The sequence below is a fragment of the Gordonia sp. 852002-50816_SCH5313054-c genome, assembly GCF_001665925.1.
Taxonomy (GTDB): Bacteria; Actinomycetota; Actinomycetes; order Mycobacteriales; family Mycobacteriaceae; genus Gordonia; species Gordonia jacobaea.
The window spans coordinates 1-57,671 of the sequence record NZ_LZTE01000051.1 but is presented as its reverse complement, the minus strand read 5'-3'; the positions used below and the strand labels follow the sequence as shown (position 1 = coordinate 57,671).

Here is a 57,671-nt window from a genome sequence, read left to right as displayed (position 1 = left end):
TCGACCTGGGCCAGCACCTGCGCGGTGATCTCGACCAGGTAGCTCTCGAGTTCACCCTTGTTCCACTCGGCGAAGACGTCGGCGATCTCGGCAGGTTCCATGCCGAGGCCTCGACGCATCAGGTCGTACGCCTCGCCGATGAGCTGCATGTCGGCGTACTCGATGCCGTTGTGGACCATCTTGACGAAGTGGCCGCTGCCGTCGGGACCGATGTGGGTGCAACAGGGTTCGCCGTCGACGTGCGCGGAGATCTTCTCGAGCATCGGCCCGACCGATTCGTACGACACCGCGGGGCCGCCGGGCATGATCGACGGACCGTTGAGTGCGCCTTCCTCGCCGCCGGAGATGCCCGCGCCGATGAAGTTCAGGCCGCGTTCGGCCATCGCAGCCTCGCGACGGATCGTGTCGGTGTAGAGGGAGTTGCCGCCATCAATGATGATGTCGCCCTTCTCCATCACGTCGGCCAGCTCAGAGATGACCGCGTCGGTGGGGTCGCCCGCCTTGACCATGATCAACACGCGACGTGGCTTCTCCAACGCGTCGACGAACTCCTGCATCGTCTCGGTGCGGATGAAGTTGCCCTCGCTGCCATGCTCATCAAGGAGAGCATCGGTCTTGGCGATGGAGCGATTGTGGAGTGCAACGGTGTAGCCGTGGTGAGCGAAATTGCGGGCGATGTTGGAGCCCATGACTGCCAGGCCGGTGACTCCGATCTGGGCCTTCGACGACGCGGACGATGTGGCGGAGTTGGTCATGCCACCAGCCTATTGCCTCGGAGGCATCCTGTGTTCTGTGGTGTCCGAAGTGTCGCAACCGCACCGGTCGACGGTGTCGCAGGCCGATCCGGCCCACGAGAGCATCAGTGAGCCGCGACGAGCCTGCTCAGTTCGGTCAGCCAGGGGATTGCGACGGCCAGCGTCGGCACCACCAGGATCGCGGTCGCGCCCGAATACGCCACTGTGACCAGCCAGATCGGCGCGCGGTCGTGCCGGAGGCGATGGACGCGGGTCAGCGTTGTCGGCCCGCCGACGGCCATCGCGCCGCGTGGTGCGACGGCGTCCGCGCACGCAACAAGCGCGCGCCCGAGTGTTGTCGGTGCGGTTGCTCGAACCGCCTGGTCGTCGGCGAGGGCCTCGACGAGAAGCTCGACCGAACCGAGCGCGGAGGAACTACGTACGAAGCGGGGGAACGCTTCATGGAGCGCGATGAACGCTTCGAGGACGAGGTCGTGGCGTGCGCGAAGGTGTGCACGTTCGTGTGCGATGACGGCGATGAGTTCGTCCCGGGAGAGTCGGGCCACGACGCCCTCACTCAGCACGACGCGCTGCCGAATGCCGGGCAGGCAGTAGGCGAGTGGCTGCTCGACGTCGATCATGCGGATATCGCGACCGAACAGCGGATGCGACTGATCGGAGCGGTCGCATCGGTCGAGGATGTCGATGAGTTGGCGATGCGTCGCCCGTCGAGCACGGGTGCGTACACCGACGCGAACGACCGTGAAGATCAGGCGGGCGCCGATGAGCAGCGTGAGCGCGAAGACGCCCACATAGGCAATCCACAGCGGAAGCCCGACCCGTTCGATCTCCCGGAGCGGGTGGGTCGTCGGCGCGCCGTCGGGGCCGGGGGAGAGCAGATTCGCCGCGATTGCCAGACCGCAACTGAACGCAGACAGCACGGCCGCGAGTGCGATGGCCTGCCACAGCGTCATTGCTGCTCGGGGTGCACGAATCGGCCACTGGGCTCGCGACAACGCCTCAGGGGCAGGGCCGACGAAAACCAGCGTCATGATGCCGAAGAGCAGTGCGGTCATCGAGTGCTGTCCTAGCGGTGGGCTGTATAGCAGGGTGAATCAGTCGTGCAAGTAAATACATAGAACGAAAGCGAGTGAATCAACGGTACTAAAGCGAATCTAGCTGGTCTCTTGAGTACCGCGGGCTGCTTCGAGCTCATCGAGCGCACGACGCAGCGCGGCGGCTTCGTCGGCGCCTACTCGACCGACAAAGCTGACGAGGGCCGCGTGCCGAGAGCCGGGGGCATGCGCTTCGCTGAGCGCATCGACCATCAATGACGCCACGAGGTCTTCGCGTGGATGGGTGGGGACGTACTTGTGGGCTCGGTCCTCGCGGATCTGCGTGACCAGGTTCTTCTTCGCCAGACGCTGCAGCACGGTCATCACCGTGGTGTAGGCCAGGGAGCGGTCGCGGGATAGATCCGCGTGGACCTGGCGAACCGTCTGAGGTGTGGGACTCTCCCAAAGGGAGTCCATCACCGCACGCTCCAGATCGCCCAATCCGTTCATCTTTCGCATTTTACTGCCGTTTCCTCTACTTGCTCGACGCCGGGGCCAACTTGCCTCGCGGGGTGCCTTGACAATGTTGGTAAGGCTAGCCTACGTTAATCACAACGTCGGACCGCGCGAGAGTCCTGAGGGCTGCAGAGACCCCCGGTCCACGTCGCGGTAAGCCCCACATCCCCAACGGGATGTGGGGCTTACTGGTTCCCGGGGAAGGGCCACAGGGCCAGCGATGCCCGGTCACGTGAGTCGTGACACTCTTGTTCGCATGACTGTTGACGACACGGACGATTTCTCGAAGTTCGCGGGTAAGGGTCTCGACGCCCTGCTCGGCCTGCAGATCACCGACATCGACGACGACGGCGCGGTCACCGCGACCTTGGAGATCGATTCGCGACATCATCAGCCGTTCGGCATCGTGCACGGCGGCATCTACTGCGCAATCGCCGAGAGCGTTGCCAGCACCAGTGGCTTCGTGTGGCTGTCCAAGCAGGGGCCGGGTCAGACCGCGGTCGGCGTGAACAACAACACCGACTTCCTCCGTTCGGTCAGCAGTGGCGTCGTCACCGCCACGTCGTCCCCGATCCACCGCGGACGCCGGCAGCAGCTCTGGCGTGTCGAGATGTCCGACGACGCCGGTCGCCTGCTGGCCACGTCGCAGGTGCGTCTCCAGAACATCGACATGCCTGCGGGCGCGTGACCTCGCGGCACACGTTGGGCGCCGACGTCCGGCGCTCGGTAGAAGAGCTCCTTGCGCCGGTCGACGACGATCTCGCGGCGCACTACCCCGGCGATCGTGCTGATCCGCAGCCGGTGCACACCGTCTACGTGAGCGCGGCAGACGTCGACGAACAGACGCCGCGATCGTGGGGTGACGAGGCGCTCCGGATCGCCGACGCCGCGTCGGCTGTCCTCGGCGAACTCGCGGACGACGACGTGGTCGGAATCGTGCTCGAGCGGTTACGAACCAACCCGATCGAGGATCTGCGGATCGATCTCGAAGACGGTTACGGATGGCGTCCGGACGCCACCGAGGATGCCGACGCCCGTCGGGCAGGCGAGACCCTCGCCGCCTGGACTCGCCAACGACCCCACGCACCTCGATCCGCGGGTTTGCGGGCCAAGGGACTCGGAGTCGTCGAGCGCAGCCGCGGTCTGCGCACGCTTGAACTGGTCCTCGACGCCGCGGGTGGGATCCCCGACGGTTTCGTGTTCACCGTGCCGAAGCTGCGCGACGTGCGGCAGGTCGACGCCGTGAATCTGCTGTGTGCCGAGTTCGAGCGCGTCCACGGCGTGCCTCCCGGCTCGTTGCGATACGAACTGCAAATCGAGATCCCGCAGGCGATCCTCGGCCAAGACGGTCGCGCAACGGTTGCCGAAGCGGTGCATCGGGGCGCCCCGCGGCTGAGCGGTCTGCACTACGGCACCTACGACTACAGCGCAGCATGCGGAATCGTCTCGGCGCAGCAGTCTCTCGCGCATCCGGTCGCCGATCACGCCAAGAACGTCATGCAGGCCGCGGCCGCGCAGACCGGCGTCTGGCTCAGTGACGGCTCGACTCAGGTCATGCCGACCGGCGACGACGCCCAGGTCGCGGCGGCGTTGCGGCGTCACCACTCGCTGGTGCTGCGGTCACTCGAGCGCGGCTACTACCAGGGATGGGATATGCATCCGGGGCATCTGATCACCCGATGGGCCGCGGTCACCGGGTTCTACCGGTCGGCGATGCCGACCGCGGTGACTCGACTGCAGAGCTATTTCGAGCGACGCGGCGGCGACGTCGTCGACGAGCCGGCCACCGCGATGTCGTTGGCGCTGGTCGTCGGCCGGGGGTTGGCGGCAGGCGCGTTTACCGAGGACGAGGTCACCGCGATCGCGCCGCAGTGCACCTCGACCCGCCTCGCGCAGTTGCGCGCCACCGGCGGTGCACTCGTCGACGAGTGATGGCGCTTCGACGCGCCGCGGCGCAGCGCGCGTGGCAGGATGACCACACCAGCAGTGGGGTGTGTCGACCCCGGATCGTCGTGAAGAGGGGTTCAGGTGCGGCTGTCGCCACATGAACAAGAACGGTTGCTCATCTCCTACGCCGCGGAACTGGCGCGGCGCAGGCAGGGGAGGGGTCTGAAGTTGAACCACCCCGAGGCCGTCGCGCTGATCACCGATCACGTACTCGAGGGTGCGCGGGACGGACGCAGTGTCGCCGAACTCATGGCATCCGGTCGTGAGGTCCTTGCTCGCGACGACGTGATGGACGGTGTGCCCGAGATGCTGCACGACGTCCAGGTGGAGGCAACGTTCCCGGACGGAACGAAACTCGTCACCGTGCATCATCCGATCGGGTGATGCTGATGAGCCACCGGGACCTTGTAGCGCAAAAGCCAACGGCGACAACGTATTCCATGTTCGTCATCCCGCGTACCGGCGTGTCGGCGACACCGCGCGGCTGCCAGAACGAGAGGTGTCATGTCTGACGACAGTCCCGCGGTGATCCCCGGCGAGGTGATCGCCGCACCGGGAACCATCGAACTCAACGCAGGAGCCGACCCCGTGACGTTGACCGTCGTGAACTCGGGTGATCGGCCCGTCCAGGTCGGTAGCCATGTGCACTTCCCCCAAGCCAATTCGGCGCTCGATTTCGACAGGGCCGCCGCGCGGGGCCGTCGACTCGACATCGCCGCAGGTACCGCGGTTCGCTTCGAACCCGGCATCGAGATGACCGTGACGCTCGTACCCCTCGGCGGAACCCGTGAGGTATACGGGATTTCGCTGGACGCGCCGGGAAAGGTCGACTGACATGGCAATTCTGGGACGCGACCGCTACGCACAACTCTTCGGTCCGACGACCGGTGACCGAATTCGCCTCGCCGACACCGACTTGCTCATCGAGGTGACCGAAGATCGTTCCGGCGGACCGGGTCTCGCCGGCGACGAAGCGGTATTCGGTGGCGGCAAGGTGATCCGCGAGTCGATGGGACAGAGTCGCGCCACCCGCGCCGACGGTGCTCCCGACACCGTCATCACCGGTGTGGTCATCCTCGATCACTGGGGAATCATCAAGGCAGACGTCGGTATTCGCGACGGACGGATCATCGCGCTGGGCAAGGCGGGCAACCCGGACACCATGGACGGCGTTCATCCCGAGCTGGTGATCGGCGCCTCCACCGAGATCATCGCGGGAAACGGCAAAATCCTCACCGCGGGCGCCATCGACTGCCACGTCCACTTCATCTGCCCACAGATCATGGACGAGGCGCTCGGCAACGGCATCACCACGCTGATCGGCGGCGGCACGGGTCCGGCCGAGGGGAGTAAGGCGACCACGGTGTCGCCCGGCTCGTGGCACCTCGCGTCGATGCTCGCCGCGACCGACGGCTGGCCGATGAACATCGCGCTGCTCGGCAAGGGCAACACGGTGAGCGCCGAGGCGATGCACGAACAGATCCGCGCAGGTGCGTCGGGCTTCAAACTGCACGAGGACTGGGGGAGTACGCCCGCCGCGATCGACGCGTGCCTGCGCGTCGCCGACGAGACCGGTGTGCAGGTCGCCCTGCACTCGGACACGCTCAACGAGGCAGGCTTCGTCGAGTCGACGCTCGGTGCGATCGCCGGACGCAGCATTCACGCGTATCACACCGAAGGTGCCGGAGGTGGGCACGCGCCCGACATCATCACGGTCGCCTCGGTTCCCAATGTGCTTCCGAGTTCGACGAATCCGACGCGTCCGCACACCGTCAACACGCTCGACGAGCATCTCGACATGCTGATGGTCTGCCACCACCTCAATCCGACGGTGCCCGAAGACCTCGCGTTCGCCGAGAGCCGTATCCGACCGTCGACGATCGCCGCGGAGGATCTGCTCCATGATCTGGGTGCGATCTCGATGATCGGTTCGGATTCGCAGGCGATGGGTCGCATCGGTGAGGTGGTGTTGCGTACCTGGCAGACCGCGCATGTGATGAAGCGCAAACGCGGATCACTGCCGGGCGACGGCGCCGCCGACAACAATCGCGCGCAGCGCTACATCGCCAAGTACACGATCTGCCCGGCCGTCGCGCATGGGTTCGACTCCGAGATCGGGTCGGTGGAAACGGGCAAGCTCGCCGACCTCGTGCTCTGGGATCCCGCATTCTTCGGCGTCCGACCAGATCTCGTCATCAAGGGTGGCGCGATCGCGTGGGCACAGATGGGCGACGCGAACGCGTCCATCCCCACACCGCAGCCGGTGTTGCCGCGTCCGATGTTCGGGGCGAGCGCACCGTTGGCTGCCGCGACGTCGATTAGTTTCGTCGCACCGGGCTGCGATCCCGACCTCGCCGAGCGCATCGGTGTGCGACGCACACTCGTGCCGGTCACCGACACTCGCGGAATCGGAAAAGCCGACATGACCAACAACGACGCCCGGCCGGAGATCACTGTCGACCCGGACACGTTCACCGTCACCGTCGACGGCGAGGTGTGGGATGCGCCGCCGGTCACCGAACTGCCCATGGCGCAACGCTATTTCCTGTTCTGAGTTGCCCATGCTCCCGCCCCGATCTCGAGAACCGCACCATGACCCCACCTGAGAAACCATCGCGCTACGCGGGCGCGCCGCTGGCAATGATGTTGTCGCTGGCCGATTCCCGGCTGCCTGTCGGCGGGCACGTGCACTCGGGCGGCGTCGAACAGGCCATCGCCGACGGCTTTATCCGTGGGGTCAGTGATCTCGCGTCTTTCCTGCATCGACGTGTCACCACGAGCGGTTTGGTTGCCGCGTCCATCGCGGCGGCCGTCGCCGACGGCAGCATCGACGTTGCGCGTGCGCTGCAGGAAACCGACGCACGCACGCCGTCGGCGGCCGCACGCAAAGCGTCGATCGCTCAGGGCCGTGGCATGCTCCGATTGGCCAAACGTATGTGGCCGGAACGTGATTGGTCGTCGCACATGCCGACGACGCATCTGCCGGTCATCAGTGGAGCGGTGGGGGCGGCAAGCGCACTGTCGGGATTCCACACCGCCCTGGTACTCGTCTACACGACGATGAGCGGCTCGGCGACGGCCGGCCAGCGACTCCTCGCGCTCGACCCCGCCGACGTCGCGCTCATGATCGCCGACCTCGGTCCCGAGTGCGAACGTGTCGCGGCGTCGGCGGCGGTGGGTCTCGCTGATCTCTCCGATCCGGTTCTCGACGTCTTCGGCGAACGCCATGAGCGACAACCCATGCCCCTGTTCATGTCCTGACGTTGTCGTTCACCTCGCGACGTAGCGTTAAGTCACGTAGACCACCCCGCACTGTCCACAATCCCGAAAGGATCACCATGCCACCGCATCTCATCGACGGAGAGCCGCACAGCCACGATCATGACCGTCCGCGACGTCACCGCGAGCCGGGCGAGGCATTGCGGATCGGTGTCGGCGGACCTGTCGGATCGGGTAAGACGGCTTTGGTCGCAGCGCTGTGCCGCCAGCTTCGCGAGGAACTCTCCGTCGCGGTTCTGACCAACGACATCTACACCACCGAGGATGCAGACTTCTTGCGGCGCAACGCTGTTCTGCCCGACGAGCGCATCACGGCTGTGCAGACGGGTGGTTGTCCGCACACCGCGATCCGCGATGACATCACCGCGAATCTCGACGCGATCGACGACCTGGTCGCGGCGAATCCACCGCTCGACCTGATTCTCGTCGAATCCGGTGGCGACAACCTCACCGCCACCTTCTCGACCGGCCTGATCGACGTGCAGATCTTCGTGATCGACGTCGCCGGTGGCGACAAGGTCCCGCGCAAGGGCGGACCGGGCGTCACCTTCTCGGATCTGCTGGTGATCAACAAGACCGACCTCGCCGAGCGGGTCAATGCCGATCTCGACGTCATGCGCCGCGATGCCGCGAAGGTCCGCGACGACCGGCCGACCGCGATGATCTCGTTGACCGACGACCCGGCCGCCACCGACGTCTTGGCGTGGGTTCGCGCACAACTCGCGGCGCCCGTGGCGACGGGGTAATGCGTACCAGGGTCGAGATCGTCGTCGAGCCCGGTCGGCGTTTCCGACACCGGGCATCCGGTGGGTTGGCCGTACGCCAAACCGGTTCGCAGGCAGCACATCTCATCGGAACGGCAGCTACGCCGCTCGGTGGGGACGACATCGAGGTGCGTGTGATCGTCGAAGCGGGCGCCCACCTCGACCTCGGCAGTGTTGCTGCGACCATCGCCCTGCCGTCGACCCGGCGCGTCGACTCGACGATGTCGTGGTACATCGAACTCGGGCCAGGTGCCCGGTTACATCTGCATCCGGAGCCGACTGTCGTCGCGGCCGGTGCTGATCATCGGTCGGAGATCGTGGTCGCGATGTCAGACGATGCGATCCTCACGCTCTCCGAAGACGTGCAGATCGGACGTTCCGCGGAACTCGGCGACAAGGACGCCGGCGGGCGTTGGGAGGGCGGACTGCATGTCGATGTCGGTGACGTTCCCGCGCTGCGACACCGGGTGGCGCTGGGTGTCGGCTCAACCGCGCATCAGTCCGGCCTTCGCGCGACCAGCAGCGTCTTCCGCTACCCGGACACGCGCGCCGATCAGGTCGACCCGGAGGCTTTCGCCGCCCGCCTGGGCCTGGCATCGGGCGGGTCGCTCGCCACCGCACTCGGAGCGACCGTCGCACAGACACGGCGCCTCGTCGACGAGATGGAACTCGCGACGATGGCGCCGTGACCTGTACTGGAAGTCGAGCAGGCGGTCAGCTCGCCTTGGTGTCGGTTTTCTTCTCGACCTCTGCGTCGGCCTCTGGTGTCGTTGCGTCTGCCCCGACCGATTCGCCCTCGACCTCGTAGATGGGCTTGTTCTCGAGTTCGGAGAGATGCCCGATGGCGGTGCGGGCGTAGACCTGCTGTTCGGTCACCGCGAGCTGGGTGCGCCCACGGGTGCTGAACGCGAAGAACCAGTTGATCAGCGTGTTGAGGCGGTTGCGGAAGCCGACCAGATAGACCAGGTGCAGGGCCAACCAGCCCACCCACGCGAAGTATCCCTCGGTCTCGAACCGCTTGTCTGTTCCCGGGATCGGCACCGACATCACCGCTGAGAACCGCGACACCGTCGCCATCGAACCCTTGTCGTGGTACGAGAACGGCTTTCGCTGCTGCGGGGTCTGACCCTTGAGTCCGTTCTTGATGCAGTCGGCCGCGTACCGACCGCCCTGAATCGCGCCCTGCGCCATGCCGGGCACACCCTCGACGGACATCATGTCGCCGACGACGAAGACGTCGGGGTAGCCGGGGATCGACAGGTCGGCGAGCACCTTGACGCGCCCCGCGCGGTCGAGCTCGACGCCCGACTGCTCTGCGAGCTGCTTGCCGAGCGGGCTCGCCTGAACACCGGCAGACCACACCTTGCACTGCGACTCGATTCGACGCGTGGTGCCGTCCTTCTCCTTCACCACGAGACCGTCGTAGTCGACGTCGACAACCATTGCGTTGAGCTGGATCTCGACGCCGAGCTTCTCGAGGCGCTTGGCGGCCTTCGTCCCGAGCTTCGGTCCCATCGGCGGCAGAACCGCGGGCGCGGCGTCGAGCAGGATCACCCTCGCCTGAGTGGGGTCGATGTTGCGGAAGGTGCCCTTGAGGGTCTTGTCGCTCATCTCGGCGATCTGCCCTGCGAGCTCGACACCCGTAGGTCCGGCACCGACGACCACGAACGTGAGCAACTTGTCGCGCTCGGCAGGGTCGTCGGACAGTTCTGCCTGCTCGAACGCGCCGAGAATACGACCGCGAAGTTCGAGGGCGTCGTCGATGGTCTTCATGCCGGGAGCGAACTCGGCGAACCGGTCGTTGCCGAAGTACGACTGATCGGCGCCCGCAGCGATGATGAGTTTGTCGAAGGGGGTCTCGGTCACTCGCTCGAGCAGACGTGACTTGACGACCTTGTTCTTGAGATCGATCTCGAACACGTCGCCCATGAGGACGGCGGTGTTGTTCTGCTTGCGCAGGACGACCCGGGTGGCCGGAGCGATCTCACCCTCGGCGACGATTCCCGTCGCGACCTGATAGAGCATGGGCTGGAAAAGATGGTGCGTGGTCTTGGCAATCAACGTGACGTCGACGTCGGCCTTGCGGAGTCGCTGCGCGGCGAACAATCCGCCGAATCCCGAGCCGATAATGACAACACGAGGACGGGCGGGGGCTGTCGGAGCGGGGCTGCTCATGATCGAGAACATCTCCTTCGCGCATTGCAGGAACGACGCGCAGGGCGCGCGTACATCTCAACGGTAGTCAATGATCAGTCGTAGGTCGCGGTGAGCCTTCGGTTGACGCCGAACTGCTCGCGCGGCGGTGTTGCGGACGCATCACCGCCGTCACGTACGGCACGGCACCCCAGCGTCACGCGGGCAGGTTCAGCACCTGGTGTCGGCGCGCGTCGGCGCCCATGACCAGTGCTTCCCAATGGTGTCTGAGCAGCTCGTATTCGAGTTCTCCCAGGTTCTCACGATTCCCGTGACCATGTGCGGGCTGCCTGTCGACGAGATCGCCGCCCGCCCGAACGCCTGACACCCGCATCCCGAGCTTTTCCATCACTCGTCGCGACGAGGAATTGCGCAGAGTGGTGCTCGCGAAAACACGCTCGGTGTGCAGTTCGTCGAATGCGAGTCCGACGACGGCGCGGGCCGCCTCGGTGGCGAGTCCACGGCCCCACGTCTCGCGGCACAGCCGATAGCTCAGTTCCATCTCCGAACGCTGACTGTGGCGCGGCGCACGGAGGAGTACCCAGCCGAGAAATGCCTGATAGCGCTGGTCGATGGCGATCCACATCCCACCCCGACCGGTGCGCAGTTCGGCCCGAGCGCGGGGGATGACCCAGTCGGAGATCTCGGCACGCGGCGTCGGGCGTCCGCCCGAGACAAACCGCATGACCTCGGGATCGGAGTCGAGAAACACGAGCGCATCGACGTCGGTCGCGTCGACCGGTCGCAGCCGTAGACGGCGAGTCTCAACGTTCACACATCCCCCAAGAAAACCGAGCGTGCCGGGCGGTCATGGCCCCCTGCAAGTCTCTCCCCGGTCACGGAGTCTACGTAGTCTCCGCCCGGACCGGGTCAGATCGTCGCGGTGTGTCGTGCGTGTCTTCGACACGGTAGGTGGCGCGCGTCTTCGACACGGGTGTCGTGCGTGAGTGTGTAGTTGTCGACGACGCCGTGCCGCCGATGTCGGTTCCGCCGGATAGGCTGCGGAGCGTGTCAGATACCACTGTCCCGATCGTCGCCGGCGAGCCCGCCGCGTCCGTTGGCCCCGGTCCGGTGTCGCCGTCGGGCGCAACCACAGTGTCCCTACAGTTGCGCTGGGGCGACATGGATGTCAACAAGCATGTCAACAACGTGCAGTTCGCCAGGCTCTTCGAAGAAAGTCGTGTGCGCACGTTCGCGGAGTGGTTCGAGGGCAAGTCGGTGGTGCTACCGATTCTGGTCGCGCGTCAGGTCATCGAGTTCCGCGCAGTCCTCGAGTACTCGTTCGACCCGGTCACCATCACCACCGGCGTCTCGCGGATCGGACGGACGTCGTACACACTGACGGCCGTCCTGGCCGATCCGTCCGGTCTCGTCTGTGCCGTCGCCGAGACAACGCTCGTCGCGATCGACCCCAGTACTTCTCGCCCGCGACCCATCTCCGACGACGGCCGCGCCATCCTTGAATCGCATCGCATCGAGCCGCAGCCGATGCACACGAACTGACCGAGGTCGGAACACCACGTGCTGAGCCTCCACCGCGCAGAACGCAGCGACACCCTCGCCGACGCACTCGCCGACGTCCTGCGGACCCCGCTTGCCGATCCGATGGCAACCGAGATCGTCGCGGTGCCTGCGCGCGGCGTCGAACGATGGCTGACCCAACACCTCGCGACCACGCTGGGTGCCGATGCGGGCCGCACCGACGGGATCGCCGCGAACATCGACTTCTCGTCGCCGGCCGCCTTGAGCGAAGCCGTCGTGGATGCCGTCCGTACAACGCCGCGTTCGCACGCGGGACCGTACGGTCGTCACGACCCCTGGGAACCAGCACGAATGGTGTGGCAGGTCCTCGCCGTCCTCGACGAGAACATCGACGATCCGGCACTCGACATCATTGCGCGACATATCGGTTCGGGTCGCTCCGCGACGGCAGGTCCGGGTCGCTCCGCGACGGCAGGTCCGGGTCGCTCCGCGACGGCAGGTTCGGGTCGCTCCGCGACGGCAGGCGACAGTGACCTACGGATCGGCCGACGCTTCGCCACCGCTCGCCATCTCGCCGACCTCTTCGATCGGTACGGGCGCCAGCGCCCCGCAATGCTTGTCGAATGGGCCAACGGCCACGACACCGACGGATCCGGGGCGGCACTCGCATCGGACATGAAGTGGCAGGCCCGATTCTGGCGGGCGGTACACGCGCGGATCGGCGTCGACCATCCCGCGCTTCTGCTCGACGACGTGTGCGCACGCGTCCGCTCTGACCCCGATGCCGTCGACCTCCCCGAACGCATCAGTGTCTTCGGTGCGACTCGAGTGACCGAATCATTCCGACAAATACTGTCTGCACTCGCACGCCATCGCGATGTGCACCTGTTTCTGCCGCACCCGTCGCCTGCGCTGTGGGCATCGGTGGCGCGCGCCGATACACAGGCGGGCTCCGAAACCGTCGATCAGGTGCGTCGCGCCGACCGGCCGATCCCCGCGATCGATCATCCGCTGCTAGCCGGGCTGTCGCGCGATGTCCAGGAACTCCAGCAACGCATCGCCCCTATCGTCGACAGCGACATCTATCACGAGTCTCGAGTCCAACAGTCTCGAGCCGGGGCGGGCGTCGACTCGACACGTCTGCTGCCGCGCCTGCAGGCCGACCTGCGCGACGACACCGTGCACCCGACCACGGCGCCGGCCGACTCGTCGCTCGAGATACACGCGTGCCACGGTGCCGAGCGGCAGGTCGAGGTCATGCGCGACAGACTGCTGCACCTGTTCGCCGACGATTCGACGCTCGAACCGCGCGACGTCCTGATCATGTGTCCCGACGTCGAGTCGTTCGCGCCGCTCATCCGTGGTGCCTTCGGTCAATCCGGCCTCGACCACCCGGCGTTCAACCTCCGGGTGCGCCTGGCCGACCGCGGTCCCCGTCAGGTGAACCCCGTCCTCGACGTGGTGGCGTCGATCGTCGAACTCGCTGCGAGTCGAGCAGCGGCAGGCGACGTCGTCGACCTGTTGAGCCGTTCGCCGGTTCGGTCCCGGTTCGCGATGGACGACGACGATCTCGACATGATTCGGGAGTGGTTGGCGCACAGCAACATTCGCTGGGGTCTCGGAGAGAATGAACGCGCCCGATTCGGACTGTCCGGCTTCCGTCAGGGAACCTTCGCGAGCGGAGTCGATCGCATCGCTCTCGGAGCAGTCGCCGAGGAGGCCGACGGCGAATGGTTGGGCGCCGCGCTCCCGCTGGCAGGTGTGGAGAGTACCGAGATCGACTTGGCCGGCAGGTTCACGGAATTCGTCGACCGGCTCGCAGACCTCTTCGACCGCATGGGAGGTCGTTCCTCCCGTGCAGCGTGGCAACAGACGCTGATCGACGTCGTTGACCAGCTCACGCTGTCCGATCCGGGCGAGGAATGGCAACGGGCACAGGCGGTCCGGGCGATAACGGACGCTCTTGACGCCGATGAGTCCGATTCGCAGCATCTGCTGCTCGCCGACATCCGTGACCTGATGGCCGGGGTGGTGGCGGGGAGACCGACGCGCGCCAACTTCCGGACCGGCGAACTGACCGTCTGCACCATGGTGCCGATGCGTTCGGTGCCACACCGTGTGATCGTGCTCCTCGGAGTCGACGCCGACACTTTCCCACGCGCACAGCGCACCGATGGCGACGATGTCCTCGGCCGTGATCCGCTTGTCGGGGAACGGAATCCGCGCGACGAAGACAGGCAGCTGTTCCTCGATGCGATCGGCGCCGCCGGGGACTCGCTACTCGTGTTCTACAACGGAGCCGACCCGGTGAACGGAAGCCGCATCCCGCCCGCGGTGGTCGTCAGCGAACTCGCCGAGAGTGTCGCCACCTTGCGAGGACTCGACGACCCCTCCGACGTCGTCATCACCCACACCCTGCACGGATTCGATCGGTTGAATTTCACCCCCGGCGCGATCGGTTCGATTCCGACACCATTCAGCTTCGACGCCGAGTTGCTCGCGGGCGCACAGGCTCTCGACTCTGACGCGGTGCCGTCCGCGCGATTGTCCGACGCCGAGGTCGGCGATCTCGAACCCGCCGACATCGAGTTGCGCGACCTCGTAGCGTTCCTCGCGAATCCGATCGAGGGCTTCGTGCGTCAGCGACTCGGGGCACGAATGCCAGACGACGATCGGGCACACACCGACGAACTCGACGTAGAACTCGATGCTCTCGACAGGTGGGGCGTCGGCGACCGATTCCTACGACAGATGCTCGCGGGCGACGATCTCGTCACCTCTCAGGCAGCAGAGCTGCGACGTGGCAACCTGCCTCCATACGAGTTCGGGCGCCGTGAGTTGGTCGAGATCTCCGAAACGGTGTCACGTGTGTACGACGCGGTCGCCTCGGTACGCACGCAGCCGCCGGTCACCCGCGACGTCGTCGTCACCTTGCCCGACGGTCGTCGCGTCCACGGCAGCATCGCCGACATCGTCGAGAACTCGCCGTTCGGAACGACGATCGTCACCGCGACGTACTCTCGTGTGCGGGCCAAGCAGCGATTGACCGCGTGGCTGGGATTGCTGCTGCTCGCGGCGTCGGCCGCCGACGCGTCACCGCCGTCGGCGCTCGTCGTCGGCCGCGGCGGCGCGGGAGCGGTTGCCCAGTCCATGCTCACAGCTCCCGACGACGCACGCGCCGTGCTCAACGATCTCGTGCGGCTACGCGATCTCGGGTTGCGCTCGCCGCTTCCCCTGCCGCTCGAACCCGCGGAGGAGTACGCCACCAAGGTGTGCGCAGGCGTCCGTTCTGACGCGGCGGTGGAGACCGCACGACGCAGCTTCGACGGGATGTTCGGAGCGGGCACCGACACCTACCTGCGCTTCGTGTTCGGGGCCGACGTGACGTCGTCGGTCGCATTCGACGAGATCCTGCGGATGTCGACCTCCGACGACCCCCGGTGGGCCGGGCTGATCCTGCCCGGAGAGGCCGAGGCGCCGCTGTTCACCAGGCTCGCCCGCGCCCTCTGGAATCCACTCCTCGACCACGAGACGATGTCATGACCAAAGCGCGCACCATCCCCGACACGGGAAGACCTGGGTCCGAAACCGCCTCTGCACCACAGCCTTTCGACGTTGCAGCACCGTTGCCCGGCGGCACAACGGTCCTTGAGGCCAGCGCGGGGACAGGTAAGACGTATGCGATTGTCGGCGTCGCGGCTCGACAGATCGCCGACGGCCTGCCGATCGACAAGCTGCTGTTGGTCACGTTCAGTCGCTCGGCGAGTGCCGAACTGCGCGAGCGCATGCGCGCACGCCTCGCCGACCTCGTCGTCGCTCTCGACCCGGCGCGCGTGCACACCGATCGCGACGGCGACGACGATCCGGTGTTACGCACGGTGCTGACAGGTAGCCCCGACGAGATCGCCGCGCGCCGTGGACGTCTCATGCAGGCGCTCTCCGATTTCGACGCCTCGACGATCGCGACGACGCACACGTTCTGTAACCGGATGCTCGAAGCGCTGGGCTTCCTCGGCGAACGCGAACTGATCTACGACGTCGTCGAAGACACCGACGACATCGTCGAACAGACCGCGCTCGATCTGTACCTGTCGTCGTATGCGGGTGATGCCGATCGCCCGCCATTCTCCGTCGGCGAGGCGATGGCGATCGCGCGCGAGGCCGTCCGCAGCGCGGGGGTGCCGCTGGCGCCGCAACCCGACGACACCGCAGACACCACACCATCGGCCGCAACCCAGCGGGTGCGGTTCTGCGAGCGCGTGCGCAGCCGCGTCGAACGTCGCAAGCGCCTCGCGCGACTGCGGACCTACGACGACCTCCAGATGATTCTGTACCGGGTCGTCACCGACCCGGAGTTCGGTGAGGCGGCGTGCGAGCGCATCCGGGCGTCGTTCGAGTTGATCCTCGTCGACGAATTCCAGGACACCGACCCGTTCCAGTGGGAGATCCTGCGGCGCTGCTTTCACGGGCATCGACAACTGGTTCTCGTCGGCGATCCGAAGCAGTCGATCTACGCGTTCCGTGGTGCGGAGGTCCGCAGCTATCTGACGGCCGTCGACGTCGCCGATTCACTCCGTGCGCTCGACACGAATCACCGTTCCGACGCCGACCTCGTCACCGCGCTGGATCGGATCTACGGCGGCGCGAGCCTCGGTGATCGATCGATCACGGTGCACCCCGTTCGGGCCGCGCGGTCGGGGAGTCGGATCTCCGGTGCACCGGCTCTGCGCGTGCGCGCCCTGTCGCGAAGCGACTTCACCATCCGTGGAAAGAATGGATTCCCTCCGGTTGCCGACGTCCGGTCCGCGATCACGGCCGACGTCGCGAACGACATCGCCCGGCTCCTCGCCTCCGACGCCCGGCTCGACACCGGCGACGGACCACGCGCCGTCACCCCGGGCGACATCGCGATTCTCGTTCGCACGAACGGCACCATCGAGCCGCTGCAGCGAGCGCTGTCGGAACTCGGCATCGCCTCAGTCGTCGGCACCGGGACCAGCGTCTTCCGCACGATCGGTGCGCTGCACTGGTTGTGGGTGATCCGTGCGATCGAGCAACCGGCGCGTGCCGACCGCGTCCGACTTGCCGCGCTCACGCCTCTGATCGGTTGGGACGCAAGCGAACTCGCAGAGGCCTCCGACACCCGCCTCGCGGAGCTGTCGTCGATGTTCGCCGAACTGGGGCGAGTCTTCGCCGACGGTGGGTTCGCAGCCCTGTCTCAACGTCTCCTCGCAGCCGAGAACGTCGCTGGGCGTGTGCTTGGAATCGAGGACGGCGAACGCGCACTGACCGATCTGCTGCAGGTGGCGTCGCTGGTGAACAAGCACGTCGTCGAGAGCGAGTGCGGGCTGGCAGGCGTCGTGGAGTGGCTTGCGGATCGCATCGCCGATGAATCCCAGTGGCGGCGCCACGAGGATCAGACCAGACGTCTCGACCGCGACACCCATGTCGTGCAGATCATGACTGTGCACGCGAGCAAGGGACTGGAGTTCCCGATCGTGTACGTGCCGTTCGGTTGGGACGCCGCGCGGGTCTCGAAGCCGAAAACCTTTCGCTACCACGACGATGCCGGTCGCCGTCACCTCGACGTCGGTGGCGAGGGGACTCGCGGATGGGGTGAGCGGATCGCGCGTCGTAACGAGGAGGAAGCGGGCGAGGACCTCCGCCTGCTCTACGTCGCATTGACGCGCGCCTCGTCACAGGTTGTCATGCACTGGGCACCGTCGTTCAACACGTCGAAGGGTCCACTGCACCGATTATTGTTCGGACGCCAAGAACACGCAGGCGAGACGCGACGCGGCATCGCCGCCGAGACCGTACCGACCTCGGTGAACGTGCCGGACGACCACACGTGCGTGTCGACCCTGCGCGCGCTCGCAGCCGATCCGCCGGTGTCGATCAGTGTCGAGCACGCCGACGACTCGCCGGCACCGGTGTGGACACCGCCCGATGACGACGACAGCCGCCCCGAACTCGACGTCGCGCGGTTCACCCGCACGATCGACCAGCAGTGGCGTCGCACCTCGTACTCGGCCCTGATCGCCGGTGCCGCGCACCGACATCCGACCCTGACAACCGGCAGCGAACCCGAGGTCGGCTCCGCTGCCGACGGCGAGTTGATCACCGACGAGCCTGCCGATCCCGCCGACACTCTCGACTCCGGCGATCCCTATGCGGCAACGGATCCGGCAGCCGCACAGGCTTCGGCGCTTCCCGACGGAACACCGTCGCTGATGAACGGCATGCCATTCGGAGCGGCCTTCGGAACACTGGTCCACGAGGTGCTCGAATACGTCGACACCGCAGCACCCGACATCGACGACCATGTCCGCGAACTGTGTGCCACGTCCGCGACCAGGCACGCACTCGACGTCGACGTCGACGATCTCGCCGCCGCGCTACGAGCCGTACTGACAACCCCCTTGGCGTCGCTCGGAGGCACCCTGTGGTCGGTCAGGCCGCGAGATCGGCTGGCAGAGTTGGACTTCGAGTTCCCGCTCGGTAACGCGGCGTCGACGCCGTCCGCCGCGGCGGTCCTATCCGACGTCGCCGCCCTGATGAATCACCATCTCTCCGAAGAGGATCCGCTGCGCGCCTACGCCGAGTCGCTCGCCGAGATTCCGCCGCGCGCACTGCGCGGCTATCTCACCGGGAGTATCGACTCGGTGCTCCGCACATCCGACGGCCGATACGTCGTCGTCGACTACAAGACCAACCGGTTGCGTCCGGGCGAGCTGAGCGCTGAAGACTTCACCGCCGATGCGATGGCCGCGGAGATGATCGGCGCACACTATCCGTTGCAGGCACTGCTGTATTCCGTTGCGCTGCACCGCTATCTTCGCTGGCGACTACCCGGCTACAAGCCTGCCGAGCACCTAGGTCCGGTGCAATACCACTTCGTGCGCGGGATGGTGGGCGCCGACACCCCACCGGGTTGCGGTGTCTACGAATGGGACATCCCCACCGGGTTGGTCACCGAGTTGTCGGATCTACTCGCGGGCATCGAAGGAGGCGACGACCGGTGAGCACCGACAATCCCGGTGTGCTGTCCGTCGACGATGCGCGACGGGTTCGCGACGCTGACGGCATCCTCGCCGATGCAAACGCCGCAGGCCTTTTCGCTGCATCGGATCTGCACATCACCTCGCGCGTGGTCCGCATGTGCGGCGAGCCGGTGTCGGTCGCGGCTCAGGTTGCCACCGCACTCGCCGTGCGCTCGGTGCGTCTCGGGTCGACGTGTTTCGCGCTTGCCTCCGTCGACGATCTGCCGGGCGTGGGATCGCTCGCGCTTCCGAGTGCCGCCGAGATGCTCGCCGAACTGCGGGATTCTCCGCTGATCGTCGGCGCCCGCGGGTCCACACTGCAGCCCGTCGTGCTGATGGATTCAGACGACGGTCCGTTGATCTATCTCCGGAAGTACTTCCGCCAGGAGCAGTCGATCCGTGAGACGCTCGCCAACCGCGCGACCAGTGCGCCCGATGTCGATGCGGCCGCGGTGCGGGCGCAGGTCGAGCAGGTGTTCGCCGACAGCACCGCAGAGCCTCGGCAGCGCCTCGCGGCTGAGGTTGCCGCCTCGCACTGGACGTCGATTCTCGCCGGTGGGCCGGGAACGGGAAAGACGTACACGGTCGCGCGGATTCTTGCCGTTCTCGACAACCTTGCTGTTCTCGACAACGTCGCCGGAGGTGGCCTGCGCATCGGCATGTGCGCGCCGACCGGTCGAGCGGCAGCCCAGTTGCAGGCGTCGGTCGACCTTGACGGGACGTTGCCCACCTCGGTGCGGGCGGTGACCGTGCACAGCCTTCTCGGCTGGCGTCCGGGCTCGACGCCCCGCTACGGACGGGCCAACAAGCTGCCGCACGACGTGATCGTCGTCGACGAGACGTCGATGCTGTCGATGACCGCGATGAGCAGACTGCTCGACGCCGTCCGCTCAGACGCTCGGCTGATTCTCGTGGGCGATCCCCATCAGCTGGCCTCGGTGGAAGCGGGTGCAGTCCTTGCCGACCTCGTCGAGCGTGCGCCCGGCCCGCCACCCCCGTCGGCGTACCCGACGATGCCGCTCGACCCGTCGATCGAGTTGGACGCCGACGAATCGGCGCGTCTGAATGACGGAGTTGTCACGCTGCGTCGCGGGTTTCGATTCGGCGGTGAGATCTCCCGCGTGGCCGATGCGGTCAATCGTGGCGACGCGGATGCCGTCGTCGACCTGGTCACCTCGCCTGAGATCGCCGACGTACAGCTCGTCGCCCCCGACAACCTCGACTCCGTACGCGACGACATCGTCGCCTGGGGCAGGGCGCTGCACCGCGCGGCGCACACCGGAGACGTCGACGCCGCGTTGGCCGCGCTCGATTCGCACCGGGTTCTGTGCGCGCATCGTGAGGGGCTCTGGGGCGTTCGCGGTTGGCAACGACGCGTTGCCGACTGGCTGTCGGAGTCGCCGGGCCTTCCGCGGATCGAGCTCGACACGATGGTGTGGTCCGTGGGTGAGCCGCTGCTGGTGACGTCGAACGACCGACAGACCGGGACGTTCAACGGCGACTGCGGAGTGGTTGTCCGTACCGGTGACGAGACCGATCCCGACCGGGTGCAGGTCGCGTTCCGCCGCGGCGCGCAGGAGCGTCTGATCGCCCCGGTGCAACTGCCAGACGTCGCACCCGCGTACGCGATGACGATTCACCGCAGTCAGGGAAGCCAGTTCGGAGGTGTCACCATCGTGCTGCCGCCCGCGGGCTCAGAGCTGCTGACGCGTGAACTCCTCTACACCGCGATCACGAGGGCACGTACTCGCGTGCGGATCGTCGGAACGCGAGAAGTATTGGCCGAGGCCGTTACTCGCCGTGTTCATCGGGCAAGTGGATTGCGGTCGTCGGTCCGGGACTTGCCCTGATTCAGATGTCGCAGCCGTCTGCGGTGAGGTCGCGCCGCAGGAAGCACTCGGTGCCGAGGGCCAGATCACGTTGCGCGCGCGGCAGACTCATCAGCGCAGAGACGGTGGATCGTCGTGCCAGTTCGGTCTTGTGGGACTCGATCGCGCGAACCTTGTGTTCGATCCACTCGGATACATCGAGTTGAAGCCCGAGCGTATGTGTGGGCGCGCCGGGAAAGTCGCCGGGCTGCAGTAGCGGAAAGAGTGTGTCCGCCAGTTCGGCGACCATCCAGTCGGCGATGGTCGCGAAGTACAGCGAACGCACCTGCCAGGCCGGTAAGCCATCGCGGTACAGGGTTGGGGTGGCGGCAGCATCGGCGGCAGCACAGGTGATTCTGTGTGCCCTGATGTGGTCGGGGTGTCCGTAGATCCCATACGCGTCGTAGGTGACGAGAACGTCGGGTCGTAGACGGCGGATGTGGCCGGCCAACTCGGCGACCTCGCTGTCGAACGACGCATCGGTCAACCGTTGATGCCCGGGCGCGGACTCCGGCACCTTCAGGTCGGCGTAGTCGAGCAGTATCGGTTCGTCGTGAACGCCTAGTTCGCCGAGTGCGTCGAGCAGCTCGCGATGCCGTGGAGTGCCCGACGTCCACGTGCACATCACCACGGAGACCTCGCCACCTGCGGCGATCGCGCGGGCGATCAGGCCGCCGGTCCACAGCGACTCGTCGTCGGGGTGTGCGTGAACGAGCATGATGCGCGGTGTCGACATCCTTCGCTTTCCAAGGCTCGGTGGTCTTGCGGTCGTTGGTGCTGGGGTCGATTGTGTCCGAACGCGGTGAGGTTCGCCGTGCTCCGACCCTCCTCAGGGTACTGCGCACGGCGTCGGTAAAATTCTTACGTCGCGCACGTCGCACCCCGTGAGGTCGCGACGGCATCGAATCGGCAGACAACGCGCCCAGTCGTACTGATCCGGAGGCACATGATGAGCACCCAGTCGGAAACCCGCGAATTCCAGGCAGAGACCCGTCAGCTACTGGACCTGATGGTGCACTCCGTGTACTCCGACAAGGACAGCTTTCTTCGGGAGCTGATCTCGAACGCATCCGACGCGCTCGACAAGCTCAGACTGGAGTCGCTCGTCGACAAGGACCTCGACGTCGACACCTCCGATCTGCACATCACGCTCGAGCCGAGCTCGAACGACAGCGCCGAGCGCATCCTCACCATTCGCGACAACGGCATCGGAATGTCACGCGACGAGGTCGTCGAATTGATCGGCACCCTTGCGCGCTCGGGCACCGCTGAATTGCGGGCCAAGCTCGCGCAGGCGTCGGATTCCGCGGCAACCGAAGAGCTGATCGGACAGTTCGGCATCGGCTTCTATTCGACCTTCATGGTCGCCGACAAGGTCACCCTCGTCACCCGCAAGGCAGGCGAGCAGACCGGAACCCGTTGGGAGTCAACGGGTGACGGCACCTACACCATCACAGATGTCGACGACGCACCGCAGGGAACGTCGGTGACGCTGACGCTCAAGCCGGCCGACACCGAGAACCACCTCTACGACTACACCGACCAGACGAAGCTTCGCGCACTCGTCAAGCGTTACTCCGATTTCATCGCGTGGCCGATCCGGATGGACGTCGAGAAGACGACCACCACTCCCGCGGAGAACGACGGCGACGAACCGGTCACCACGACCACCACGGAAACCGAAACCATCAATTCGATGAAGGCGCTGTGGTCGCGTTCGCGCGACGAGGTGTCCGACGAGGAGTACAAGGAGTTCTACCGCCACGTCGCGCACGCCTGGGACGATCCGCTCGAGATCATCACCCTCAAGGCCGAGGGAACGTTCGAATATCAAGCGCTGCTGTTCATCCCGTCGCAGGCGCCGTTCGATCTGTTCATGCGTGAACGCACCGGCGGAGTGCAGTTGTACGTCAAACGAGTGTTCATCATGGACGACTGCGACGAGCTGATGCCCGAGTATCTCCGCTTCGTCAAGGGCGTTGTCGACGCTGCGGATCTCTCGCTCAACGTGTCCCGCGAGATCCTCCAGCAGGATCGACAGATCAGAGCAATCCGTCGTCGACTCACCAAGAAGGTGATCTCGACCGTCGACGAGATGCGCGCCGCCCGTCCCGACGACTACCGGACGTTCTGGGATAACTTCGGGCGCGTCTTCAAAGAAGGTCTGGTCAACGACGGCGACAATCGTGATGCGCTTCTCAAGGCATCGGCATTCGAAACCAGCCATGCCGCAGACGAATTGACATCGCTGGCCGATTACGTCGGTCGGATGTCCGACGCACAGAAGTCGATCTACTACCTCACCGGCGAATCCCGTCAGCAGATCGAGAACTCGCCGCATATGGAGGCGTTCCGGGCCAAGGGCATCGAGGTGCTCTTCCTGCACGACCCTGTCGACGAGATGTGGGTCTCGAGCGGTGTCGAATTCGACGGAAAGCCGTTCCGTTCGATCGCCAAGGGCGAAGTCGATCTCGACGAACTCGACGGTGACACAAGCACTTCCGACGAGTCGACCGATACGCGCAATGCCGAGTTCGAGGAACTGCTCACCTGGCTCGGTGAGGCGCTTGACGCCGACATCAGTGAAGCCCGACTCTCGCACCGTCTCACCGAGTCGGCCGCGTGTCTCGTCGGAGACACCTACTCGATGTCGCCGCAACTCGAACGCCTCTATCGTGCGTCGGGTCAGGAACTGCCCAAGACCAAGCGTGCCCTCGAACTCAATGCCGATCATCCGCTGGTCGTCGGTCTCAACGCGGCATTCAAGGCCGACACCGACCATTCGCGGCTGACCCCTACCGCCAAGCTCATCTACGGGATGGCGTTGATCGCCGAGGGCGGGGAGCTCGACGACCCCGCCGATTTCGCACGTCTGCTGACGGGAACGCTCACCGCCTCCGTAGCCCCTGCAGGTGGTAGCGACTGACGATCATTCACCCGTCTGACCCGACTGCCATAGGTCGTTCACGTTCGTTTAAGGTTGGTCCGATTCCGACGAGTCCGACAGCGAGTGCAACGAGCCACAGAGGCTGGCCGCGTCGGCGACGACAGGGGGAGATGCCGCCGTGAGTTATCCGCACGATCCGTTCCAGCCGGGCGATTCGACGCCCCAGGGTGCGACGCCCCAGAAAGCGACACCCCAGAAAGCGACGCCCCAGAGTGCTCCCGGGGCGAGTGATGCGACCTCGAGTGACGGCAAGTCGGCGGGCGGGTACGCGCCATACGGGCAGCAGAGTCCCGCGCAACCGGTGTACGGACAGTCGACGTATGGCGAGTCGCACTATGGGCAGTCGACGTATGGCCAGGCCGACGCCGCCCAGCCGGCGTATGGCAAGGGCGGGTACGAGCAGTGGCAGTCGGCGCCGGCCGGCACCGCCCAACCGGCGGCGAATGTCGGTCAGCCGCACCAGGGTTACGACGCGAACCCGGGCCAGCAGCCTCAATACGGTCAGCCCCAGTACGGTCAGGCGGGCCAACCTCAGGGATATGGTCAGCAACCCGGTGCGGGGTGGGGTGCGCAGCCGGCGATGGGCGGCGGGGGAGTGCCGCCGCAACGTCCGAAGCAGAAGAACAAGCGGCTCTTTCTGCTTCTGGGAATCGGCGGCGGCGCCCTGGTCCTGATCGTCGCCCTCGTGGTGACGCTGATCGTCGTGTTCACCGGCGACTCGGGTCCCGGCGGTTCGCCAAAGGCCGCGGTTCAGACCTATCTCGAAGGTCTCTCCAGCGGCGACGCCAAGAAGGCGCTGAGCGTCGTCAGAACACCGCCGTCGGAAAAACTGCTCACCGACGAGGTGCTGAAGAAGCAACAGGCAACCGCCAAGATCTCGGACATCAACGTGCGCGAACCGTCGACGTCGTTGTCGTCGATGGCCACGGTGAAAGCCACGTACAAATTCGGAGATCGCAACGCCGACATCGATTTCAGGCTCAAGAAGTCCGACGGCAAGTGGACCGTCGACAATGGGACCATCCCGATCGATGTCGATGACACCCGCGTGCCGCAACTGACCGCGTTCGGTGTCGACGTCAGCAAGGACAGCAAGGTCTACGTGTTCCCGGGGCCGGTCGAGTGGGGTTCGGCCAACCCGAACTTCTCGGTCAAGGCCGATAACTCCGGCGACTTCCCGCTGGGGCCGACATACGCGTCGTACAACTCCCTCAAAGTCGAGTTGAGCGATCAGGGAACCAAGGCCGTGGCGACGGCCCTCGACACGTACTTCACGAACTGCGCGGGTTCGACGCAGGCCGACGCGTCGAAGGACAAGCCGGGATGTTCGCAGTCGCTGTATCAGTCGGTCGTCCCGGGAAGCGTTCGCTGGACCAAGCCGACCGACATCAATGAACTGAGGCTCAGCCCGGATTACGAGACTCCCACCAGCGTGAAGGTATACGGCAGTGTGGAGTGGCCCGCTACGTACATGTCGACCTCGTCCGGCCCGGGAAGCTACACCGACAGCGACTACCTCAGTGGCTCTGTCGACCTCGCGGCTGCCCAGCCCACCTTCACCGCGTCTCGCTGACGAGGTGCAGGCGACCACCTGATGGCTGGGCGCGACGGGGACGTCGCGCCCAGCCATCAGCCTGCTCTGTAGATCTCGATGTCGAGTGGGTGCCCCGGCGGCGTATCGGCGACCTTTTCGACGCCGTCGAGCGACGTGCCCAGCGGCGCCTGGACGACGGCTCCCTGTGCGCGCGTGCTGATCTCGTCGCGCAGATGCTCTCGCAGCATGTCGTTGCGGGTGAGGACCGCCCCCATCCAGCTCACGCGAGATGCATCGCCCTCGTGCCACCCGGTGCGGCGTAGCGCCGCGATCACCGACGTGGCCAGCTCTGTGGCTGCGTGGCGAAGAATGTCCACGGCGATTCCGTCGCCGCTATCGGCTTCCCGCCCGACGATCCGGGCAAATCCCGCGATCGACGCGACATGGTCCGGCGCTCCCTGCAGTCGCATGTACAGCTCAGGTAGCTCACCGAACTCGTCGACCGCCGCGCGTTCCAGCGAGGTGGCGCCGCTGCGTCCGTCGAACGAACGCAGCGCCGCGTCGAGTCCGGCGCGTCCGATCCAGTAGGCGCTGCCCGCGTCACCGAGAAGGTGACCCCACCCGTCGATCCGCGCCGTACCGAGGTCTCCCACGCCCAACGTCACCACCCCGGTCCCGACCGCGGTGACGACTCCATGGTCGAATCCGTTGGCGCCGAGATACGCAGACACCGAGTCATGAACCAGGAACACCGAATCGACGCCGAGATCGGCAGTCAGTGCCAGCAGTCGCTCGGGACGTGACTGATCGGGGGTCAGCCCTGATACCCCCGCGGTAAGGGTCGTCGCGCGAACCGGCGCGTCGGCGAGCGCTCGCCGTGCGATCTCGGCGACTTGCTCCACAACCGGTCGCGACGTGAAGATCGGCCCGTCGTCGCGGTCCGTCGTCGTGCCGTCGATGGCGAGGCGGACGCGTGAGCCGCTCTGCCCTCCGTCGATGCTGACTCGACGTGTGTCCGGTCCGGTTGTCATGGCACCTCCCGGTCCGAAACTACCCGCTCATGCCGCGCGTTCGACGGGGATCGGGATGGTCAGGAGTGCAACGTCGTTGGCTCGGTGGATCGGAAGAATGGGCACGCCGAAGCGTTGCGCGGCACTCACGAGGAGACGGCACCATCCGAGATCGCGCGCGGTGATCCCGTCCCTGCCAGGCCGTGTGAGCAGGAACGCCAGCGACAGATGCCCGTCGTCAGTAACCGTGCGGAGTTGGGTGATGAGGGTGTCGATCAGATGCGCGTCGGGCACGGTCGGCAATGTCATGCGCGGCAGAGCCCCGGGGACCAGGCGAGCATCGTCGATGAAGGCGATCCAGAGACAAGGTTCGCTGAAGCCGAGCGGTCCCATGAGGGCGCGCCACCGCTGGCGCAGCGCCTCGGTGCTGTCGAACGGCAGCTTCGCGGTCTTGATGTCGGGAATGGGCTCGCTGTCGGGTGCGTCGGAGATGCGGTCAGAAGCGTTGTCGTGGTTCATGCGTGTCATCGTCGTCCCGATCGGACGAGACGATCAGAGCCGCTTCCACAGCTGTGCACATCCGCCTTGACACGGCGCGACCTTGGCACGGTGCGACCTTGGCACGGTGCGTAGGAGGCATTCGGTGTGGTGGAATCGGGCCGCGAAATGGTCGCATGGAACACTGACCACATGGGCCTGTTGACTCCGCTTGCGATCAAGGTCGGTTCCATCCCATGGATGCCGAAGTATCTGCCGCAGATCGTGAAGTGCGACAAGGCGATTGCGGTGCTCACGCGTCAGCGCTACGGCTTACTCGATATCGCGGGCCTCCCGCACATCACGGTGATCGTGCGCGGACGCCGTAGCGGTGTCGAGCGCGCCACCGCGCTGCTCGCGGCCCCCACCGATGCGGGCTGGTTGATCGCGGGTTCGTATTTCGGCGGGCCGGATATGCCGCAGTGGGTCTTCAACCTGCGCGCGACGGACACGGTCAAGGTGCGTCACGCGGGGCTGACATCGGAGGCGACGGTGCGCGAGCTCGACGGCGACGAGCGCGCACAGGCCTGGCAGGTACTGCGTGCGACTTGGCCGAACTTCGATCTGTATGAAAAGCGCACGGACAGAAAGATTCCGGTCTTCTCGCTCGTCACCGACGAACGAGAAGACCGGACCACGAGTCAGTGACCGGTGAGGTCCGACGTCAGGAGCCGGTGAAGTTCGGGTCGCGCTTCTCGAAGATCGACGCGACCGCCTCGGTGAGGTCGTTACTGGGCAGGAACGCCGCATTCCAAACAGCCACGTAGCGGAGGTTGTCGGCAACCGCCGCCGAACGGGTGTGATCGAGAACGGCTTTGACGCCCTTGACCACGAGCGGAGGATTAGCGGCGATCTGCGCGGCCGTCGTGCGTGCGAGAGCGAGAGACTCTTCGGGGGTTTCTGTGACCTCGTTGATCAGGCCGATCGCGGCAGCCCGCTGCGCGTCGATGTCCTTGCCGGTCAGCGCCAGCTCACGCATGTGGCCGTCGCCGATGATCGCGGGCAGTCGGGCGAGGCTGCCCATGTCGGCGACCATGCCGACGCGCACCTCGCGGACGCTGAACTTGGCATCGGCACTCGCATAGCGGATGTCTGCCGCGGTGATCAGGTCGACTCCACCGCCGATGCACCAACCGCTGATCGACGCGATGACCGGAGTACGAGAGTCGGCAACGGCGTTGATCGCACGCTGCATGTAGATGATGGTGTCATGAAAATCCATGCGCGGCTTGGCTTTTGCATTGTCGGCCAAAACCGGGCCAAGCGATCCTGACATCGCGGGAATGTCGAGTCCGTAGGAAAAGTTCTTTCCCGACCCGGTGATGATGATTGCGCGAACCTCATCGTCGGCGTCGAGGCCTTCGATGATGTCGGGAAGTTCGCGCCAGAAGTCGGGTCCCATCGCATTGCCCTTGCCGGGGCCGGTGAGACGGACTTCGGCGACCTGGTCGGCCACATCGACCTCGAAGGCCTTCCATTCACGGTCACTGACGGTCTGCTCGCTCATGGGGGTCAACTTACCGGAGGCCATCCTCGCCGGTCGGGGCGCCTGTGGCGAACACGCCGTTACCGGTCACCAGTGGGAGATCGAGTGTTGTGCGGATACCTGCGGGGGCGTCGTGGACGGCCGGGATCGCGTTCACGATCCGTCCCATGGCGGCCACGATCGCGGCGTGGTTGTGGTCGCCCTTCGCGCTCGTCGGCATGATGTCGACGCGGTACGACGGTTCGCCGACGATCTCGACGCGATAGCACCCGCCCGGTTGTGACGGCCGCGCCCAGTCGGGCCGCAGATCGTCGCGTAGCCGCGTGACGTGTTCGATCACGACGGCTTCGCGCCCAGCGGACATCCCGATGATCTCGAAACGCACGGCGGCTCGGGTACCTTTCTCCACCACCCCCGCCGCGATCTCGAATTCCTCTGGTGCGGGCTCACTTTCGTGGTGCTCGACGACCTCGTCGATGGTGATGCCGAGTCCGGCGGCGAGGATCTGCATCGTCGTGCCCCACGCGAGCCCGAGGATTCCGGGGAGGAAAAGCATGGGCGTCTCGTCGAGCGGCTTGCCGAAACCCATCACGTCGAACATGACCTCGGCGCCGTCGTAGGTCGCGTAGTCGGCGATCTCCATGCACCGGACCTGCTCGATCCGCTGACAGGTACCCGCGAAGACGAACGGGATGAGGTCGTTGGCGAATCCGGGATCGACGCCGGTGATGAACACGCTCGCGTCGTTGTCGTGGGCGGCTTTCTCGAGTTTGGCGATCGCCTTGTCCGGCATGACGCCCCAGGGATACTGCAGTCCGCCGGGCGCCGAGCCGACGACGTCGATGCCCGCCGAGACGATCGCGAGAATGTCGTTGAACGCTTCGATCGGGCGTGTGTCGCCCATGGCGCAGTAGACGACGACGTCCGGTGAACCTTCGATGATCGACTCCAGATCGCCGACGGCCACGACGCCGGTGGCGCTGTCACCTCCTGCCAGGATTCCGGCGTCGACGCCTACCTTGTCCGGGTTGTTGACGCAGACACCGACGAGATCGAACCGGTCGTCGTCGATGAGTTGGGTCAGCGCGAGTCTGCCCGCGTTTCCGGTGCCGACGAGAGCCACCCTGATCGTCATGTGCCGATGCCTCCTCGCTGTGTGAACCTCTGTCAGTGGTGAAAGTCAGGCAGGGGTGAACATCTGTCCGGACTGATGTCCATATGAGTAGAACACGGAACGACGCAGATAGGTAGAACGTGTTCTCATTTGGCCTCCGAGCAGGTACCGTGTGTCGCCATGGGACGTGTTGACGGCAAGGTTGCGATCATTACCGGCGGTGCCCGCGGCATGGGTGCGGAGCACGCGAGGGCACTCGTCGCAGAGGGTGGGAAGGTCGTGATCGGCGACATTCTCGACGACGAGGGCAAAGCGCTCGCCGCCGCGATCGGAGACTCGGCACGCTACGTGCACCTCGACGTCACGTCACCGGAGGACTGGCAGGCGGCGGTCGCCGCGGCGGTCGACGACTTCGGCAAGGTCAACGTTCTGGTGAACAACGCTGGCATCGTCAACGGGTCGACGGTCCAGAAGTTTCGCCTCGACAAGTGGAAGCAGATCATCGATGTCAACCTGACGGGCACCTTCCTCGGAATCCAGTCGGTAGCGGATCCGATGATCGCTGCCGGCGGCGGATCGATCATCAACGTGTCGTCTGTGGAGGGGCTCCGTGGAAGTCCGTGGGCGCACGGTTACGTCGCGTCGAAGTGGGGTGTTCGTGGCCTGGCGAAGTCGGCCGCTCTCGAACTCGCGCCACACAATGTGAGGGTCAACTCGATCCATCCCGGCCTCATCAGGACGCCGATGACTGAGGGTCTGCCCGAGGACATGGTCAAGGTGCCTCTCGGCCGTGCAGCGGATTCGAGCGAGGTGTCGACCTTTGTGGTCTTCCTCGCCAGTGACGAGTCGTCGTATGCGACGGGCGCCGAATTCGTCATGGACGGCGGGCTTTCCGCCGACGTGCCGCACAAATAGCGAGGGCGGGTCAGCGGTCGCGGATCATCCGCGGGATGAGTTGCACGAACACCACCATCCCGACCAGTTCGACGGCCGTTTGCGCCACCACTGCGGTGGCCGCGAGGTCGGCCCCCTCGTTCAGCGACAGGGCAAGGGGTAAGACCACCAACGAGTTTCGTGTCGCGCCGGAGAATGCGACGGCGCGCGTCGATCCGGTGTCGAGACCGAGGAGTCGTCCTACCGCCCATCCGATCAACGGCATCACCATGAGGAACACGACGTAGATCCACAGCGCGCCTGCCACCGTCGAGAAGTCTGAACCCAGACGCGCCACCTGCGACGCGGCGACGAGCGCCAGAACCAACGCCATCATCGGGACCATGGCCACATCGAGTCGACGGACCAGCGATTCGCGTGTCGAACTGTTGCGTGTCCACAACTGAACGCCCCAGGCGCACAGCAGCGGAATGACGATCAGGAAGATGAACGCTGACACGAACGGCGCCGGGTCGATTGCGCCGAGGGAGGCGCCGCCGCCGATAATCGCGAGATAGGCCGGTAACAACAGGAATTGGGCGATCAGCAACAGCGGGGTCGCTGCCAGCAGTCGGTCGCTGCGCGCTCCCGCGAGTCCGCTGAACACGATGACGTAGTCGACGCACGGACAGAGCAACACGATCAGCATCCCGAGGCGAACGGGATCGGAGTCGGGCATGACCAGAGTCAACAGCGCGACCACCGCGGGGACGGCCACGAAGTTCACGGCGACGAGCGCGAGAAGAAAGCGCCAGTCCCGCCACGCCGTAGCCAATCCCGACACCGGTACTTGAAGAAACGTGAGGAACAACAGCGCCGCCAGCGCCGGCGTCACCAAATACTCTGCGGCACCGCTGGTCTGCGGCAACGCCAGCCCGACGAGGCCACCGAGGGCGAACGCGCACAGGTACACAGCGACCTGGTGGCGCTCGAGCGACGCACCTATCGCGGAAGCCTGCATGCGGTTATTCTCCCCAACGCAGTGCGCCGCCCGGCGGGCACCCTACGGCGGGTGGGTTGTGCCTACTGGGTTCCGAAGATCCGGTCGCCGGCGTCGCCGAGCCCGGGAAGGATGTAGCCGTCGTCGTTGAGCTCACGGTCGACGGCAGCCGTGTACACGGGGACGTCGGGGTGTGCGTCGTGGAGCGCGGCGAGTCCCTCGGGACAGGTGAGGAGGCACACGAATCGGATCGAGCGTGGCTGATACTCCTTCAGCCGGTCGACCGCCGCGACCGCCGAGTGGCCTGTCGCGAGGAGGGGATCGACGATGACGACGTCGCGTTCGGCGAGTTCCTTGGGCATCTTGAAGTAGTACTCGACGGCGATGTGCGTCTTCGGATCTCGATACAGCCCGATGTGACCGATGCGTGCGCCGGGCACCACGCTCAACATGCCGTCCGCGATCGACGTCCCTGCCCGCAGGATCGACGCGAAGACGAGCTTCTTGCCGTCGATCACCCGGCCGGTCGTCACCTCCATCGGCGTCTCGACCTTGATCTCGTGCATCGGGATGTCGGCGAGGACGTCGTAGGCCATCAGAGTCGAGATCTCGTCGAGGAGGCGTCGAAAATCGTTGGTAGAGGTCTCTTTCTGACGCATCAAGGTGAGTTTGTGCTCGACCAGCGGGTGATCGATGACGTGAACCGTGCCGCCCATGTGTGCTCTTCTCGTTCTTCGGACGGTCAGAAGACCGTGCCGTCGCTGATGATGGTCAGGGGTGGAAGTCCTTGTCGCCGTTGCGCGGCGGCCTCGCGACCCGCAGCCCAGGTGCCGCCTTCGAGAATGCACGCGAGGGGAGTGGTGGCGGGGTCGAGTCCGAGTTCGGCGCAGACGAGTGGCGCCAATTCATCGAGCAGCGCCACGGTCAGCGCGCGCCACTCGACGATGAACTCATCGTCGACCTGCCATTCGCGCGTCGACCAGTCGGCCGGAATCGGGACGAGGACTCCTGTGTCGAGGAGCAGACCCCCGTTGCGGTATTCGGGCAGCGCGGTCAGATACCCGAGTCCCGTGACGGTGATTCCCTCGTCGCCGAACGGTTCGAGCAACGAGTACGAAAGCCACTGCGACAGCTTGTGGAACGGCATCCATCCGGCGGTGACGCCGTCGCCGCCGACGTCGCTGTGCCGCCAGCAGTCTCCGAGTGGGCGATCGTCGATTCGATTGGCAGAGGGCCAGATCGGCGCGAAGTACGTGAGCAGTAGTTCGAGGATGTCTGCTGCGCGAACACCATCGGAGCCGCTTGTCAGCACAGTCCCCAGTCCGCCGGGGCGGCCGTCCTCGCCGAAGACGCCCGGCGTCGCCTCCAGCACGTCGGCGAGTTCGTGGAGCAGCCCGAGGCGTCCCTCGACGCCGACGAGCGGATTGTCGGCGTTCACCTGGAACGCCTGCGCGAGCCGGTCAGCGGTCAGCGCACGCAGACTTGCTGCGTCGACGCGCAGTGGATCCTCGTCCACGCCGGAGAACAGACCATCGGTGAACGCGTGGAAACTCGCGACGCCGAGTCCCTCCGACCGCGTGAGGCGGATGCCGGTGCCGGGCTCGTCGAAGTGCCAGTGCGGACCCGCGCCCGCGTCGAGCAACACGCTCACGACGGCGAGGTCGATGCGCGTGCTGATCCGTTCAGCCACAGTCAAAGCGCTCATCCGCTGCGCCAGCCCGGCGACCCTGTCGACTCCCGCGGCCTCGAAGTGGCGCCATCGGCTGTGGAACGGAACGTCGAGGTCGGGGTAGCGCGCGCGTGTGACATCGGCGACGAGGCCGACAGTCGTCCCGATGGCATCGTCGTCGACGGTGAACCACTCCGATTGGCCCTCGCGTGCGCGGGTGAGAAGTGTTGTCGCTCGGTCGCGGATGGTGTCGGTGCTGTGCAGGGTCGCGAGGGGATCGACGACCGTGTCCGTCGCCCTCATGTGGTCAGACCCCGACCTTTCGCCTTACGCAGTTCGTCGGCGTCCGGGATCACGCCACTCGTGAAGTAGCCGGCGGCGGTCTTCGCGTCGATCTCCACGCGCGCGTCGTCGGGAATCAAGTAGTCGGGGAGGTCGACACGTTCTCCGACGGCGATCCCGGACCCGGTGATCGCGTCGTACTTCATATTGCTCATCGAGACGAGCCGGTCGATCTTCGTGATGCCGAACCAGTGCAAGACGTCGGGCATCAGCTCCTGGAAGCGCATGTCCTGGACTCCCGCAACGCATTCCGTGCGTGCGAAGTATTGGTCGGCGGTGTCGCCGCCCACCTGTCGCTTGCGCGCGTTGTAGACGAGGAACTTCGTCACCTCGCCCAACGCCCGACCTTCCTTGCGCGAGTACGCAACCAGACCGACGCCGCCGTTCTGCGCTCCGAGGATGCACTCCTCGATCGCATGGGTGAGGTAGGGGCGGCAGGTGCAGATGTCGGAGCCGAACACATCCGACCCATTACATTCGTCGTGCACGCGTGCGGTGAGCTCGACGGTCGGGTCTGCGAGATCGCGTGGGTTGCCGAAGATGTACACGGTCTGGCCGCCGATGGGCGGAAGGAACACGTCGAGGTCGGAACGCGTGACCAACTCGGGGTACATGCCACCGGTTTCCTCGAACAGAACACGACGCAATTCCGTTTCACTACAACCGAATCGCTTGGCGACACCGGGCAGGTACCACACCGGTTCGACTGCGGCCTTCGTCACAAGTGCGGCACCGTTGGGCAGCAGGGTCTCGTTGTCGGGGACCAAGCGTCCCTTCGCGATCGCGTCGGCGATCTCGGGGAGGATGACGTGAGCCTTGGTGATGGCGATGGTCGGCCGGACGTCGTATCCGGCGGCAAGCTGATCGGGAAACGAGTCGGCGATCGTCGCGCCCCAGGGGTCGATGCTGACGATGGCTTCGGGGTCGCTCCACTGCGGGTAGGGGCCGACCACGTCGGTGGGCGAGGTGTTGGTGAGGTCGGCGCGGTGCTCGCGCGAGAGTGCCCCGCTCGCCACCGCCAATGCCCGATACACGCTGTACGAGCCCGAATGAGTGCCGACGACGTTGCGGTGTCCACGCGTCGTGGTGGTCGCGATGACGGGACCACGCGCTGCCGCGGTCGGTGCGCCCCAGGTGATCGACGGCGCGTCGACTCCGCCGCTGTGTGACGTCAATCTGATGTGACCGGGCAGACGTTGCCCAGAAGTCGGTCTGGCGTGTGCGCCGGAGTCGGTTGACACGGTGCGCTCCTTCCGCGGATGGCCCCGGCGTCGCGGGTCGGAGCCACCGTGAGGTCGCGCCGGCGCGTCGGGAAACCGCCAGCATAGCCACAACCAGAGCCTGCCGCCGGGCGAGCGATGACCGTTCGATTCGCTTACCGCGTTGACGACGAGACGCGGTCGACGGCAGACTCGAGTGCGTGTCTGCACCATCTGTCCGCCTCGTGCGGCGTGAGGAGGTTGTCGGCGTGCACGCCGACAACAGATAGCCGTCTGCGCTGACCGCGCGCTCGCCGTGATCGGTGAGGGCGTGATCGTCCATACGCCAATCCGGCCGTCCTCTCTACTTCGTGCCGTCACCAACGCTCCACGGTTTCCAAGACTCCACGGTTTCCAAGATTCCGAGGTTTCCAGGATTCCGAGGTTTCCAGGATTCCGAGGTTCTCAGGTTTCCAGGGCGGCACGCCACTCACGAAACAGGTGAATTCACCATGCGACAACTCTCCGAAAAACAACTGCGCGCTTCCCTCGTCAATGCCTCGGTACGGGAACGTAAGGAACTCCATCTACCCGCCGAGTTCGACACGCTCGACTGGGATCGGCTCGAATATCTCGGTTGGCGTGATCCCAAGACGCCGACCATCGGCTACCTGGTCGTCGATCTCTCCGACGTCTCTGAAGTCCCCGACGCTGCCGATGTATCTGAAGCTTCCGAGGTATCTGACTCCGATACCGCGGCCGGTCTCGTCGGCCTGCGTCTGCGGGCGGGCGTGGTGCCGCCACGCACACGTGTGCTGTGCGCGCTGTGTGAAGACGTCTCGATCCCGAACGAGGTCCTGCTGTTCACGGCGCGGCGCGTGGGCAAGGCCGGTCGCCGCGGCGACACGATCGGCACACTGATCTGCTCGCACTTCGAGTGTTCACGCAACGTCCACCGGTTGCCGTCCTCGGCGATGGCCGGTCAGGATCGGGAAGCTGTGCGGCTCAACAGGATCGACAATCTACGCGACCGTGTTCGACGCTTCGTCGTGCGTGCCGGAGCCGACGAGATCGCCTAGCGCGCGGGCGCGACGAGACAGAGCGCGGGGCCGGGATCGGAGAGTGTTTCTCTGATCCCGGCCCCGCGCCGTCGGTTATCGATGTATCCCGAGTCGGTGCTACGACTCCGAACTCGTGCCGACCTGCTCAGTGCCGACCTGCTGGGGCTCGGCAGCCTCATGACGACGGTGCGACCATGTCGAATTCGCCTCGATCGCGGCGATGATCCGCGGACGCAGTTCGGCGGCGTCGATGACGGCGTCCACAGAACCGACCTCGACAGCGCGTCGGATGCTGTGCACGGCGTCGAACTCGGCGGCGACAGCATTGATCGTCTCGGCCCGCACGGACTGACGCACATCGGCCAGTTCTGCGCTCAGCGCCGAACGGTCCGAGCCGGAAGCCTCCGCCAACCGTGCCTCGATGTCGCGCACACGCGGGTCGGCGTCGACTCTCTTGTTGACGTCGCCCGCGAACACCACGGCCGCGGCGGGAGCGCCACCGAGCACGGAGGCGAATGAGCCGTCGATCGCCAACACCGTCATGTTCGGATTGAGCGCCTTGGAGAACACGACGAACGCTCCGCCGTGATACCGCGAGATGACGCAGAAGACGATCGGGCCGCGGAAGTTGACGATCGCGCGTCCGATCTCAGCCCCGTACTCGAGCTGAAGTTTGCGCATCGACTCCGGCGAACCGTCGAATCCGGAGAGGTTGGCGAGCACCACGAGCGGACGATTGCCGCTCGCCGAATTGATTGCTCGCGCAGCCTTTTTCGACGACTGTGGGAACAACGTGCCCGCCGTGTAGGTGTCCGGCCCGTCGGTCGGGGTGTAGCCACGGCGCGATACCTCGCGCGATTCGATCCCGAGTAGGCACACCGGGATTCCGCCGAGATGCACGTCGGAAACCACGGCGGTCTCGGCGTCGGCCATTCCGGCCCACCGTTCAAGGACCTGATGATCCTGGTCGGCGACGGCGCGGATGACCGTCCGGATGTCGAACGGCTTCTTGCGGTCGGGATTCATCTCCTTGGAGAAGATCTGTCCGACGGTGGTGAAGTCGCTGCCCGCAAGAACGTGCGGGTAGTCGGAGACGTCGCGGTCGACCGGGTCGGTCGTGATGAGGCGTCGAGGAGTCAGTTCACCGGGCATCACGTAGGTGTGGTCGTAGTGCGCCATCAGCACGTCGCGTGCGGCCCCGAGGTTCGGGGCCCAGTACTGAGCCTGGCCGTTGGGACCCATGACCCGGTCGTAGCCGCCGATGCCGAAGTTGTCTTCCGCGGAGACACCGCCCGAGAAGTCCAGCGACTGCTTACCGGTCAGCACCATGGCCGACTCCGGGGTCATCACGAGGATGCCCTTGGTGTGCATCAGCATGGTCGCCTCTGCGTTCCAGTACGGCTGGGCTCCGACGTTGATGCCTGCGACGACGATGTTGATCTCACCGCCATCCTGGGTGAACTCGACGACCCGCTTCAGTGCGCGCGCCACCCAGTCCATGTTCTCGGTGCCCGAATCCATCGAGATGCGCGCGCCGGATGAGAGGGCGTACCACTCGAGGGGGACCTTCATCTCCTCGGCGAGGTCGAGTGCCGCGATCACCCGCGCACACTCGGGTTCCGACAGTGCACCAAGCGATTTCGTCGGGTCGCCGAGCAACACGACGCGGGTGATGCCCTGCGGATACTTCTCGGTCGGCGTCGTCACGACGCCCGCGACGATCGCTGCGGTGTTGCGTCCCTTCGGGCGCTGTACCGGTACGAGTCGCTGCTCGGCGTCGAGGTCGTACTCCCGGAAGTCGCCGAGCAGGCCGGTCAACTCGTACGGGTAGACCGTGTTGCGTCGAGCGGCGCTGAGGACCTTTTGACGGTATTCGTCGACGGGCTCGATCGGCTCGGCAGATGGTTCTCCCACCGAGACGTCGAATCCACCTGTCGCGTTGACAGAGAAGCGAATGGAGACCTTGCGCAGTTCGCCGGTGTCGCGGTCGCGGCGTCGGGCGATCAGCTGCACTTCTTCGAGCCCGACGTCGGCGGTCGTACCGCGGATGTGGTCGGCGATCGTGGCCAGATCGTCCGCGGAAGCGTCGACAGGTGGCCACACGTACATGACGATTCGGTTGGTGTTGACCGCACGCTTCTGGCCACGCTTGGCGCGACGAATCGAGTCGGCGCAGGAGGCGAGCACAGTCTCGGCCGTGGGCAGCGACAGCAATCGACCGTCGTTTTCGCGCAGCGAACTCAGGTCGCGTACCTGCGCGAAGGCGACCAGCCTGTCGTCGGCTGGGTTCTCCTTCGCGACGGCGCGGAACAGGTAGATCTCCTCGTCGTCTGCCGAGGGCAGCCTCGTCAGGTCGAACTTGCGGAGCCGCTCCATGCGCATCCGCTGCGCGATGTAGGGATGCAGACCACGGATCAGTCGTTCCTCGACCATGCCGGTGGCCGACGGCCGGAACGTGAAGTGGTGATGCATCACAGCGGTGCCGCGTCCGGCGACGGTGAACGTGACGCGTTGCACCTGGCCGGGCATCGGTGCCGCCGCGACGATCTCGTGCAATGCCGCGGCCATGGTGTCGAAGTCGTCCGGCTGGTCTTCCCAGCTGACGTAGATGTCGGCTGCGATCGACGCACTGGTACGCGCCAACTCGATGAGTCCGCTTGCCGCAGAAGCCAATTCGTCGAACGGCACCGCTGCCGAGACGACGCTGGCGCCGTCGCGTGCGGCGACGACGAACGTTGTGCCGCGTGCGGTCTGCGTGGTGATGACGTCGACACCCTTGTTGCCGTAGTAGCGGCGGGTGAGTACTTCGAGCATGACGGTGTTGTCGGTGCCGCTGCGCTGAATGCGTTGTCCCAGAAGGCGAACCAGAGGCTCGGTGCTTCGCACCATGTCGGCGATGCGCTCACTGCGGTCGGCGGCATCGGGGTTCTCGTCGAGGTACTTGAGGTGCTTGCGCACGTTCGTGTAGACGCGTGCACGGTCGCGCAGGAGCATCGCCTGGCCGTACCAGGCATAGATCACACCGCGTGCGAGGTCGGCAATCGCGGGGAAGCGCACCTGTGTCGCGGCCACGATCCGATCCAGCGCGAAACCGATGTCCTCGCGCAACTCGTCGCGCGGTGTCGGCTCATTGAGCCACTCACGCAACAGCGTGGTGATGACGGTGACCGATGCACCAGGATTCTGCAGCGTCAGGAAGATGCGGAAGACCGCGGCTTCGAGTTCCGGTGAGCGGTCGAGTTCGGTGACCCCGTAGTGGCGCAGCGCCAGCCGTAGCTGGTCGTGGAACGCTTCGGGGAGACCGTCACGCTCCACGTCGAGGCTCTGCAGATACGTGTGGAAGTTCTCGCGTGAGCTGTGCACATGCTCGAACCCAGGATTGAGGCCCAACGGCGGACGCTTCTGGCTCAGTTCGGCGAGATCGGCGAAGACCGTGAGCAGTTCGAGTTCATCCCCGATGGGGCGTCGACCAGAAGCACGGACTTCACGCCGCACGCTGAGGTAGTCGTCGAGGAGTCGCGATCGGTCGTGCGGGTCGACGTCGTACCCGAGGAGCTGACTGCGCAGATCTTCCTGGGTGCGAGTGGTCCTGACGTCCGGGTCGACGTTGTCGAGAGCCGCGGGTAGCTCGAGTTCGACGCTCTCGGCGGGCTCTTGGGCGGCATCGGCATCGTCCTCGGCGTCGACGATCGGTTCGAGGCGCATCAACGTCGCGCCGGTCTCGACCTGGGAGCCGACCGACACGGTGCACTCCTTGAGTCGCGAGCGCACGGGTGCGCGCAGCACGGTCTCCATCTTCATGCTCTCGAGAACGAGCACGGGTGCGCCGGCCTCGACCTCGTCGCCGACTGCCAACGGAGTGGCGACGACGAGTGCAGGAGCAGGGGAGCGCACAACGCCGCCCTCGTCGCGGCTGACGCGGTGGGCGACGCCATCGACGTCGATGAGGTGAGTTGGGCCGTGCGTGTCTGTGACGAGGCGGTAGCGGACCCCGTTGAGCACCATCTGTGCCGTGTGCTCGTCGAAGCGCTCGATGTCGACGTCCGCGGTGTAGGTGTCGGTACCCGATTCGATCGACACACGGAAGCGGCTCGCGCCGATCCGGGCGACACGTACCCGGTATCCGACGCCGCGCAGTTTCAAGTCGAGCGGTCGACCGCTCTCGTGCTGCACCTGTGGGCGTCCGCCCGACGCCGTCGACAGCAGGCGCTGACGTTCGACGGCTTCCTCCTCCTCGTAGCTGTCGATCGCGGCGGCGATCAGCGCGATCGCCGAGTGGCGGTTGACGACGAGTCCGTTCTCGGCGCGGACGCGGTCGATCCAGCCGGTGTCGGCGCTTCCGTCGATGACCGCGGGCTGCCCGAGTAGCTCGAGGACGAAACTCTTGTTGGTCGCACCACCCTCGATGACGACGCGCGTCTCGCTCATGGCGCGACGCAGACGGCCGAGGGCCTCGTTGCGGTTGGCGCCGTAGGCGATGATCTTGGCGATCATCGAGTCGAAATCAGCGGGGATCGTGTCGCCCTCACTGACTCCGGTGTCGACGCGGATGCCGGGACCGGCGGGGAGTTCGAGTCGGGAGATGCGGCCGGGTGCCGGTGCGAAGTCACGGTCCGGATCCTCGGCATTGAGGCGCGCCTCGATGGCGTGGCCGCGCTCAGCCGGAGGCTCGCCTTCGAGGCGGCCGCCCGACGCGACGTGAAGTTGTGCGCGGACCAGATCGATTCCCGTCGTGCACTCGGTGATCGGGTGCTCCACCTGCAGGCGGGTATTGACTTCGAGGAAGGCGAAGAGCTGCTCGCCCGGGTGGTAGAGGAATTCGACGGTTGCGGCGCCCCGGTATCCGACAGCGACGGCGAGACGCTCAGCGGATGCCTTGAGATCGGCGACCTGTTCTGGTGCGAGAACCGGCGATGCCGACTCCTCGATGATCTTCTGGTTGCGGCGCTGTACCGAGCAGTCGCGGACGCCGAGCGCCCATGCGGTGCCCTGGCCGTCGGCGATGACCTGGACCTCGACGTGGCGGGCTCCGGTGACGAGTCGTTCGAGGAAGACGACGCCGCTGCCGAAGGCGCGGGCGGCTTCGTCGCGCGTGCGGTCGAAGGCGTCGCGGAGTTCGTCGTCGCTGGTGATGACGCGGATACCGCGGCCTCCACCGCCTGCGGTCGCCTTGAGCATCAGCGGGTACCCGATCGACGCTGCGGCCTCGAGCGCGTCGTCGATGGTGTCCACGGACCCGCGGCTCCACGGGGCGACCGGAACACCGACTTCTTCGGCGATCAGCTTTGCGCCGATCTTGTCGCCGAGTTTGCGCATCGCCTCGGCGGACGGGCCGATGAAGGTGACGCCGATGCGGTCGCACAGTTCGGCGAAGAGCGGATCCTCTGCGACGAATCCCCAGCCGACCCATGCGGCGTCGGCGCCGGTCTCGAGCAAGGCGTGCTCGAGCACCTTGAGGTTCAGGTAGGGGCGGTCGGCTGCCGCTCCCAGGTTGTACGCGATGTCGGCTTCGCGGACGAATGTGGCGTTGCGGTCGACGTCGGTGTGCAGGGCTACGACTTCGATGGGCTGACCGGTCTCGGCAGACAATCCGCGGACGGCGTGGATGAGCCGCATCGCGGCCTCACCTCGGTTCACGATGGCAATGCGCGTGAACATCACCGACTCCCTTCTCTTCTGGAACTGCTCGTCGGCAGCGCCCCCGCTCGCCGTGCGAAGCACGAAACTTCGCGGATGTGGGCCCACGTGTGCGTCACGCCCATGCGGACGCACGCGTGACTGCAAAAACTTGCGGCCCCGGACGATTGTGTCGAATCGTTGCGCTACGCGCGAGTACGGGGGAGTGACTCGACGTGTCGGGCAATGGCGTAAGACTACGTGGGCTGCCACACACACCGATGCACCCCGTGGAGTGTGTCCACGAGGTGCATCGGTGGTGATCGGTCGAATCAGTGCAGGTCGTAGCGGTCTAGTTCCATGACCTTGGCCCACGCGGCGACGAAGTCGTCGACGAATTTCTGCTTCGAGTCGTCCTCGGCGTAGACCTCGGCGAGCGCACGCAGATCGGAGTTCGAACCGAAGGCCAGATCGACCCGCGAACCCGTCCACTTCTGCTCGCCCGACTCACGATCGACCGCGACGTAGGTGCCGTCGTCTGCCGGCGATGCCGACCATTCGACATCCATGTCGGTGATGTTGACGAAGAAGTCGTTCGTCAACGTGCCCGGCTTGGTCGTCAGCACTCCGAGCGAGGAGTTCTTGTGGTTGGCGCCGAGTACGCGTAGACCACCGACGAGCACCGTCATCTCCGGCGGCGACAGGGTCAGGAGGTTGGCCTTGTCGACGAGGTTGTACTCCGCGGGCAGCTCGTTGCCCTTGCCCTCGTAGTTTCGGAATCCGTCGTAGCGGGGCTCGAGGTAGGCGAACGACTCCTGGTCGGTCTGCCCCTGCGTCGCGTCGGTGCGGCCTGGGGTGAACGGGACCGTCACCGTGACGCCGGCATCCTTCGCCGCCTTCTCGATCGCCGCGGCTCCGCCGAGCACCACGAGATCGGCGAACGACACCTTGGTGCCGGGCTCGGAGTTGAACTGCTCGGCGACGAGTTCCAGTTTGCTGATCACCTGCGCGAGCTCGTCGGGCTCACTGGATTCCCAGCCGAGCTGCGGCTGCAAGCGCAGCCGTCCGCCGTTCGCGCCTCCGCGGTAGTCGCTGCCACGGAACGTCGACGCCGCCTTCCATGCCGTGGACACGAGCTGCGGCACGGTGAGACCGGTTTCGAGGATCGCGGACTTCAGGCTGTCGGCGTCGGCGTCGGAGAGCAGCGGTCCCTCGGCAGCGGGGACGTTGTCCTGCCAGATGTAGGTTTCCGACGGCACGAGCGGCCCGCGGTAGCGAATGGCAGGTCCCATGTCGCGGTGGAGGAGCTTGAACCACGCTTTCGCGAACTCGTCGGCGAGTTCTTCTGGATGGTCGAGCCAACGCCGGGTGATCTCCCCGTAGATCGGGTCGAATCGCATCGTCAGGTCGGTGGTCAGCATCGACGGGTGGGTCTTGCCGTCGCCCTGGGCCACGGGCACCGAATTGGCCCAGCCGCCGTCCTTCGGTCGCCACTGGTTGGCGCCCGCGGGGCTCTTGAAGAGTTCCCACTCATTGCCGTACAGGATCTCGAGGAAGCTGTTGTCCCACTTGGTCGGCGTGTGGGTCCATGTCACCTCGAGACCACTGGTGACCGTGTCGTTGCCGACGCCGGTGCCCTGCGGATTCTTCCAACCAAGACCCATCTGCTCGATCGGTGAGGCTTCGGGCTCAGGGCCGAGGAGTTCGGCGTCGCCGTTGCCGTGCGTCTTGCCGAAGGTGTGACCGCCGACGATCAGCGCTGCGGTCTCGACGTCGTTCATGGCCATGCGGCCGAACGTCTCGCGAATATCGGCTGCGGCCGCGAGGTAGTCCGGAACACCCTCCGGGCCTTCGGGATTCACGTAGATGAGACCCATGGTGGTTGCGCCCAGCGGCTCTTCGAGTTCGCGCTTGCCGCCCTGGTAGCGCAGGTTGGTGCCCAACCACACCGACTCGGCACCCCAATAGACCTCGTCTGCTTCCCACTCGTCGGGACGCCCGAAGGCGAATCCCTTGGTCGGCAGACCCATGTCCTCGATCGCGACGTTTCCGGCCAGGACCAGGAGATCGGCCCACGACAGTGCCTTGCCGTACTTCTTCTTCACCGGCCACAGGAGTCGTCGTGCCTTGTCGAGGCTCACGTTGTCGGGCCAGCTGTTCAGAGGAGCGAAACGCTGCATTCCGGTTCCGGCGCCGCCACGGCCGTCCTCGACGCGGTAGGTGCCCGCGGCGTGCCACGACATTCGGATGAAGAAGGGGCCGTAGTGACCGAAGTCGGCGGGCCACCACGACTTCGAGTCCTTCATGACGTCTTTGAGGTCGCCGACGAGCGCCTCGACGTCGAGGTCGGCGAGCGCGGCGTCGTAGTCGAAGTCGGGTTCGCGGGGACGAATGACCTGCGGATTGTGCGCGAGCACACGCAGATTCAGCTTGTCCGGCCACCATTGCTGATTGCCGCCGCCTTCGACCGGTGGGCGGATGTGCATCGGACAACCTGATTCGGCAGGTTCGGTCTGTGCCTCACCGATGGGGGGAGCTTCGGGGGCTGACTTCTCTTCAGACACTGTCTTCCTTCCGGTAAGTGGAGATTCGGGCTGTGATCACGAATGTGACCCCGGTGTGGACGTTGTGTTGCAGTCGGGGCATAGGCCCCAATAGATGACCTCGGCCTCGTCGAGCACAAAGCCGTTGTCGTCGGATGCCGTGAGGCACGGCGTTGTTCCCGCAGCGCAATCGACGTCGCCGATTGCGCCGCACGAACGGCACACGGTGTGGTGATGGTTGTCGCCGACTCGCGCCTCGTAGCGGGCGACGAGGCCGGAGGGCTGGATGCGTCGGACGAGTCCGGCGTCGGTCAGCGCACCGAGTACGTCGTAGACCGCCTGGCGTGAGACGTCGGGCAGTATCGTGCGTGTGGCGAGAAAAATGGTCTCCGTGTCGGCGTGCGCGTGCGTATTGACGGCCTGCAGCACCGCGACCCGCGGACGGGTCACTCGAAGTTCGGCTGCACGCAGTTGGTCTGCGTACTCCGGCGTGGGGGACACCTCGTCAGTATGCAACGCATTCTGGAATGATTCAGGATTTCTCTCAAACTGAGACGCCGTGATCGGCACGTCTCCGCTGTGGCACGCTTGTCTGGTGATGTGGACACCGGAGCGCGTGCGCGCTGAATCGATACGGTGGACGTCTTCCTGGCATCCGGTCGGCTCGCGCCATCTCGACATCGACGGCTACGAGTTCTATGTGCTCGACGGAACCGCCACGTTGCTGAACTACCACGGGACGCAACGTGATCCGATCGTCGTGCTCGATGAGGCCGCCGCCCATGCGAGGCGACTCGACGCCCGGCGTGTGCGATTCACGCGTGCGCCGGGACTGTTCGGGGGTGTCGATGACGCCGAACTAGAGCGACGTGATGCCACGACGATCGCGGTCCGCGACATCGTCGCGCTCAAGACAGCGGCAGAGATCGTCGACCGGATACCGACACCCGACGGAGTCGTCGCGCGCCGCGTCGACGACGATGCCGGAATCGCCGAGTTCGCCCGAATCTCCCTCGACGCCTGGGGTTTTCCGCCACCCATCCTCGACGACGCTGCTACGCGGGACGCCACGCCGCCCGGGCTGTTCGTGGCCGGAGTCGGTTCGCGCGACGGCCTGGAACCGGCCGGTGCGGGCGGCTACACGCTCGAGGGTGAGGTCGCTCGAATGTGGGGTGGCGCCGTCCTTCCCGCTCATCGGGGTCGCGGCGTTTATCGGGCGTTGATCGTCGCTCGACTTCACGATGCGCGACGTCGGGGAGCCTCGCTCGGGCTCGTGCATGCCGAGACCGCTACGTCGTCGCCGCTGTTGCAGCGCATGGGCTTTCGGAAGTTCGGCGAGCGAGCGATCATCGAGTTCGGCATCTGAGGGTTCGCTCGTGGACCTCGACGACGCTCTCGACGAGTTGTATGGTTGCGCACCAAGCGAATTCGTCTCACGTAGGCGCGAACTGACACGTTCGGCACGCGCGGCCGATGCTTCCGAGCTCGCCCTCGACATCTCGCGTGCGCGCAAGCCGACGCAGGTCGCCTGGCTGCTCAACCAGTGGATTCGACGTTCGCCGACCGATCTCGACCCCCTGCTCAGCGTTGCCGACGAACTCCGCGAGGCGCAGCGCCGCTCGTCGGCCGAACTCCTGCGGAAGCTGTCAACACGACGACGCGATGTGGTGCACACCGCGCTCGAGCACCTACGGTCGTTCGCGGCCGAGATCGGTGCGGGTATGAGCACGACGATCGAGCGAGAGGCTGTCCAGACACTGCGTGCGGCGATCGGCGACGAACAGGTGGCCGAATTGTTGCGTCGCGGTCGGCTGGTCACCGCGATGGAGTACAGCGGCTTCGGCCCGGCCGGGCTGGTGGCACTCGCAGATTCGCCGGCACCCGCCGACGAGGCGACCGCAGGGATGCCCGAACCCTCGTCCAGTGCTGACAAGGGTTCGACGGCCACACGCGAAGCGGAGATCGACGCTGCCAGAGCACTTCTCGATCGACACGCTGCCGACGTCGACTCGGCGACCGTCGAACTCGATAGCGCGCAACGCAGCGTCGACGATGCCGAGCGCACCGCTGCCGATCTCGAGGACCGAGTCGCACGGGTGCGCGCGGAACTGGATCGTGCTGAACAGGAGCAGCGCTTCGCGCAGCGCGCGGCGGAGACGGCGCGGTCCCGGCGTGACGAAGCCGCGACCGCTCTGGAGGCGGCATCCGACGCGCGATCGCGCGCACAGCAGCGTCTCGATGATCTGCGTCTCGACGATCTTTCGGGCGACGCCGATCGGGACTGAGGAGTGCCGCTCAATGTCGGTGTTCTCGGACTCGGCGGAAAAGCTGTTGTGCGTCGTAGCCGGACCGCTTAGAGTCGCTACTCGCACTGCTCGACGACGACAACCCAAGTGGTGCAGGACGTTTGACAACTACATCGACATACGAATGCGGCATGGCGCATAAGCCGGAGTGATCCGGTGAAAGGCGGGGTGACATCCGTCGCCGGGAGAAGTTCCGGTACCCCATGCACTCCGAGCCGGAACCTTCACCCCAGGGTGGAGGCAACGTCGAAGCGATCTGACGGTGAGAGCCGGGAGAGCCGATCGGTGACCCGACATCTGCCAGGTGTGGTCAGTAGCGACGAATGTTGCGGTGAGGGAAGGAATTTCAGTCCGAGATGGTTCAGTCGAGGGCGTATTCCATGACTGTGGAGGCGGGGCGTGGCAGCTTCGCCGAGACAGGAGAGATCGAGTAGGACCGACATCCGAAAGGTCGAGGGTGTGCGGCATTCTGGGCCCAAAAGGCCTGGAACCGCACGGAAGAGCACATCCTCAGTCAACGCGACACTAGCTCAATTGGCAGAGCGGTCATTTGCAGAATGGCAGGTTGCTGGTTCAAGTCCAGCGTGGCTACCACCACACAAGCGAAAGCCTCTTCCCGACGACATCGCGACAGTGTCCTAATCCCTGACGTCGCACGACGAATCAGGGCGACATTCGAGCCCGCAAGGCCCGAGTGACGTTCACGCGCCAGTAGCGGTAGCGGAGAGACCGGCCAGTCTCTCTTCGACGTGACAGCGGTGGAGAAGCGGTCGTCGATACGCGTGGTGCCACGACACGGCACCGGACATGGTGAATACCGTCGAGAGGCGGTGGATACGCCGCAAACCCCCTGCAGGGAATACAGCGCGCAAAAGGTCACCGGCAGTGGGGAAGTAGTCTCATTCCCCGCACACACAATCTCTTCTCACGGAAGGTCGAGGAGTTCCTCGTAGAAGCCACCGAATCGACGGTCGGGTTCGACGAGATGCACCTCGAGAATCCAATGGCACACACGCCCCGACGGATCCAGGCGACGCATGGGACCCGACGAACCTGGTGCCACATAACTCTCGATCTCGTCGCCGGAGATCTTCTCGTGCGGGAACTCGCCGACGAGGTGTCCGGCGATCTCGCCACCGAAATGCCATCCGGCTTCCTCGCTGAGTTCGACGACGCGGTCGAACAATTCGGCCCCGGTGATCTCGGGGTGTGCACGAAAGTAGGCGCGGCCTGCATCCCAGATTCGGGGCAGGTCGTCGGCGAGGCGTCGTTTGAGCGCGTCGTCGCCCAAGACGAAGGTGCGGCCGAAATCGGCTTCCCACTCTTCGAAGATCGGGCCGAAGTCGAGGAACAGGATGTCGTCGTCGGCGATGATCCGGTCCGGCGGGTTGGCGCGGAAGGTCTCCAGGGTGTTCTCGCCGGCGCGGACGATTCGTTTGTGCCAGTGACGCGTGACGCCGAACATCTCGGCGGCCAGGTCACGGATCTCGTCGGAGAGTGCGCGCTCGCCGATTCCCGCGCGGATCATGCCGCGCCGCTCCACCTCGTCGAAGAGTCGTTCAGCCTTGGTCTGCGCGTCGAGGAGGCTGTCGACGCGTGCGCGATCGTCGAGCTCGGGCGATGACATGGTGACTCCTCCAATGGTGCTGGTAACCGTGAGGCCTTCGATCCCTCTGGCCTTCGAACATGGTCACACAAGCGCGAGCATGACGCCCACGGCGACGAACAGAACGCCGAACACACGGTTGAGGCGACGCTGGCCCTGTTCGGTCCTCGTGACACGCGCGAATCCCCGTGCTATCAGGGCGAAGAAGAACCACATCACGGATATGTCGACGACCACCATCGTCACTCCGATGACCACGTACTGGATCAGCTGCGGATCGTTCGGGCGCACGAATCCGGGGATGAACGCGAGCAAGAAGACGATCGCCTTCGGGTTCAGCAGGTTGACCCAGAGTCCTCGGGTGAACATCGACGCAGCCGATTCGTTCTGGACGGATTCGTTTTCCTCGTCGGACATGTCGGGGCGTCGGAAGAACTGTCGGATTCCGAGGTAGATGAGGTAGGCCGCGCCGGTGTACCTGATGACCTCGAAGGCGGTGTGGGATCGGGAGATGACGACGCCGAGTCCCGCGGCGACGATGAGCAATTGGATGAGCAGCGCGACCTGTTGGCCGAGTACGCCCCAGAACGCACGTCGGAATCCGACATTCATGGCGTTGCTCATCGTGTTGATCGCGCCGGCTCCCGGGGTGAAGCTGATCAGCACGCACGCAGTCAGCAGCGCCGCCCAGGTCGAGAAAGTCACCTGCAGAGGGTAGTGGTGCGTCGACACCGCACGGGAATGCCCCCGGCGTGGTGACGGTTGCCACAACCATGACTGACGAGCAGTACGACCCCCGTGACCTGATCGCCGACACGTCGATCGCCATCCTCGCCACGATCAAGGCGAACGGACTTCCTCAACTCTCACCGGTCACCTCGGTGTACGACCGTGAGGCCGACACGATCTACGTATCCATGACCGACGGACGTGCGAAAACCAGGAATCTCCGCCGAGATCCGCGAGCCGCCATCGAATACACCAGCGCCGACGGCTTTACGTGGACGACGGCCGAGGGAACCGCCGAGCTGATCGGTCCGTCGAGCGATCCGGACGGTCCGGAGGTCGACGCGTTGGTCGACTACTACCGCCTCGGTGCGGGGGAGCATCCGGACTGGGCCGAGTACCGCGAGGTGATGGTGAGCGACCGTCGCGTGCTGCTCAAGCTGGCTGTTACACGGGTGTACGGCGCCAAACTGCGCTGAGCGGTGGTCGGGTGATGGACGTCAACTGTGCGCACGAATGTCGGCGGCGACGAGCGAGGCGCATCCGTCGAATTGATGTCCACCTACTTCGTGGAGGCGAACGTCTGCTGACGGCAGGAGCCGCTGGTTGAGCGCCACATGGCTGACGGGGACGACGTCGTCGTCCTCGCAGTGATGCAGGAAGAGAGTCGTTGTCGGTTCCGGACCGCTGACGTCGTAGTCGGCGACCGCCCAGCCTTGATCGCCCCAGTTCGGCATCGCCAGTAGAAACGCGCGCGGCGGAGGTGTCGCCATGGTGCTCAACAGAGCGAGCAACATCGACGCACCGAACGAGTGGGCCACGAGCACATCGGATGCAGTCAGCCCGTCGACGTGGGGGCGTATCGCCGACGTCCAAGCCGAGACGGACATGTCCTCGTCGGGTAGCTCCGGCATCGAGACGTGCGCGTCGAGTTCGCTTCCCAGCGCGACGGCAAGCGGCTGATCGTCGTGAAATCCGCCCGCTCCGTGCAGGAACAACATCTCGGTGGCCATCTCGTGTCCCTCTGTGTCGACGCCGGTTCTCGAAGGTTGTGACTCAGCGCCGCGTCGGAACTCATCGGTCCTGGGTGCGTCGGCCGTGAGTTGGTTGGCAATTACGTGCGTTCGGCGGCGACGGGAGCCTGCTGGTGCAGGCCCCCGTCGTCCGGCAGTGAAATCAGGCGAGACGTTACGCGACCACCGGTTCGAGGTCAGTTGCGTCGGACGTCGTGGTCGAGGTGCGCAAGGCCTGGGCGATCACGCCACCCACCACGATGAACCCGATCATGACGATCAGTGACGCGCGGTAGGCGGACTCGAGACCCGACGATTCTCCTACCGACGTATACACGGTTCCGACGACCGCGGCGCCGAACGCCACCGCGAGTGCCTGGGCGGTGTTGAAGACCCCGGACGCCGCGCCTGCGAGGCGAACCGGAACGTCGTTGAGTACCAGCAGCCCGGCCGAGCCGACGATTCCGCCGAAGCCGAGACCCGCGACGGTCAGAGCCGCGGCAAACCACAGCGCGGGATGCGCCGATTGCTCGGCGAAGGCCATCAGCAGCATGCCGACGATGAACACCGCACCTCCGACCTGCAGAACCCGCTTACCGAATCGTGCGACGAGCACCGTCGCGGCGAGACCAGCCGAGATCGGCACCGCGAGCGAGAACGGAATCCACATGAGACCCGCGTGAAGTACCGACCATCCGAGCGCTAGCTGGACGTGCAGTGACTGGACCAGGAAGTATCCGCCGGTGGGGACCATCAACGCCGTGAATGCCGCGAGCCCGACCGAAAATGATCGAGTGGCGAACAGGGTCGGCGGGACCATGGGTTCGATGCCACGTCGAGCCGAACGCACCTGTCGGAGTCCGAACAACCAGAGCCCGGCGACACCAGCAACCATCACGACGAATCCCCAAGCCGGCCAATTGTTTTCAGGTCCGAGTGTGATCGGAAGCATGATCGCCGCCAACGAGCCGCCGAGGAGCAGCGCCGTACCGGCTGTGATGGGTGTCTTGATCGCCGAGCGTGACTCGGGAATGAAGGCGATCGCCGCCGCGATAGCGAGCACTGCCAGCGGCACATTGATCAGGAACACCGGTCGCCACGACAACCCGAACCAATCGCCGTTGGTGATCACAGCCCCCAGGATGGGGCCGGTGACCGCCGCGAGACCGATGACCGACGTGAACATGCCCATCGCCTTCCCGCGCTCGGCCGGTGGATACAGCACCTGGATGTTGCTGAGCACCTGCGGCACCATCAGTGCTGCTGCCACTCCTTGGATGAGGCGGAAGACGACGAGTTCGGTGGGACCGGTCGCGAGTCCGCATGCCAGAGAAGCGAGTCCGAACGCGGCAAGACCGGCGACGAAGAGCTTACGTCGGCCGAAGTTGTCGCCGAGCCGTGCGCCGAGGATCAGGCCAACGGCGTAGGTGAGTGGATAGCCCGCGACGATCCACTGCAGACTCACTGCGGACGCGCCGAGGTCGACCTGCATCGTGCGCAGCGCGACGTTGACGACGGTTGCGTCCATGAGCTCCATGAACGACGCCGCGAGCAAGCAGATCAGCGCGATGGTTCGTGCCTTGCCTCCGATGCTCGGCGTGGCGTCGGAAGGTGTTGTGGAAGGCGACGATTCAGGTGAACGTCGAGTGGTGCCAGGGGAGGCGTCGACGACTTTGTCGTCGGCGGGCTCGAGTGGTGCTGTCGTCATCAGGTGCTCCTGGGTGGCGGGTTGATCTGACAACGGCGACGTTATGAGGGATAGCGGACACATCCGGTCCTCGATGAATCGGGTTCCGTCTTCTTTCTCATCGGCGTCGATCCGGCCCGACTACGCAGGCTTGATCGGCTGACCGGAACGCAAACGCGTACCGTGCTACCCGTGTGGGCGCGTAGGCAGTGCCTTAGCGTCGACATCATGACCAAGAATCTCGTGGTGTGCTGTGACGGGACGTGGAAGAACTCCGACGATCGCTACGTCTCGAACGTCGAGAAGATCGCGCGTTCGATTGCACCCCGCGGCTTCGACGGCGAGACCCAGATCGTGCATTACGCGCGCGGCGTCGGGTCAACAGGCAGTTGGATAGAACGTATCGTTGCCGGCGCATTCGGCGTGGGCCTCGACGACGCGATCGTCGACTGCTATCGATTCCTCGCGCTGAACTACGAACCTGGCGACCGCATCTTTGTGTTCGGATTCAGTCGCGGCGCATACACGGCCAGGAGTCTGTGCGGCATGATCGCGCATGTCGGACTGCTCACCCCGATGGGGGTCGCGGAGGGACAGTTGCCCACAGCGATGGACCTCTACCGCAACAGACCGCGCGCGAAGAGTTCCACCGAGACTCCTCCCGCCGATCCCGCGCACCAGCGTGCGCTTGCGGCCATCGACAAGCACACCCACCGGCGTGGCGAGGTACGCATCGAATTCCTCGGGGTGTTCGACACTGTTGGCGCCCTGGGCGTTCCGGGAATCGCGCGCGCGAAGTACACGTTCCACGACGTGACGCTCTCGCCGATGGTGAAGACCGCCAGGCAAGCGCTGGCGATCGCCGAGCGTCGACGAGTCTTCGCGCCGTGCCTCTGGGGAGGTCGGCACGCCGACATCAGCCAGGTCTGGTTCGACGGCGTGCACAGCGACGTCGGGGGAGGGTACGAGAATTGCTACTACTCCGACAAATCGTTGCTGTGGATGGCATCTGAGGCAACGGCTCGTGATGAACGACGCTCCGGTGTGGCCATTGACTGGAAACGGTTGGGTACCACTCTATGTCGCGACGACGAGAGCGTGACCGAGCACAATTCCCTGTCGTTCGCCTACCGGATCAGCAACGTGTTCAGCGCGCTACACGAGTCGATACGCCGCAAGGTTGCACCGTACGTTCCGCTCTTCGTTGGCGGGTGGCGCAACTTCGCACCTACCGTCGCGGTGCCTGGACTGGGCTATGCGCCCGCATGTGATGTGAGCGTGGAACGGTCTGCCATTAGGCGTGCCGCGAATCCTAATTTGACGCCGTGGTTCGACGGACTGGGTGCGTCGCCCGCCGAGCGGGAGAAATTCGTCGTTGCCGCAGTTACTCTCGCATCGGCGAGCAGACAGAACCAGGTGGGCGCGGTTCAAGCGCGATCGTGAAGAGTGATGTGATAGCCGTCGGGGTCGGCGAATGCGAATGTCCGCCCGAATGGGCCGTCGATCGGTTCTGACACGATCGTGTATCCGTCCGCGACAAGGGCGTCGTGGATCTCCTGCACACCGGTGGCGTGAAGCCAGATTGCTGCACCGATACCGGGTTGCGCGGCGGCGTCGAGGTCTGTGCCGGGAATCAGATCACGAAGGGCGAAGGCGATCGGCTTGGTGTCGAACACGACCGCGTGCGGTGGCCCGGCCGGCGCGCGGACGAGGCCAAGATACTTCTCGTAGAACGCTTGGGACGCTTCTAGGTTGCGGGTTTGCAGGGAGATGAAGTCGGGGCCGCTGACGGGCATGTTTTCCTCCGGGATTGAATGTCAACTTACTGACATCGGCCAATGTATGTCAGTATGTTGACATGAGTCAAGACGGAAGCGGCGCCGAACGGCAGACCGTCGAGCTAGAGACCTCTGTGGGGTATGCCCTCAAGGAGGTGGCAAGTGCGCTCCGAGCGGCGATGGAGGACGTTCTCCGACCGCTCGGACTGAGCGTGACCCAGTACTCGTGTCTTGAACTGCTTGCGCAGCGGCCTGGTCTGTCGAACTCCGAACTGGCCCGCGGCACGTTCATCACACGTCAAGCGATGAATGTCCTACTGCAAGGACTGGAACGGGATGGCTTCGTCAGCAGACCCGACGCCGCGCCTGTGGGCAGGGTGCTTCCTGCACGGCTCACGCCCCGCGGGCGCCGCAAGCTCGAGAAGGCTTCTGCAGCAGTGCGTTCGGTGGAGGAGCGGATGCTCTCAGGCCTCAGCGACGTCGAACAGGCGTCGCTGTTACGGGCCCTCCAACAGATGAGCCGGTCGCTTCGCTGACGCATCGATTGTGTTGCTTCGCCGACGATTTCGTGGAACTACCGCACCAGCAGCCAGATGAACCGCATGAAGACAACTGAGAACCCGAGAACGGCGGTGGCGACGAGCCAGCGTCGAGCAAGGCGATCCCGGGTGATGTTGTCGCGCTTGGGGTTTTCGTGAAGGTAAACGTAGGCGGCGGCGAGTGCACAGCCGGACGCGGCCACGCCGAGGGCGATGCTGATGATCAGCATCACGGTGCTTGCTGCGTCGAGTGGTGGCATGTGGGGTCAACTGTAGTAGCCCATGGATGCTCGGTTGATGGGTCTCATTCGCGGGTCAAGGAGTCGATCACCCTCCAGAATGCGTCGGCGTCTTTGGCCTCGATTCGGTCGAACAGATGTGTTCGCACAGCTCGTGAATGCGCGTGACGGGCGCGAACCACCTGAGACTGTCCTGCCTCGGTGGTGCCAATCGTCCGAACCCCTTGTACCACATCGCGAGTGAGTAGTCCTCGGTCGACCATTCGTGAGACTTGCCGAGAGAGCCTGCTGCGCTCCCATCCCAACAACTCCGCGAGGCGCGCTTGCTGAATGCGGTTACCGTCGGACTCGGCTACCCGGGTCAGAACAGAGAAATCGGCTCCCGACAGCCCTGTCTCCGCGGTGATCTGGTTGACCGTTGACGACCACACCCGGTCGGCGGCCCGTTTCCACTGTTGCCAGTGCAGCAGTTCGGTGTCGTTCAATCGCGATGTCGTCATTCGCCGGACTATACGAAGGACGATGTTGACATGTCAACTGACTGGATGCACCATGTTGACATGTCAACATCAAGATCGGTTCTGATTACGGGCGGCAGTGCCGGTATCGGATTGGCGCTTGCGCAGCGGTACGCCGAGCGGGGCGACCGCGTCATGGTGACTGGTCGATCCGCCGACGCACTGCGCCACGCGGCGCAGGGGAACCCCGGACTCGAGACCGTCGTCAGTGACATCTCTGCGCCGATCGATCGGGAGCGGCTTGCCGCACACGTTCTCGCCGAGATGCCCGAGATCGATATGCTCGTCAACAATGCGGGCGTTCAGCGCCGGGTGCCTCTTGCGGTCGACGACGCTCCCTGGCATCAACGACAAGTGGAAATCGACACGCTGCTCGCGGGTCCGATTCACCTGAACGCGTTACTCGCACCTGTCCTGGTGGGGCACTCCCGACCGTCGGTGATCGTCAACGTCACTTCGGGTGGTGCGCTCATCCCTCAGCCGTTTGCTCCTGTCTACAGCGCTTGTAAGGCCGCGATGCACAGTTACACGATCAATCTTCGTTTTGCCTTGCGTCACACAAGGGTTAGGGTCGTCGAGGTCATCCCGCCGGCGGTGGCAACTCGGTTGGCGGGACCCGGACACGTACACGGCGCGCCGGTGGAGGATTTCGTCGATGCCGTGTTCGACGCACTCGTTGAAGGGCGCCTCGACGAAATCGGCTACGGCGCCACCGATTCGCCAGCCGTGCTGAGACGTCGCGAGATGGATCGGGAGATGTTTGACGCCGCGTCGACGAGGGTTCCGGTGGCGGACTATTCGATTCGTCCTCGCTAGGTGGCCGTGTGCCAAGTAAATGCGTATGGCCACGGGAGAGGCGCGAGGCAGTACCGTCGCCGCGATAGCCTCAGCCACCACGACATTGCTGTCGACGCTGACCGCCTCAATGGCCCTGCAACACAGTGCAATAGGTGACGGCCTATTTGCACCGGCGTATTCGAATGGTCCACCATCAGCGTGCTACGCGCCCAGAAGACTCACGCCGTCACCGGACAACTCTTCGACGACACCGCGTCGTCCGGTGATAGCGAGCATCAGCGTGTCCGCCGTCCCTTGGACGGTCGGTCCGTCGCCGTGACTCCAGTCGATATCGGTGGCTTCCCATCGCACCGCAGCAGCGGAATGCGCAAACGCGTCGCGCCCGCGGAGACCAGTGACGTGATCGAGAACGACGACGCGACGGTCGTCGGGCGAACTGCGTGCAATACCCAAGGGGCGACAGATATCGAGCGCATGCACGACGATGTCGGTCAGGGGAGCAGCGGGACCCCGGCCAGGCGGCGTGAAACGCTTGTCGGCGCGGTCACGGAGGAGTGAGACCAGCTCACTGCCGTGCTGGCGTACCACCATGTCGGTCATCATTTTGTTGGCCTCGTCGAAATTGCCGCGGGCGCGAAGCATGAGAACACCGAAACGCCACATCGGAACCACCAACGGTGCCACGAGATGCGCTGCGACGTCGCGGACGGTCCACTCGCCACATAGCGACGCGTGATCCCACTGAGCAGGTGTCAGTGTCTCCAATGTGTTTGCGAGCGAGCGTCGTTCATCGGCGATGGCCTCGAAGGTCTCGTCGTCTGACATCATCGCCGTACCTCCGGACTCACGACTGGTCGAGGGTGTCCCAGCGCCGTGGAGGGAGCGTACCGCCGGAGCGGGGTGTGAGAGGGGCAGTCAGGACGAAAGGAGCCGTCGATCGATCTGATGATGCACGAGGTGGGTTACCGGTAACCCTGCATATTCGGTTGTTGCATATTGTCTGGACCCTGTCGATGAGAGACTCGAGCTGAGGTCAGCTCTCAGCTCAGGGGCGGCTCACGGGTATGACGCGAACAATGCCGTCCAAGCCTTCGAAGTCGTTGGGGTTGGTGGTGTAGAGGGGAAGCCTGGCTGCGGTCGAAACAGATGCGATCATGAGGTCCGCCAGTCGTCTCCGCGGCGTTCTTCCGCGAGCTTGGACCGCGGCGCTGATGCGGCCGAATGCGCGAGCAGCATCAGTGCCGAACGGTAAGGGGTCGAACTCGTTCTCGACGCGCTGGAGAACATCCGCGCGGCGTGCGCGTTCGTCGGAGGCCTGTGGGTCGTCGCCAGTTACCAGGTGTACGCCTGCGGAGAGCTCAGCCAGGGTGATCGCACTAATTGCCATCTCGTCCGGCAGTTCCGCAGGCTCGATTGCGTGGCGAAGAATCAAGATGCTGGTGTCGAGTAACCCCCGCCGTACTTCGTCAGGCATACGGGTCGCTCAAAGTTTCGTCATATACGCGGTCCTGATCAGACCGGAACTTCTCCACATCAATCAATGGAGCCGACACCGAGCCGCGGGCGAACTCTGTGCGGGAAACAAAGCTGCGTCGTCGACGTAGGGGGACGAGTTCTCCTATCCCACGGCCGTCGCGGGTCACCGTAAAGGAATCACCGGACTCCACCGCGTCCATGATCTCTTTGGAACGCATGCGGAGGTCGCGTTGGCTTACCTCGCGCGGCACACTCATGTGCTACATGGTAGCACGGAATGGCACGAAGTAGAGGCCGTAGCGAACGTCGTCGAGGGCGGGGCGCTCGGTGGCGGCTCGTGGAACTCGAACGGTAGCTTGGCGATGAGTTTCGGCAGTGGTTGTGGTCAACAATCACGCAAAGCCGTTCCACCCCGGAGCGGCGGTTAGCCGTTCATCACCAGTCCAGGAGAGTCATGCGCACACTCATCGTCTCAGCTTTCGTTTCACTCGATGGAGTCATGGAGGCCCCTGGTGGGGAGCCCGGGTACCGCAACTCGGGTTGGACGTTCAAGGATGTCGCTTTCGATCCGGCGGCGTATGAACTCAAGGGCCGCGAGCAGCACGAAACAGCTGCCTTGCTGTTAGGGCGCCGATCGTATGAGGCGTTCGCGCCGGTCTGGCCCACAATGGACGAATTCGCGGGGTACAACTCGATGCCCCGCTACGTGGTGTCAACGACTCTCGACGGTGACGACAAGCGGTGGCCGGCGACGGTGCTGCGCTCAATCGACGAGGTGCGCCGACTCAAGGAGGGTGACGGTGGCCCGATTGCGGTGCACGGCAGCGCCACGTTGGGTGCCGCGCTGGCCGACGCCGGTCTAGTGGACCGATACCACCTACTGGTGTTTCCGCTCCTTCTCGGCGCCGGAAAACGGCTGTTCAGCCGGACCGATAAAGACGCAACCAAGCTCGTCCTAGTCGAACATGAGGTCTACAACAACGGAATTCAAAAACAAGTTCTCGACGTCCAACGTTAACGCCTGCGATGTCGGGGTGGACCGACGATCCGGCGCTGCTCTCGAACCGCGCGTTTCGGTGCTACTGGTAATCCTGCATATTCGATCGCTGCATATTCGCACCCAGGTGCACAGCCTGGCCGCGCGGCAGCGTTGTATTCAATAGCGAGGCGCGG

Annotated in this window: 51 protein-coding genes and 1 tRNA gene (1 of these 52 running past the window's edge); 25 read left to right on the top strand and 27 right to left on the bottom strand. The window is 65.2% G+C overall.

Annotation, left to right across the window (positions count from 1 at the left end; genetic code table 11):
* The 3 genes from gndA to A5788_RS11910 form a co-directional block, all read right to left on the bottom strand.
* A protein-coding gene (gene gndA, locus A5788_RS11920; RefSeq protein ID WP_064867666.1) for an NADP-dependent phosphogluconate dehydrogenase crosses the window boundary here: on the bottom strand, nt 1-755 show its 5' portion. 706 nt of this gene lie to the left of the window's left edge; 755 of the gene's 1,461 nt are visible here — the first part of the coding sequence; it begins with the start codon at nt 753-755; its stop codon lies off the left edge, out of view.
* A 104-nt stretch (nt 756-859) separates the two neighbouring features.
* Nucleotides 860-1,810, bottom strand: a complete 951-nt coding sequence (locus tag A5788_RS11915) for a M56 family metallopeptidase (protein ID WP_005206839.1) — start codon at nt 1,808-1,810, stop codon at nt 860-862.
* Between the two features lie 99 nt (nt 1,811-1,909).
* The gene (locus A5788_RS11910) at nt 1,910-2,308 is read right to left on the bottom strand and encodes a BlaI/MecI/CopY family transcriptional regulator (protein WP_005206837.1); all 399 of its coding nucleotides are present in this window, start codon (nt 2,306-2,308) and stop codon (nt 1,910-1,912) included.
* 253 nt (nt 2,309-2,561) lie between these two features.
* Here A5788_RS11910 and A5788_RS11905 point away from each other — a divergent pair, with 253 nt between their 5' ends.
* The 8 genes from A5788_RS11905 (at nt 2,562) to A5788_RS11870 (ending at nt 8,984) form a co-directional block, all read left to right on the top strand.
* Nucleotides 2,562-2,993, top strand: coding sequence for a PaaI family thioesterase (locus A5788_RS11905; RefSeq protein ID WP_064867664.1), 432 nt, complete (start codon nt 2,562-2,564; stop codon nt 2,991-2,993).
* On the top strand, nt 2,990-4,237 hold the full coding sequence (locus A5788_RS11900; RefSeq protein WP_064867663.1) for a DUF6986 family protein: 1,248 nt from the start codon (nt 2,990-2,992) through the stop codon (nt 4,235-4,237). The genes A5788_RS11905 and A5788_RS11900 overlap by 4 nt, the downstream gene beginning before the upstream one ends.
* Before the next feature lie 96 nt (nt 4,238-4,333).
* A complete protein-coding gene (locus tag A5788_RS11895) occupies nt 4,334-4,636 on the top strand; it encodes an urease subunit gamma (RefSeq protein WP_064867661.1) in 303 nt (100 codons plus the stop codon).
* Between the two features lie 120 nt (nt 4,637-4,756).
* Nucleotides 4,757-5,086, top strand: coding sequence for an urease subunit beta (locus A5788_RS11890; protein WP_064867659.1), 330 nt, complete (start codon nt 4,757-4,759; stop codon nt 5,084-5,086).
* Nucleotide 5,087: 1 nt separating this feature from the next.
* Nucleotides 5,088-6,806, top strand: a complete 1,719-nt coding sequence (locus A5788_RS11885) for an urease subunit alpha (RefSeq protein ID WP_064867657.1) — start codon at nt 5,088-5,090, stop codon at nt 6,804-6,806.
* Between the two features lie 38 nt (nt 6,807-6,844).
* On the top strand, nt 6,845-7,513 hold the full coding sequence (locus A5788_RS11880; RefSeq protein WP_064870071.1) for an urease accessory protein UreF: 669 nt from the start codon (nt 6,845-6,847) through the stop codon (nt 7,511-7,513).
* A gap of 77 nt (nt 7,514-7,590) precedes the next feature.
* The gene (ureG, locus tag A5788_RS11875) at nt 7,591-8,277 is read left to right on the top strand and encodes an urease accessory protein UreG (RefSeq protein WP_064867653.1); all 687 of its coding nucleotides are present in this window, start codon (nt 7,591-7,593) and stop codon (nt 8,275-8,277) included.
* Entirely contained in the window at nt 8,277-8,984 is a 708-nt protein-coding gene (locus A5788_RS11870) for an urease accessory protein UreD (protein ID WP_064867651.1), read from the top strand. Before ureG ends, A5788_RS11870 begins: the two co-directional genes overlap by 1 nt.
* 25 nt (nt 8,985-9,009) lie before the next feature.
* Here the strand turns inward: A5788_RS11870 and A5788_RS11865 are convergent, their stop codons facing one another.
* Complete coding sequence (locus A5788_RS11865) at nt 9,010-10,470, bottom strand: NAD(P)/FAD-dependent oxidoreductase (protein WP_064867856.1); 1,461 nt, start codon at nt 10,468-10,470, stop codon at nt 9,010-9,012.
* A 175-nt stretch (nt 10,471-10,645) separates the two neighbouring features.
* Nucleotides 10,646-11,263, bottom strand: coding sequence for a GNAT family N-acetyltransferase (locus tag A5788_RS11860; RefSeq protein ID WP_064867649.1), 618 nt, complete (start codon nt 11,261-11,263; stop codon nt 10,646-10,648).
* Between the two features lie 233 nt (nt 11,264-11,496).
* Here A5788_RS11860 and A5788_RS11855 point away from each other — a divergent pair, with 233 nt between their 5' ends.
* Genes A5788_RS11855 through recD form a run of 4 tightly spaced genes read left to right on the top strand, consistent with a single transcriptional unit; the run spans nt 11,497 to nt 20,863 of the window.
* Nucleotides 11,497-11,991 carry an acyl-CoA thioesterase gene (locus A5788_RS11855; RefSeq protein WP_231894218.1) on the top strand — a complete coding sequence of 165 codons (495 nt, stop codon included), beginning with the start codon at nt 11,497-11,499 and terminating at the stop codon, nt 11,989-11,991.
* An 18-nt stretch (nt 11,992-12,009) separates the two neighbouring features.
* On the top strand, nt 12,010-15,513 hold the full coding sequence (gene recC, locus A5788_RS11850; RefSeq protein WP_064870072.1) for an exodeoxyribonuclease V subunit gamma: 3,504 nt from the start codon (nt 12,010-12,012) through the stop codon (nt 15,511-15,513).
* Entirely contained in the window at nt 15,510-18,995 is a 3,486-nt protein-coding gene (locus A5788_RS11845; RefSeq protein ID WP_064867645.1) for a UvrD-helicase domain-containing protein, read from the top strand. The genes recC and A5788_RS11845 overlap by 4 nt, the downstream gene beginning before the upstream one ends.
* Entirely contained in the window at nt 18,992-20,863 is a 1,872-nt protein-coding gene (gene recD, locus A5788_RS11840; protein ID WP_197494593.1) for an exodeoxyribonuclease V subunit alpha, read from the top strand. The genes A5788_RS11845 and recD overlap by 4 nt, the downstream gene beginning before the upstream one ends.
* A gap of 1 nt (nt 20,864) precedes the next feature.
* Here the strand turns inward: recD and A5788_RS11835 are convergent, their stop codons facing one another.
* Nucleotides 20,865-21,617: a PIG-L family deacetylase gene (locus A5788_RS11835; RefSeq protein WP_064867643.1), complete on the bottom strand. Its 753-nt coding sequence runs from the start codon at nt 21,615-21,617 to the stop codon at nt 20,865-20,867.
* 213 nt (nt 21,618-21,830) lie between these two features.
* Between A5788_RS11835 and htpG the strand changes: the two genes are divergently transcribed.
* Nucleotides 21,831-23,807: a molecular chaperone HtpG gene (gene htpG / locus A5788_RS11830; RefSeq protein ID WP_064867850.1), complete on the top strand. Its 1,977-nt coding sequence runs from the start codon at nt 21,831-21,833 to the stop codon at nt 23,805-23,807.
* Nucleotides 23,808-23,946: 139 nt separating this feature from the next.
* Nucleotides 23,947-25,401, top strand: a complete 1,455-nt coding sequence (locus tag A5788_RS23545) for a DUF4878 domain-containing protein (RefSeq protein WP_082938092.1) — start codon at nt 23,947-23,949, stop codon at nt 25,399-25,401.
* A gap of 56 nt (nt 25,402-25,457) precedes the next feature.
* Here A5788_RS23545 and A5788_RS11820 read toward each other — a convergent pair whose 3' ends face one another.
* Both A5788_RS11820 and A5788_RS11815 read right to left on the bottom strand, forming a co-directional pair.
* Nucleotides 25,458-26,393, bottom strand: coding sequence for an N-acetylglucosamine kinase (locus tag A5788_RS11820; RefSeq protein WP_064867642.1), 936 nt, complete (start codon nt 26,391-26,393; stop codon nt 25,458-25,460).
* Nucleotides 26,394-26,420: 27 nt separating this feature from the next.
* Nucleotides 26,421-26,891 (bottom strand): hypothetical protein, encoded by a 471-nt coding sequence (locus A5788_RS11815; protein WP_082938095.1) that lies wholly within the window; start codon nt 26,889-26,891, stop codon nt 26,421-26,423.
* Nucleotides 26,892-27,062: 171 nt separating this feature from the next.
* On the opposite strand from A5788_RS11815, the gene A5788_RS11810 reads away from it, so the two are divergent.
* A complete protein-coding gene (locus A5788_RS11810; protein ID WP_064867846.1) occupies nt 27,063-27,557 on the top strand; it encodes a nitroreductase family deazaflavin-dependent oxidoreductase in 495 nt (164 codons plus the stop codon).
* A gap of 16 nt (nt 27,558-27,573) precedes the next feature.
* On the opposite strand, the gene A5788_RS11805 is transcribed toward A5788_RS11810, so the two are convergent.
* Both A5788_RS11805 and A5788_RS11800 read right to left on the bottom strand, forming a co-directional pair.
* Nucleotides 27,574-28,416: a crotonase/enoyl-CoA hydratase family protein gene (locus A5788_RS11805; protein WP_049700669.1), complete on the bottom strand. Its 843-nt coding sequence runs from the start codon at nt 28,414-28,416 to the stop codon at nt 27,574-27,576.
* A gap of 10 nt (nt 28,417-28,426) precedes the next feature.
* A complete protein-coding gene (locus tag A5788_RS11800) occupies nt 28,427-29,530 on the bottom strand; it encodes an NAD(P)H-dependent amine dehydrogenase family protein (protein WP_064867638.1) in 1,104 nt (367 codons plus the stop codon).
* Between the two features lie 159 nt (nt 29,531-29,689).
* Here A5788_RS11800 and A5788_RS11795 point away from each other — a divergent pair, with 159 nt between their 5' ends.
* Nucleotides 29,690-30,424 carry a glucose 1-dehydrogenase gene (locus tag A5788_RS11795; RefSeq protein WP_049700667.1) on the top strand — a complete coding sequence of 245 codons (735 nt, stop codon included), beginning with the start codon at nt 29,690-29,692 and terminating at the stop codon, nt 30,422-30,424.
* A 10-nt stretch (nt 30,425-30,434) separates the two neighbouring features.
* Here the strand turns inward: A5788_RS11795 and A5788_RS11790 are convergent, their stop codons facing one another.
* The 4 genes from A5788_RS11790 to A5788_RS11775 all read right to left on the bottom strand — a co-directional run bounded on the left by A5788_RS11790 (nt 30,435) and on the right by A5788_RS11775 (nt 34,634).
* Entirely contained in the window at nt 30,435-31,403 is a 969-nt protein-coding gene (locus A5788_RS11790; protein WP_064867636.1) for an arsenic resistance protein, read from the bottom strand.
* Between the two features lie 62 nt (nt 31,404-31,465).
* The gene (upp, locus tag A5788_RS11785; RefSeq protein ID WP_049700665.1) at nt 31,466-32,098 is read right to left on the bottom strand and encodes a uracil phosphoribosyltransferase; all 633 of its coding nucleotides are present in this window, start codon (nt 32,096-32,098) and stop codon (nt 31,466-31,468) included.
* A gap of 26 nt (nt 32,099-32,124) precedes the next feature.
* Nucleotides 32,125-33,354 carry a URC4/urg3 family protein gene (locus A5788_RS11780; protein ID WP_064867634.1) on the bottom strand — a complete coding sequence of 410 codons (1,230 nt, stop codon included), beginning with the start codon at nt 33,352-33,354 and terminating at the stop codon, nt 32,125-32,127.
* Nucleotides 33,351-34,634 (bottom strand): GTP cyclohydrolase II, encoded by a 1,284-nt coding sequence (locus A5788_RS11775; protein WP_049700751.1) that lies wholly within the window; start codon nt 34,632-34,634, stop codon nt 33,351-33,353. The genes A5788_RS11780 and A5788_RS11775 overlap by 4 nt, the downstream gene beginning before the upstream one ends.
* A 470-nt stretch (nt 34,635-35,104) precedes the next feature.
* Between A5788_RS11775 and A5788_RS11770 the strand changes: the two genes are divergently transcribed.
* A complete protein-coding gene (locus tag A5788_RS11770) occupies nt 35,105-35,671 on the top strand; it encodes an FBP domain-containing protein (RefSeq protein WP_064867631.1) in 567 nt (188 codons plus the stop codon).
* 99 nt (nt 35,672-35,770) lie between these two features.
* Here the strand turns inward: A5788_RS11770 and A5788_RS11765 are convergent, their stop codons facing one another.
* The 3 genes from A5788_RS11765 to A5788_RS11755 all read right to left on the bottom strand — a co-directional run bounded on the left by A5788_RS11765 (nt 35,771) and on the right by A5788_RS11755 (nt 44,313).
* Complete coding sequence (locus A5788_RS11765) at nt 35,771-41,311, bottom strand: ATP-binding protein (protein ID WP_064867629.1); 5,541 nt, start codon at nt 41,309-41,311, stop codon at nt 35,771-35,773.
* 290 nt (nt 41,312-41,601) lie between these two features.
* Nucleotides 41,602-43,833, bottom strand: a complete 2,232-nt coding sequence (gene katG, locus A5788_RS11760) for a catalase/peroxidase HPI (RefSeq protein ID WP_064867627.1) — start codon at nt 43,831-43,833, stop codon at nt 41,602-41,604.
* 36 nt (nt 43,834-43,869) lie between these two features.
* Entirely contained in the window at nt 43,870-44,313 is a 444-nt protein-coding gene (locus A5788_RS11755) for a Fur family transcriptional regulator (RefSeq protein WP_156525506.1), read from the bottom strand.
* Between the two features lie 58 nt (nt 44,314-44,371).
* On the opposite strand from A5788_RS11755, the gene A5788_RS11750 reads away from it, so the two are divergent.
* From A5788_RS11750 to A5788_RS11740, 3 genes are all read left to right on the top strand, one after another.
* Nucleotides 44,372-45,178: a GNAT family N-acetyltransferase gene (locus tag A5788_RS11750; RefSeq protein WP_231894307.1), complete on the top strand. Its 807-nt coding sequence runs from the start codon at nt 44,372-44,374 to the stop codon at nt 45,176-45,178.
* Nucleotides 45,179-45,188: 10 nt separating this feature from the next.
* Complete coding sequence (locus A5788_RS11745; RefSeq protein ID WP_064867620.1) at nt 45,189-46,097, top strand: hypothetical protein; 909 nt, start codon at nt 45,189-45,191, stop codon at nt 46,095-46,097.
* Between the two features lie 540 nt (nt 46,098-46,637).
* Nucleotides 46,638-46,708 (top strand) — tRNA-Cys (locus tag A5788_RS11740).
* Nucleotides 46,709-47,043: 335 nt separating this feature from the next.
* On the opposite strand, the gene A5788_RS11735 is transcribed toward A5788_RS11740, so the two are convergent.
* Together A5788_RS11735 and A5788_RS11730 are read right to left on the bottom strand one after the other, a co-directional pair.
* Nucleotides 47,044-47,745: a M24 family metallopeptidase gene (locus A5788_RS11735; RefSeq protein WP_064867618.1), complete on the bottom strand. Its 702-nt coding sequence runs from the start codon at nt 47,743-47,745 to the stop codon at nt 47,044-47,046.
* Between the two features lie 63 nt (nt 47,746-47,808).
* Nucleotides 47,809-48,429 carry a LysE family transporter gene (locus A5788_RS11730; protein ID WP_064867616.1) on the bottom strand — a complete coding sequence of 207 codons (621 nt, stop codon included), beginning with the start codon at nt 48,427-48,429 and terminating at the stop codon, nt 47,809-47,811.
* A gap of 68 nt (nt 48,430-48,497) precedes the next feature.
* Here A5788_RS11730 and A5788_RS11725 point away from each other — a divergent pair, with 68 nt between their 5' ends.
* Nucleotides 48,498-48,929 (top strand): PPOX class F420-dependent oxidoreductase, encoded by a 432-nt coding sequence (locus A5788_RS11725; RefSeq protein ID WP_064867842.1) that lies wholly within the window; start codon nt 48,498-48,500, stop codon nt 48,927-48,929.
* Nucleotides 48,930-48,950: 21 nt separating this feature from the next.
* On the opposite strand, the gene A5788_RS11720 is transcribed toward A5788_RS11725, so the two are convergent.
* Both A5788_RS11720 and A5788_RS11715 read right to left on the bottom strand, forming a co-directional pair.
* Complete coding sequence (locus tag A5788_RS11720) at nt 48,951-49,463, bottom strand: alpha/beta hydrolase (RefSeq protein WP_064867614.1); 513 nt, start codon at nt 49,461-49,463, stop codon at nt 48,951-48,953.
* 175 nt (nt 49,464-49,638) lie between these two features.
* The gene (locus A5788_RS11715) at nt 49,639-51,171 is read right to left on the bottom strand and encodes an MFS transporter (RefSeq protein ID WP_197494594.1); all 1,533 of its coding nucleotides are present in this window, start codon (nt 51,169-51,171) and stop codon (nt 49,639-49,641) included.
* Nucleotides 51,172-51,378: 207 nt separating this feature from the next.
* On the opposite strand from A5788_RS11715, the gene A5788_RS11710 reads away from it, so the two are divergent.
* Nucleotides 51,379-52,593: a DUF2235 domain-containing protein gene (locus tag A5788_RS11710; protein WP_064867612.1), complete on the top strand. Its 1,215-nt coding sequence runs from the start codon at nt 51,379-51,381 to the stop codon at nt 52,591-52,593.
* On the opposite strand, the gene A5788_RS11705 is transcribed toward A5788_RS11710, so the two are convergent.
* Nucleotides 52,578-52,946, bottom strand: a complete 369-nt coding sequence (locus tag A5788_RS11705; protein ID WP_064867610.1) for a VOC family protein — start codon at nt 52,944-52,946, stop codon at nt 52,578-52,580. The genes A5788_RS11710 and A5788_RS11705 overlap by 16 nt on opposite strands.
* A 62-nt stretch (nt 52,947-53,008) precedes the next feature.
* Here A5788_RS11705 and A5788_RS11700 point away from each other — a divergent pair, with 62 nt between their 5' ends.
* The gene (locus tag A5788_RS11700; RefSeq protein WP_064867608.1) at nt 53,009-53,464 is read left to right on the top strand and encodes a MarR family winged helix-turn-helix transcriptional regulator; all 456 of its coding nucleotides are present in this window, start codon (nt 53,009-53,011) and stop codon (nt 53,462-53,464) included.
* 38 nt (nt 53,465-53,502) lie between these two features.
* On the opposite strand, the gene A5788_RS11695 is transcribed toward A5788_RS11700, so the two are convergent.
* Nucleotides 53,503-53,727, bottom strand: coding sequence for a hypothetical protein (locus A5788_RS11695; protein WP_064867606.1), 225 nt, complete (start codon nt 53,725-53,727; stop codon nt 53,503-53,505).
* 44 nt (nt 53,728-53,771) lie between these two features.
* Complete coding sequence (locus A5788_RS11690; protein ID WP_082938093.1) at nt 53,772-54,206, bottom strand: MarR family winged helix-turn-helix transcriptional regulator; 435 nt, start codon at nt 54,204-54,206, stop codon at nt 53,772-53,774.
* A 60-nt stretch (nt 54,207-54,266) separates the two neighbouring features.
* On the opposite strand from A5788_RS11690, the gene A5788_RS11685 reads away from it, so the two are divergent.
* The gene (locus A5788_RS11685) at nt 54,267-55,040 is read left to right on the top strand and encodes an SDR family oxidoreductase (protein WP_197494595.1); all 774 of its coding nucleotides are present in this window, start codon (nt 54,267-54,269) and stop codon (nt 55,038-55,040) included.
* Between the two features lie 183 nt (nt 55,041-55,223).
* On the opposite strand, the gene A5788_RS11680 is transcribed toward A5788_RS11685, so the two are convergent.
* The 3 genes from A5788_RS11680 to A5788_RS11670 all read right to left on the bottom strand — a co-directional run bounded on the left by A5788_RS11680 (nt 55,224) and on the right by A5788_RS11670 (nt 56,755).
* The gene (locus tag A5788_RS11680; protein ID WP_082938094.1) at nt 55,224-55,850 is read right to left on the bottom strand and encodes a maleylpyruvate isomerase family mycothiol-dependent enzyme; all 627 of its coding nucleotides are present in this window, start codon (nt 55,848-55,850) and stop codon (nt 55,224-55,226) included.
* A 217-nt stretch (nt 55,851-56,067) separates the two neighbouring features.
* Complete coding sequence (locus tag A5788_RS11675) at nt 56,068-56,496, bottom strand: type II toxin-antitoxin system VapC family toxin (protein WP_064867602.1); 429 nt, start codon at nt 56,494-56,496, stop codon at nt 56,068-56,070.
* The gene (locus tag A5788_RS11670) at nt 56,489-56,755 is read right to left on the bottom strand and encodes a type II toxin-antitoxin system Phd/YefM family antitoxin (protein WP_005206757.1); all 267 of its coding nucleotides are present in this window, start codon (nt 56,753-56,755) and stop codon (nt 56,489-56,491) included. Before A5788_RS11670 ends, A5788_RS11675 begins: the two co-directional genes overlap by 8 nt.
* A gap of 197 nt (nt 56,756-56,952) precedes the next feature.
* Between A5788_RS11670 and A5788_RS11665 the strand changes: the two genes are divergently transcribed.
* Nucleotides 56,953-57,516: a dihydrofolate reductase family protein gene (locus tag A5788_RS11665; RefSeq protein WP_064867600.1), complete on the top strand. Its 564-nt coding sequence runs from the start codon at nt 56,953-56,955 to the stop codon at nt 57,514-57,516.
* The last annotated feature ends 155 nt before the right edge of the window (nt 57,517-57,671 follow it).

Excerpts from the sequence above, each read along its gene's own strand:
- A5788_RS11710 (WP_064867612.1), top strand. The coding sequence starts at position 51,379 with ATGACCAAGAATCTCGTGGTGTGCTGTGACGGGACGTGGAAGAACTCC.
- A5788_RS11665 (WP_064867600.1), top strand. The coding sequence starts at position 56,953 with ATGCGCACACTCATCGTCTCAGCTTTCGTTTCACTCGATGGAGTCATG.
- A5788_RS11735 (WP_064867618.1), bottom strand. The coding sequence starts at position 47,745 with ATGTCATCGCCCGAGCTCGACGATCGCGCACGCGTCGACAGCCTCCTC.
- A5788_RS11780 (WP_064867634.1), bottom strand. The coding sequence starts at position 33,354 with ATGAGGGCGACGGACACGGTCGTCGATCCCCTCGCGACCCTGCACAGC.
- A5788_RS11815 (WP_082938095.1), bottom strand. The coding sequence starts at position 26,891 with ATGAACCACGACAACGCTTCTGACCGCATCTCCGACGCACCCGACAGC.
- A5788_RS11805 (WP_049700669.1), bottom strand. The coding sequence starts at position 28,416 with ATGAGCGAGCAGACCGTCAGTGACCGTGAATGGAAGGCCTTCGAGGTC.
- A5788_RS11845 (WP_064867645.1), top strand. The coding sequence starts at position 15,510 with ATGACCAAAGCGCGCACCATCCCCGACACGGGAAGACCTGGGTCCGAA.
- A5788_RS11700 (WP_064867608.1), top strand. The coding sequence starts at position 53,009 with ATGAGTCAAGACGGAAGCGGCGCCGAACGGCAGACCGTCGAGCTAGAG.
- htpG (WP_064867850.1), top strand. The coding sequence starts at position 21,831 with ATGAGCACCCAGTCGGAAACCCGCGAATTCCAGGCAGAGACCCGTCAG.
- A5788_RS11720 (WP_064867614.1), bottom strand. The coding sequence starts at position 49,463 with ATGGCCACCGAGATGTTGTTCCTGCACGGAGCGGGCGGATTTCACGAC.
- A5788_RS11705 (WP_064867610.1), bottom strand. The coding sequence starts at position 52,946 with ATGCCCGTCAGCGGCCCCGACTTCATCTCCCTGCAAACCCGCAACCTA.
- A5788_RS11695 (WP_064867606.1), bottom strand. The coding sequence starts at position 53,727 with ATGCCACCACTCGACGCAGCAAGCACCGTGATGCTGATCATCAGCATC.
- A5788_RS11880 (WP_064870071.1), top strand. The coding sequence starts at position 6,845 with ATGACCCCACCTGAGAAACCATCGCGCTACGCGGGCGCGCCGCTGGCA.
- A5788_RS11890 (WP_064867659.1), top strand. The coding sequence starts at position 4,757 with ATGTCTGACGACAGTCCCGCGGTGATCCCCGGCGAGGTGATCGCCGCA.
- ureG (WP_064867653.1), top strand. The coding sequence starts at position 7,591 with ATGCCACCGCATCTCATCGACGGAGAGCCGCACAGCCACGATCATGAC.
- A5788_RS11915 (WP_005206839.1), bottom strand. The coding sequence starts at position 1,810 with ATGACCGCACTGCTCTTCGGCATCATGACGCTGGTTTTCGTCGGCCCT.
- A5788_RS11905 (WP_064867664.1), top strand. The coding sequence starts at position 2,562 with ATGACTGTTGACGACACGGACGATTTCTCGAAGTTCGCGGGTAAGGGT.
- A5788_RS11685 (WP_197494595.1), top strand. The coding sequence starts at position 54,267 with ATGTCAACATCAAGATCGGTTCTGATTACGGGCGGCAGTGCCGGTATC.
- A5788_RS11770 (WP_064867631.1), top strand. The coding sequence starts at position 35,105 with ATGCGACAACTCTCCGAAAAACAACTGCGCGCTTCCCTCGTCAATGCC.
- A5788_RS11675 (WP_064867602.1), bottom strand. The coding sequence starts at position 56,496 with ATGCCTGACGAAGTACGGCGGGGGTTACTCGACACCAGCATCTTGATT.
- A5788_RS11680 (WP_082938094.1), bottom strand. The coding sequence starts at position 55,850 with ATGATGTCAGACGACGAGACCTTCGAGGCCATCGCCGATGAACGACGC.
- A5788_RS11820 (WP_064867642.1), bottom strand. The coding sequence starts at position 26,393 with ATGACAACCGGACCGGACACACGTCGAGTCAGCATCGACGGAGGGCAG.
- A5788_RS11800 (WP_064867638.1), bottom strand. The coding sequence starts at position 29,530 with ATGACGATCAGGGTGGCTCTCGTCGGCACCGGAAACGCGGGCAGACTC.
- A5788_RS11865 (WP_064867856.1), bottom strand. The coding sequence starts at position 10,470 with ATGAGCAGCCCCGCTCCGACAGCCCCCGCCCGTCCTCGTGTTGTCATT.
- A5788_RS11790 (WP_064867636.1), bottom strand. The coding sequence starts at position 31,403 with ATGCAGGCTTCCGCGATAGGTGCGTCGCTCGAGCGCCACCAGGTCGCT.
- A5788_RS11910 (WP_005206837.1), bottom strand. The coding sequence starts at position 2,308 with ATGCGAAAGATGAACGGATTGGGCGATCTGGAGCGTGCGGTGATGGAC.
- upp (WP_049700665.1), bottom strand. The coding sequence starts at position 32,098 with ATGGGCGGCACGGTTCACGTCATCGATCACCCGCTGGTCGAGCACAAA.
- A5788_RS11670 (WP_005206757.1), bottom strand. The coding sequence starts at position 56,755 with ATGAGTGTGCCGCGCGAGGTAAGCCAACGCGACCTCCGCATGCGTTCC.
- A5788_RS11715 (WP_197494594.1), bottom strand. The coding sequence starts at position 51,171 with ATGACGACAGCACCACTCGAGCCCGCCGACGACAAAGTCGTCGACGCC.
- A5788_RS11810 (WP_064867846.1), top strand. The coding sequence starts at position 27,063 with ATGGGCCTGTTGACTCCGCTTGCGATCAAGGTCGGTTCCATCCCATGG.
- A5788_RS11765 (WP_064867629.1), bottom strand. The coding sequence starts at position 41,311 with ATGTTCACGCGCATTGCCATCGTGAACCGAGGTGAGGCCGCGATGCGG.
- A5788_RS11795 (WP_049700667.1), top strand. The coding sequence starts at position 29,690 with ATGGGACGTGTTGACGGCAAGGTTGCGATCATTACCGGCGGTGCCCGC.
- A5788_RS11835 (WP_064867643.1), bottom strand. The coding sequence starts at position 21,617 with ATGTCGACACCGCGCATCATGCTCGTTCACGCACACCCCGACGACGAG.
- A5788_RS11725 (WP_064867842.1), top strand. The coding sequence starts at position 48,498 with ATGACTGACGAGCAGTACGACCCCCGTGACCTGATCGCCGACACGTCG.
- A5788_RS11870 (WP_064867651.1), top strand. The coding sequence starts at position 8,277 with ATGCGTACCAGGGTCGAGATCGTCGTCGAGCCCGGTCGGCGTTTCCGA.
- A5788_RS11885 (WP_064867657.1), top strand. The coding sequence starts at position 5,088 with ATGGCAATTCTGGGACGCGACCGCTACGCACAACTCTTCGGTCCGACG.
- A5788_RS11690 (WP_082938093.1), bottom strand. The coding sequence starts at position 54,206 with ATGACGACATCGCGATTGAACGACACCGAACTGCTGCACTGGCAACAG.